Consider the following 57,671-nt stretch of genomic DNA (forward strand, 5'->3'; position numbering starts at 1 on the left):
TGATGTAGCGGTCGAAGGCCGGCTCCTGGAACAATGCCCAGAAGTTGTCGCGGATCACGTCGGTAGCGATCTGCCCGCGGCACACCGGCCCACGGATGAACGTGCGCACGAAGTACTCGGCGTTATCCAGCATGAACTGGTAGCGCGCCACTGCCGGGATGGCCTCGAAGGTTTCGAACGGGTTGGCCCGGTGACGCGGGCCGTAGCCTGGCAGCGCGGCGGCATGCCAGTCGCCGGCGTAGAACAGCTGCTTCACCCGCTTGAGCTTCTGCGGCCCCATCGGGTAGGTGATGTGCGTCTTGTGCACGATCACGCCCTGCACCGGGATCAGGCGGTAATAGAAGTCGGTGCCCGGTGGGTCGTTGGGGCGACGCGTGGCAATAATGTCGGCCGGCTGGCCGCTGGGCGTGCGTGAACGCACCCACTGGAAGAAGTGGCCCTGCTCGCCGCCGACAAAGTAGATGTGCGCCAGGAACAGATGCTCGTAAAGCCAGCGGCCAACCAGCGCCTCGGTGGAACCCGGGCGGTTGAGCAGCTCTTCCCAGTCGGCGATCTGCCTGGCTTCGGTATCACTGGGCTTGATCGGCTGGTACTCCACTGGCGCACCGGCCGCCAGCCAGCGGCGCATGGTGTCGTATTCCTTGTCTGTCAGCCCGGTCACCGCCAGCGGCATGCCCTCCTTGGGGTGCGCACCTGCATAGGCGTCGAACTCATGAGGCAACGGGCACATGTTGTTGCGGCTCAGGCCCAGGACGATTTCCTCGGGCAGCTTGGCGTTGGGCGTGAGCGGGGTCTTGTGCCCCAGCTCCAGCATGCGCGCCATCAGCGCGGCCTGGCTGCCCTGGTTGTCGAGCACCGAGTAGAAGCCTTTCTTGCGCCATTGCTCTTCGCTGTGGGCGTCGTAGAACAGCCGCGTGGTGGGCACCGCCTTGCTCCGGTCGCCCTCGTAGACCGGGACCTTGCTGGCCCCACGTACCGCACCTTCGGGGCTTTCCAGCTTCAGCTGGCAGGCGGCGTCGTTGCAGGCATGGCAGGCCACGCATTTCTCGGTGAAGATCGGCTGAATGTCCCGGGTGTACGAAATAGCCGGGCTCGACTGGGGGGCTTGCCCGAACACCGCGCCGCTGATGAGCAGGGCGAAGGCGCCGGCAAGGATACGATGCACCATGTGCGAAAAGTCCTGATTTCAAAAAGCCATCACGTTTGTTGCCTGGTCGTGCCGGGTGCTGTTAACCGTGTCATCAACATGAGCGGTTTTCATGCAAATGGGCGATGCGCCTAAGAACCGCGCAACTTTGATATGATTCCGCACCTTCTGATATTTGCCCGACCAGGTAGTTCCTATGTCCGACCGCAGCGCTCGTCTCCAAGCACTCCAGAACGCACTCAAAGAGCGCATCCTGATCCTCGACGGCGGCATGGGTACTATGATCCAAAGCTACCGTCTCGAGGAACACGACTATCGTGGCACGCGCTTCGCCGATTGGCCAAGCGATGTGAAGGGTAACAACGACCTGTTGCTGCTCAGCCGCCCGGACGTGATTGCTGCCATCGAGAAAGCCTACCTCGATGCCGGGGCGGATATCCTTGAAACCAACACCTTCAATGCCACACAGATTTCCCAGGCCGACTACGGCATGGAATCGCTGGTCTATGAGCTGAACGTGGAAGGCGCGCGCATTGCCCGCCAGGTAGCCGATGCCAAGACCCTGGAAACGCCCGACAAGCCGCGCTTCGTCGCAGGCGTGCTCGGCCCTACCAGCCGCACCTGCTCGATTTCCCCGGACGTCAACGACCCCGGCTACCGCAACGTCACGTTCGATGAGCTGGTAGAGAACTACATCGAGGCCACCCGTGGCCTGATCGAGGGCGGCGCCGACCTGATCCTGATCGAAACCATCTTCGACACACTCAACGCCAAGGCGGCCATTTTTGCCGTGCAGCATGTGTTCGAGGAGGACGCTGTCGAACTGCCGATCATGATCTCCGGCACCATCACCGACGCCTCCGGCCGTACCCTGTCGGGCCAGACCACCGAAGCGTTCTGGAACTCGGTGCGCCACGCCAAGCCGATTTCCGTGGGCCTGAACTGCGCCCTCGGCGCCAAGGACCTGCGCCCGTACCTGGAAGAGCTGTCGACCAAGGCCGATACCCACGTTTCCGCCCACCCCAACGCCGGCCTGCCGAACGCCTTCGGTGAGTACGACGAGACCCCGGCCGAAATGGCGGCAGTAGTCGAGGAATTCGCTGCCAGCGGTTTCCTCAACATCATCGGTGGTTGCTGCGGTACCACCCCGGGCCACATCCAGGCCATTGCCGAAGCCGTGGCCAAATACAAGCCTCGCGAGATCCCGGAGATCGCCAAGGCCTGTCGCCTGTCGGGCCTGGAACCGTTTACCATCGATCGCCAGTCGCTGTTCGTCAACGTCGGTGAGCGCACCAACATCACCGGTTCCGCCAAGTTCGCCCGGCTGATCCGTGAAGAGAACTACACCGAAGCCCTGGAAGTCGCCCTGCAGCAGGTCGAGGCCGGCGCCCAGGTGATCGACATCAACATGGACGAAGGGATGCTCGATTCCCAGGCGGCCATGGTCCGTTTTCTCAACATGATCGCTGGCGAGCCGGACATTTCCCGCGTGCCGATCATGATCGACTCCTCCAAATGGGAAGTGATCGAAGCCGGCCTGAAGTGCATTCAGGGCAAAGGCATCGTCAACTCCATTTCCATGAAGGAAGGCGTCGAGCAGTTCAAGCACCACGCCCGCCTGTGCAAGCGCTACGGCGCCGCCGTGGTGGTGATGGCCTTCGACGAGGTCGGCCAGGCCGACACCGCCGCGCGCAAGAAGGAAATCTGCAAACGCAGCTACGACATTCTGGTCAACGAAGTGGGCTTCCCGCCGGAAGACATCATCTTCGACCCGAACATCTTCGCCGTCGCCACCGGCATCGAAGAGCACAACAACTACGCCGTCGACTTCATCGAGGCCTGTGCCTATATCCGTGACCACCTGCCCCATGCGCTGACCTCGGGCGGTGTGTCCAACGTGTCGTTCTCGTTCCGTGGCAACAACCCGGTACGCGAGGCGATCCACTCGGTGTTCCTGTTCCACGCCATCCGCAACGGCCTGACCATGGGTATCGTCAACGCCGGCCAGCTGGAGATCTACGACGAAATCCCGGCCCAGCTGCGTGAGAAGGTCGAGGACGTGGTGCTCAACCGCACCCCGGAAGGGACCGATGCCCTGCTGGCCATTGCCGACGACTACAAAGGCGGCGGCGCCACCAAGGAAGTCGAAAACGAAGCCTGGCGTTCGCTGCCGGTCGGCAAGCGCCTGGAGCACGCACTGGTCAAAGGCATCACCGCCTATATCGTCGAGGACACCGAGGAGTGCCGCCAGCAATGCGCACGCCCCATCGAGGTCATCGAAGGCCCGCTGATGAGCGGCATGAACGTGGTGGGCGACCTGTTCGGTGCAGGCAAGATGTTCCTGCCCCAGGTGGTCAAGTCGGCGCGTGTGATGAAGCAGGCAGTGGCGCACCTTATTCCGTTCATCGAAGCAGAAAAAGGCGACAAGCCAGAAGCCAAGGGCAAGATCCTGATGGCCACGGTAAAAGGTGACGTGCACGACATCGGCAAGAACATTGTCGGCGTGGTACTGGGCTGCAACGGTTACGACATCGTCGACCTCGGTGTCATGGTGCCTGCCGAGAAAATCCTGCAAACCGCCCGCGACGAGAAGTGCGACATCATCGGATTGTCTGGCCTGATCACCCCGTCGCTGGACGAGATGGTCCACGTTGCCCGCGAAATGCAGCGCCAGGGCTTCGAACTGCCCCTGATGATCGGCGGCGCCACCACCTCCAAGGCGCACACCGCAGTCAAGATCGAACCGAAGTACAGCAACGACGCCGTCATCTACGTCACCGACGCCTCGCGTGCGGTTGGCGTGGCCACTCAGTTGCTGTCCAAGGAGCTCAAGCCGGGCTTCGTCGAGAAGACCCGCCTGGAGTACGTGGATGTGCGCGAGCGCACCGCCAACCGCAGTGCCCGCACCGAGCGCCTGAGCTACGCCCAGGCCATCGCCGCCAAGCCGCAGTACGACTGGGCCGGCTACCAGCCAGCGGTGCCCTCCTTCACCGGCGTCAAGGTACTGGAAGACATCGACCTGCGCACCCTGGCCGAATACATCGACTGGACCCCGTTCTTCATCTCCTGGGACTTGGCCGGCAAGTTCCCGCGCATCCTCACCGACGAAGTGGTTGGCGAGGCTGCCACCTCGCTGTACAAGGACGCCCGCGAGATGCTCGACAAGCTGATCGACGAGAAGCTGATCAGCGCCCGCGCGGTGTTCGGCTTCTGGCCGGCCAACCAGGTGGCCGATGACGACATCGAGGTGTACGGAGAGGACGGCAAGGCGCTGGCCACCCTGCACCACCTGCGCCAGCAGACCATCAAGCCGGACGGCAAGCCCAACTGGTCGCTGGCCGACTTTGTCGCGCCAAAAGCCAGCGGCGTCACCGACTATGTGGGCGCGTTCATCACCACTGCCGGCATCGGTGCCGAAGAAGTGGCCAAGGCCTACCAGGACAAAGGCGACGACTATAGCTCGATCATGGTCAAGGCCCTGGCCGACCGCCTGGCCGAAGCCTGCGCCGAGTGGCTGCACGAGCAGGTGCGTAAAGAGCACTGGGGCTATGCCCGCGACGAGCACCTGGACAACGAAGCGCTGATCAAGGAGCAGTACAGCGGCATCCGCCCGGCCCCGGGCTACCCGGCCTGCCCCGACCACACCGAGAAAGAAACCCTGTTCCGCCTGCTCGACGGCACCGCCATCGGCGAAACCGGGCCAAGCGGGGTGTTCCTGACCGAACACTTTGCAATGTTCCCGGCGGCGGCGGTCAGCGGCTGGTACTTTGCCCACCCGCAGGCGCAGTACTTTGCCGTGGGCAAGGTCGACAAGGACCAGATCGAGCGTTACAGCGCACGTAAAGGCCAGGATGTGAGCGTCAGCGAGCGCTGGTTGGCGCCAAACCTCGGGTACGACAACTAAGACTATTGGGGCTGCACAGCAGCCCCAATGGGCACCTACACTGTCCTTGATTGCCTCTGATTCTTCAGGAGCCACCATGGACGATTCCAGCCAAGGCAAACCCCCAACCTTCTGGCAGATGCTGCACAGCATCCTCGCCGCCGCCTTTGGCGTGCAAAGCGGCAAGAACCGCGCTCGCGACTTCACCCACGGCAAAGCCAGCCATTTCATTGCACTGGGCACGCTCTTCACCCTGATATTCATTATGGTGCTGATCGGGTTGGTGCAGCTGGCCCTGCACCTTACCGCCCGCTAGAAATGAAAACGCCTGCAGGATTCCCTCCCGCAGGCGCTCTGGCTACATCACGGTCTAAAAGAAAAGTCTACTGGTGGCTGACCCAATACACGGCAGTGACCACCACCAGGACGATCAGGCATAGGATCGCCCAGGCATCGACGCTGCTGTCAGCTTTGCGGACCTTGGTTGAGTTTCCCATTGCATTGCCTCTTGTAGTGGTTATGGGAATGCACTTCACAACCAGCAGTTAAGACGAGCAATGCCCTTCCCTCAAGCAAGGTCTTTCAATAGTCGACCGGTGACGTCAGAAACGGGTACTGGTAGCTGGCCGGCCGCCCTTCGGCGCTGTAATGCAGAAAGTCGACGCCATAGTCGGGCCGTTCCAGCAGTTTCAGCCAGCGCCTGGCCTTGGCCTGGTCGATTGCCTGCAGTACCGGGGCACTGTGCACGCGCTGGCCGTCGCGGTTCAGCGCGACACCCTGGGCATCGTCGTGCAACATCACCATGGCCCAACCGCCAAGGGTGAAGTGCCCCCCCATCAGCGCGCTCAAGCGCCCGTCGATGCGCGCACGCAAGGCCTCGGGCGAACTGTTGACGGCGCCGAACAGCACGTCACGCCCCGGTGTGCGCCCGGCCTCCTCGAACGCCTGCATCGCACCAAAGGCCATCTCGTCATTGGCCGACCACACCAGGCGAGTGGCCGGGTATCGCTCCAGCAATTGCTGCGCCTGCTCGTAGGCGCGCTCGCGGCTCCAGCCGCCGTATACGACCTGGCGCAGGCGGACCTGAGGGAAGTCGGCCAGGGCGCGGCGCATGCCCTCCTCGCGCAGCTGCGAAGCCGGTGTGGTCTTGAGCCCGGCAAAGGCCACCAGGTCCACCGGGCCTGCGTCACGAGGCAGTTGCGCAACCATCAGGTGCAGCATCTGGAAGCCCGCTTGCTCGTCATTGCTCATCAAGGTACCCAAGGGCTCGGCATACTTGTCGGGCTGGGTCTCGATGCTGCGGGCCTGGCTGGGGGTCAGGCCATTGTTGACCAGCAACAGCTTGACCCCGGTGCCACGCGATAACCGCAGAATTTCGGGTGCCACGTACTGCTCGTTGACCAACACCAGGTAATCCGGCCGATGCGCCCCACCCAGGATCGCCCTGGCCTGGGTCAGCGCCAGGTCGGCGCGGCGCTCGCTGTACTCCACGCGCAGGGACATGCCCAGTTCGTCCGCAGCGGCCTGCATGAAGCGGGTGTAGCTGGTCCAGAACGTCTCGGTGGACAGCCCCGGATTGAGAAACACCACCGAGGCCGGCTGCGCATTTGCCGCCAGTGGCAGGGCAAGACACAAGCTTTGGCACAGGGCCTTGAGCATGGGGTCACATCTCTGCGAAGCAAACCCCGGATTATAAACGCCTGGCTACCGCCAGCGTACAAATGGCAGTCAGTCTCACATAGTTCATTTGGTTCTTTTCATATGCAAAAACATCACTTTAGCGCATAACCGCAACCTGATATCGTTCCCCGGCTCCGTACCGGAGTGCGCGGCCGTGCGCGCGAATAGCTGCATGCCTGAGACAGGACTTTTATGTACGTATACGACGAGTACGATCAGCGGATCATCGAGGACCGCGTCAAGCAGTTCCGTGATCAGACCCGCCGCTACCTGGCCGGTGAGCTGAGCGAAGAAGAATTCCGCCCTCTGCGCCTGCAGAACGGCCTATACATCCAACGTTTCGCGCCAATGCTGCGTGTCGCCGTGCCGTACGGCCAGCTGAGCGCCCGCCAGGTCCGCACCCTGGCGAAGATCGCTCGCGACTACGACAAGGGCTACGCGCACATTTCCACCCGCCAGAACGTGCAGTACAACTGGCCGGCACTGGAAGACATTCCGGACATTCTCGCCGAACTGGCCACCGTGCAGATGCATGCGATCCAGACCAGTGGCAACTGCCTGCGCAACACCACCACCGACCAGTTTGCCGGTGTGGCCGCAGACGAAATCATCGACCCGCGCCCGTGGTGCGAAATCGTCCGCCAGTGGACCACCTTCCACCCGGAATTCGCCTACCTGCCGCGCAAGTTCAAGATTGCCATCAACGGCTCGCAGGAAGACCGCGCTGCCATTGAAGTGCACGACATCGGCCTGGAGCCGGTGCGCAACGCTGCTGGCGAGCTGGGCTTCCGTGTACTGGTCGGCGGCGGCCTGGGCCGTACCCCGGTGGTCGGCTCGTTCATCAACGAGTTCCTGCCGTGGCAGGACCTGATCAGCTACCTGGACGCCATCCTGCGCGTGTACAACCGTTACGGTCGCCGTGACAACAAGTACAAGGCGCGGATCAAGATCCTGGTCAAGGCACTGACGCCTGAAGTGTTCGCCGAGAAGGTCGAGGCCGAAATGGCCCACCTGCGCGGCGGCAGCACCACCCTGACCGAAGACGAAGTGCAGCGCGTATCGCGCCATTTCGTCGACCCGGACTACCTGGCCCTCGAAAACGTCGACTACGCCGCCCAGGACGCCGAAAACCCAGGCTTTGCCCGTTGGCGCTCGCGTAACACCCGTGCCCACAAGCGCCCTGGCTACGTCGCTGTAACCCTGTCGCTGAAGCCTACCGGCGTTGCCCCGGGCGACCTGACCGACAAGCAGCTGGACGCCGTGGCCGACCTGGCCGAGCGCTACAGCTTCGGCTTCCTGCGTACTTCGCACGAGCAGAACATCATCCTCGCCGACGTCGAGCAGCGCCAGCTGCACGCGCTGTGGCTGGAACTGCGCGAAGGCGGCTTCGCCACCCCGAACATCGGCCTGCTGACCGACATCATCTGCTGCCCGGGCGGTGACTATTGCTCGCTGGCAAACGCCAAGTCGATCCCGATCGCCGAGTCCATCCAGCGCCGTTTCGACGACCTGGACTACCTGTTCGACATCGGCGAGATCGACCTGAACATCTCTGGCTGCATGAACGCCTGCGGCCACCACCACGTGGGCCACATCGGCATCCTCGGCGTGGACAAGAAGGGTGAGGAGTTCTACCAGGTATCGCTGGGCGGCAATGCCGCGCGCGGCGCGAGCCTGGGCAAGATCCTCGGCCCGTCCTTCGCCCAGGATGCCATGGCCGATGTGATCGAGAAGCTGATCGCCGTGTACGTCGAGCAACGTACCGAGGAAGAGCGTTTCATCGACACCTACCAGCGTATCGGCATCGACCCCTTCAAGGAACGCGTCTATGCAGCGAATCATTAAGAACAACCAGATCGTCGACGAAACCTGGCACCTGCTGCCCAAGGAAACCTCGTTCGACGAGCTGACCAACTGCGACGACTACATCGTGCCGCTGCAGCTGTGGCGTGACCATGCCCACGTGCTCAAGGCCCGCGACGGCGGCCTGGGCGTGTGGCTGGACAGCGACGAAGAAGCGGAAGAAATCGGCGAAGACGTGCAGTACTTCCAGGTCATCGCACTGAACTTCCCGGCCTTCACCGACGGGCGCAGCTACTCCAATGCGCGCCTGCTGCGTGACCGCTACAAGTTCAAAGGCGAGCTGCGCGCCATCGGCGACGTACTGCGCGACCAGCTGTTCTTCATGGCCCGTTGCGGTTTCGATGCGTTCGCCATCCGTGCCGACAAGGACCCGGAAGACGCGCTGCAAAGCCTGAAGGACTTCTCGGTGACCTACCAGGCCGCGACTGACGAACCGCTGCCGCTGTTCCGCCGCCGCTGATCGTCCCGCTCCAGCGAACAGCCCGCCCCTCGGCGGGCTGTTTCGTTTAAAGGCCGTGGCGCTGCATTGCCTCCCGGCTCAACGCCAGCAAAAGCTGGTTTCGCACGGCCTCGCGCTCAGTGCAGATTTGCTCGATTTGCGCGAGATAGTCGCCGTCACTCAGTGTTTTCCATTGCATGAACAACGTATCCAAGCGCTGCTGGAAAGGCACCTCCATCTGGCTGAAGCGTGCCGCCTGGTGTTCGTGCAGGTAGGCCTGCCAAAAGGTTCGATCTGCCAGGGCCTGCGCCAAGACTTGTGGTGTTTCCTCTCGCAGAACCTCGTTGCGTGCAGCGTCCAGCTCGTCAGGGCCCACCCCGCTGACACTCTGGTACATCAGTTTGTCAGGCTGCGCAGGGAGGTCGAGGCTATCCGCAAGCTTTACGCGATAGGTCAAATACACCTCGACGGGATCGATAGAATGCTGCTCAGCAATATGCCGGGCCGCAATTGCGTTGACTTTGTCCAGGCGGGCTAAAGAACGCCCCAGCCTCACCAGCGCCCGCTCCTTGTGCAACCCATCGCCAGCTGTTCCAGCCCTGGCGACCATCGCGCCAATCTCCAGTTCGCTGAGCGTAAGCAGCAACTCGTCACTGCAACTGCGCGGCCGGCTAGCTTGCTCGAACAGGCTCGCACGCACTTCAGCGTGCTGCTCGCAGGCATCAAGGATGTGCCACACCCGCAACTGAAAATCGCGGGGCTGTGCGTGGTATTCACGCAGGCCCTGCAAGTCTGAAATGAACCGGAACAGATCACTCGCACCGTCCTCCCGGTACAAGCGGGCCCAGAGCGCCAGTCGCGCCTCGCGCTGCGCCGTGGAAAACCCCGACAGCCAAGGTAATGCAGCGCTCGGGCCCGACGATGGGTGAGGTGCGAGCCGACGTGCAGATAACCCGGCGGACGCTCTGGCCAATTGCAGGCGCTGCACGGTCTGATCCGAGAGTGGATTGTCGTGCAGCTCCAGGCCCTGCAACAAGCGAAGCGGCAGCGCAGACAGTGCCTCAGGCAGCGTTTGGATCTGGTTGTCACGCATGTCCAGCAATTCCAGGTTGCCGTGCCTGGCCAGATCAACGGGCAATTCGCCCAGCCCGGTGTTGCGCAAGGACAACCGGCGCATCAGCGGGAACGATGCCAATGGCGGCAGCAAGCCTACCGGGTTACCGTTCAGTTCGAGGCGGCGTAGCCCCTCGAGCTGGCTGAGGCGCAGGTTGTCGTCGCGGGTAAGTACGATCTGGTTGTCAGCAAGGCGCAGGTTTCTCAATTCGCCCAGTTGCTCGATGCCTGCCGGAAGCCGGGTCAGCTGGTTGCCCCGCAAATCCAGGTTACGCACGTTGCTGAAGCGAACCAGGAAACCCGCCTCGACGCTCGTCACCCGCATATCGCGCAATGTGAGGTGTGTGATGTGGTCGAAAGACACATGCTCAGGCAAGGACGGCAGATTGCCCACCCGCTCACCCACGATGCTCAGGTGGTAATCACCCGCTACATCACCCGGCGTCGCGCGCTGCCAGCTCATCATGATGCGCCTGGCAACCTTGATCCGGCGCCAGCGGCGAACCAGGTTCAGCCCTGGCTCACTCCGCCAGGCGTGCAATGCCTGCTTGAGGCTGACCTTGGCTTGTAACAGTTGGCTGACATGGTTCCACGGCTCTACACCCCGCCGAGCCAGGTCTTGCAGGTATGCCTGCAACTCTTCACCGGTCATCAGCGGGAACACATGATTCAAAGTGCGCCGCAGCGCCTGGCGGCTCCCCGACAGGTGGCCACTGAGCGGGTAGCCCAAGCGCCCATCGAACAACCGCAAAGGGGGGCGAACGCCTTGCCCCACCGGGGCCAGCCCAATCATTCGGGCCGCCGCCTCCCGCTCGCCAAGGGCATCGCCCAGCCCGCCCTGCGCGAGCTTTTCGGTATCAGCATTTACCGCAGCAGGCTGACGCAACCCTGCCAAGGCGCGATCAATCCGGCTGTCACGCACGGCCCAACGTGCTCGCTCCGCCAGGGTAAGCGGCACCCGCCCCGCATCATTCAGGCGCTCGAGCTCGACACTGTTGGCCTGCTCGACAATTTCTCGTGCGCAGCGATGGGAAAGGCCAGGGAAGTCGCGCATCAGCACCTGGTCCGCAGCGTTCGGGTTGACCTGCCGCTCATTGAACAATTCCTCGAATGCCTCACCCCGCAGAGTCGGAAACTCATTGTGCAGGTGCCAGCGCTCGATGGCATCGAGCAAACGCGCCGGTGGTGCTGCGCTCTCCAGAACCAACCGGCGCAGCTGGTCAGCGCCGTAACCTGTAACCTGCACGCCAAAGGCTGCCGCCTCGTCGGAAATAGCCGCTGTGCGGCTGGCAAGCCGGCGAACCATGTAGGCGGCGTCCTGCCAGCGCTGCGGTTGCTCGAACTCATGCACCCATCCCCCGGCACCATTGTGCTCGAGTGCCGGTAAATAGGCCCCCGGCCTGGACGGATGATGAATGCGCCATGCTCCATCGTCGCCTTCACTTACCTCATAAGCGGCATCGTGCAGGCGCCTCAGCGAACGGCCATTTTCATTGATGGCCTGCCCTGGCGGCAGGTCGATGCCCGCTAGCTGATAGCCTGGCAAAGCCGGATCACACAGACGCAACTGGCCATCCGCCAGGCGTACCGGCACCAGCGCATCCACGCGTGCCACGCGCTGGGCGAGCTTGCCGAGAGCCACCGCCCCTGCAGCCGTCAACGCCCCTGTCGCCACCGTCTCCGCCACGTTGAACAGGTGGCCCAAGGCAGCGTTGCGATCACCTAGCTGCCAGTCTTCGTACCCTTCGTAGACTTCGCCCGCCAACTGCGCGACCGTGAGCCCGAGCATGGCCTGGCCCAACCCGGGCACAAACAGCGCTGCCAGGCCTGCCACGCTGAGCCCCAAGTCAAGATAGCCTTGCAGACGGGCCTGGCGGTCGGCGATATCCTCATCCTCCGTTGATACCGCCAGTACCCGTGCATCATCCAGCATCTTGTCGAGCAGCGCTTTGCGCAGCGCGGTGAACACGTCGCCTTCGACCGCAAAGCAGCGGCCATCCAGCTCAAGCGGTAAAACAGTATTGCCCTGCCTCAGCAGCGCGTTCAGGGCCGTGTAGAAAGCAACGCGATCCCGTTCTGCGACAAAGCGCTGAAAGAACTGGCGATACGCTTCGTCACGCATGCGTACACCCAGCGTCAGGTACAGCAGTTCCCAGTTGGCATGCCAACTCACTGCGGCGTACCGGTCCTCAGGCAACCATGCGATAACGCCAACCAGGCGGGCGTTCTGACGCACTTCGATCGCCAGTGCGCCAATGATCTTCTTGCCCAGCAGCCTCAGGGTGTGGCACCTCACAACGGTGTCCTCGGCAGGCCCTGATGCTGCTTCGACAACATGGCGGATACGCTGATACGTCAACTCGTCAATTTCACCCTTGACCCTGGCGACAACCGCGTCAAGCTCCAGCCTGGCGCTCAATGCCTCCTCCATGATGGCCTCGACCTGCATACCGGCCATGCTTTCGGTTTGCAGCTGCGATTGCAGATGGCGTTGATAATGTCGACCGATATCGAGGCTGCGACAGAGCTGGGCGAAGACCTCAACGCTCAATGGCAGCCTCTTTCCACTGGCATTGACCAGCTGTGACCCTGTGGCGAACCAGCCCGGTCGAGTTTCATTTTCGTGGAAGTTGTGCAGTGCCGCCGAAAGCAGCGACTGGGTACTTTCGACCCGCGTCGAGGAAGTTGGCAAAGCAGGCGATATCGGCGGATTTGTCCGCAGGGTCACCCATCTGACCCTGGCCAGGCGTAGGTCTACCTGTGTGATGGAGCGCGCCGCGAGCGCACTTTTGAGCAGCGCCTCGGCGAACTCGTCCAGAGGCTTGAGGGCCTGCAACCTGGCGTGGAGTTGCTCCTGCGCCCGCTGCTGACGCAATGAAGCTGCGCGCAACAGTGTCAGGTGTTCGACACGAGCGCGCTTTACCCAGCCAGGCAGATGACTGGCAATCAGCGCATCGATGGAATCGGCAGGTATCACAGAAAGGGTCATGGGCAGTGTGTCCGCTTGATAAAAGCGTTAGCTGACCAAGGTCTCACCCCGTTCTGGCGTTACTTATGTAATGAAGGCCAGGGTGAAACGCGATTCTTGCCCGCAGGTCAAAGGACTTTGACGCAGCAGCCGGTTATTCGTTGCCCTGCGAACCTGCACACTGGCTGCCACAGGATCCAACCCCACTTCCCAGGAGTAAGCCCATGAGCGTTCCTTCCTTCGGCCTCGGCACCTTCCGACTCACTGGCCAGACCGTCATCGACTCGGTCAAATCGGCCCTTGAGCTGGGCTATCGGGCCATCGACACCGCACAGATCTACAAGAATGAAGCGGAAGTCGGCCAAGCCATCGCTGAAAGCGGCGTACCGCGCAGCGAGCTTTTCATTACCACCAAGATCTGGGTCGACAACTACGCGGCGGACAAGCTGGTCCCAAGCCTGCGCGAAAGCCTGAAGCAACTGCGTACCGACTACGTCGACCTGCTGCTGATCCACTGGCCAGCCCCAGGCAACGGCGTAGCGTTGCCGGAATACATGACCGCACTGGCCGAAGCGAAGAAGCTGGGCCTGACCCGACAGATTGGTGTGTCCAATTTCAACATCGCACTGACTCGCCAGGCCATCGAAATCGTTGGCAAGGGCGAAATTGCCACCAACCAGATCGAGCTCAGCCCGTACCTGCAGAACAGCAAGCTGGCCGCGTTTCTCAAGGACCAAGGCGTCACCGTCACCTCGTACATGACCTTGGCCTATGGCAAGGTCCTGAAAGACCCGGTGCTGGCCGACATCGCGGCCAAGCACAAGGCCACCGTCGCCCAGGTTGCCCTGGCCTGGGCCCTGCAACTGGGCTACGCGGTAATCCCGTCTTCGACCAAACGCGAAAACCTGGCCAGCAACCTGCTTGCCCGCGACCTGAAGCTGGACACCGACGACATGGCACGCATCGCCACGCTGGAACGCAATGGCCGCGAGGTCAGCCCTGACGGCCTGGCGCCTGCCTGGGACTGATGGCTGGAACGGCCGCAACCCGGCCAAAGATGCACTCGCCTATACCCCTAACTGGGCCTCTGATCAACCCAGCGGCAGCACGACCCTTGCTTGCAAACCGCCACCGGGGCGGTTGCTCAGGGTCAGGCTGCCGCCTTGTTCCAGCACGATGGCCCGTGCTGCGGGCAGGCCCAGCCCCACACCACCCGTGTCCCGATTGCGCGAACCTTCGATACGGTAAAACGGCACAAATACCTGCTCCAGCAGCGCCGGCGCGATGCCTGGGCCGCGGTCTTGCACGGTTATCTCGATCTGCCTGGCACTTAGCGCCAACACCACCGATGGCTCGCGACCGTACTTGGCGGCATTGTCGATCAAGTTGACCAACACCCGCTTGATACCCACCGGACGCCCTGTATACACACAACGGCGCGGCCCGCTGAGGCCGACCTCGACACCCGCATCCTTGAAATCGTCCACCACCGTGAGCAGCAACTCGCCCAGGTCGAACACGGTCGTCTGCTCCAGCCGCGCATCATCACGGAAAAACGCCAGCGCGGCGTCGACCATCGCCTGCATCTCATCCACGTCCTTGAACAACTTGGCCTGTAGCTGGGCATCGTCGATGAACTCGGCACGCAAGCGCATGCGCGTCAGCGGTGCGCGCAAGTCGTGGGAGATTGCCGCCAGCATCTGGGTACGGTCGTTCAGGTAATGCTTGAGCTGGGCCTGGGTGGCATTGAACGCAAGAATGGCCTGGCGCAGGTCGTGCGGGCCAACCACCGGAATCGGCGGGGCGTTGAAGTCCTTGCCAAAACGCCGCACCCCCAGGGCAAAGCGCTCCAGCGGCTTGGCCAGATAGCGTGTAGCCAACAGTGCGACGACCAGGCTGGAAACCAGCATCAACACCAGGACGACCAGGTTGCGCGGCAGCTCCTCCAGGCCCCAGCTGCGGTCTGTGGCTCGAAACAGCACCCACGACTTGTCGGCCAGCTCGATCATCAAGGCATAGCCACGCTCAGAGGTGTATTCCGGCATATCGGACGGCTCGAACGCCTCGACCCTGGCATCCGGGCGCTTGAGCAGCGCACGCAGGATAGGCGTGCCCTCGCGGAACTCGGCATCGACCAACGCAGGCACTCCCGCCTCGTCATGGCGTCGCAACCATCGCACGGAATAGGAGCCGTCACCTGCCGCAGTGGCGATATTGGCACGCTGCGCCATGGGCGCGGCATCGAGGATGCGGGTCACCGCTGCTACCTTCTCGATCACCCCGCTCTCCAGCAGCGGTGGTTGCGCCCACACACTCAGCAGCAGGCTGAACAGCCCCTTGAGCAGCAGCAGGAACAGCATCGCTGTCAGCGTGGTCAACGCAATCCATCGGGCAATGGTGATTCTGGGCTGCGGCAGGGCCTGGCGAAACCGGGCAACCAGGCTCATCGCTTCGCGACCATGGGGGTGAACAGGTAACCGGCGTTGCGCAGTGTACGGATCAGGGGCTCATGCCCATTGTCGGTTTCAAGCTTGCGGCGCAGCCGGCTTACTTGCACGTCAATGCTGCGGTCATAAGCGTCGTAGGCATCACCACGGGCCATGTCCAGCAATTGCTGGCGGCTGAGCACCCGACGCGGGTGTTCGGCAAACACCAGCAGCAGTTCGAATTCGCCATTGGACAAGGGGATCATGACGTTGTCCGGCGAGCGCAATTCGCGCCGCACCACGTCCAGCTGCCAGCCGGCAAACTCAAGGCTATTACTGGTGTGGCCCGCCGTGCCCACTGCCTTTTCGCCGGCCCGACGCAAGACTGCCCTCACCCGCGCCAGCAGTTCACGGGCAGCAAACGGCTTGGTCACGTAGTCGTCAGCCCCCAGTTCCAGGCCCACAACCCGGTCGCTCAACTCGCCCATGGCCGTGAGCATGATCACCGCCACCTTGTGTTCGGCCAGCAGCCGCTGGCACAACACCAGGCCGCTGTCGCCGGGCAACATTACATCGAGGATGACCAGGTCAGGCACCCGCCGATCAAGCGCCTGCCACAGCCCCTGGCCATCCTGGGCCACGTCCACTTCGTAACCATGCTGGCGAAGAAACTTCTGCAGCAGGTCAAGCACCTCGACATCATCGTCGACTATCAGCAAATGGCTCACGAAAACGCACCACAGACAAGGTAAACAAGCCGTACTTTAAGGCCATGCCCCTGCGGTCGTCATATATTTCAACCCGGAAACAAAGTGTCAGTGCCGAGACGATCCGGACATTACCGGGCAACGAACATTGCGCAGCATCGCCGCCAGATCTTGCCAGGAATGTGTCTATGTCCCGTTCATCATCCACCTCCCCTACGGCGCGCTCTGCTGCGCTGGTGTTATCGCTGCTCGCGGCCGGAGCCTGCAGCCAACGCGCTCACGCCACCAGCGCCTGCGGCAACCTCGCCTATCAGGTCAGTGACCCGCTGGAGCCGGCCAACCGCGCGGTATTCGCCTTCAACCGCACGGTCGACGACTACCTGCTGGCGCCTGTCGCCCGGGGCTATGGCATGCTCCCCGGCTTTGCCCGGCAAGGCGTGCACAACTTTGCCAACAACTTTGGCGAGCCCAAGGTATTCGTCAATGACCTGCTGCAGGGTAATGGCGATCGGGCGATGACCAGCCTCGCACGCGTCATCTTCAACACCACCCTGGGTGTGGCGGGCGTAATCGATGTGGCGGGCAAAATGGGCTTGAGCCAGCACAGGTCAGACTTTGGCCAGACCTTCGGGGTTTGGGGCATCGCCAATGGCCCCACCGTCGAACTGCCGCTGTTGGGTACGCACAACCTGCGCGACGCAACGGGCAGCGTGTTGAGCCTGGCGGTGGACCCGTTCGGCGACAATAGCGATACGGTCGACACCCTCAGTACCGTGGCCACTGCCGGGCATGTCGTGGACAGCCGCGCCGCCGCGCTACCGTTGACGGCCTGGCTGCAAACCTGGCCCGATTATTACCTGGCGCTGCGCGACTACACCGCGCAGCAACGCAACAACCTCGTAGCAGAAGGCAAGGCAGGCAAGCCCGGAACGTGGCAAGCCAATTGCTCGCAGGTAACCGGCCATGAATGATGCGCAAGCGGCCATGCTGCTGTTCCGGCGCCTGGAAGGCGCCGCCCGGCAACCGTTGTTGCTGCACGAACTGGAGGCTCGGGTGTCCGCCGACGGCCGCAATCTGGTCCTCAGCCGCTATCGCGAACGCTACACCGCCGAAGGCAAACCGTACCGGCACGAGGCTCACCGCAGCGTGCCGATCGCTGCATTGCTGCGCTGGATGGCCAGGCACGAGCGATGATTCTGAAGCGAGCCGGGTATTGATCTTTCACCGCGATCAACTGTAAGAGCGGCCTTGCGTCGCGAAAGGGCTGCAGGGCAGCCTTAGTCAGCAGCCTTGGGCTCGAATACAGTCACCGCTCGCGCATCCACCGGTTTGGGCAGCAACCCTTCGCGGTAGAAGGCATCGGCAATGCGTTGTTGTTCACCAAGGTTGTCCAACTGCACCGGCTGCACGTCATAGCTGCGTCGGCCATTGGCCTGCTGCACCGTGGCGCTGTCCAGGTTGCCCCAGAGCGGCCCCAGCACCCGGGCAGCCGCTGCGGGGTTGGCTTTGGTCCAGGCACCGATCTCGCGCAGCGCCTGGTACACCTGCTGCAGCACTTCAGGGTGCGCCTTGGCGTAATCGCTGCCGGCCAGGTAGTAACGCTGGTAGCTCGCCAGCTCGCTGCCATCAGCCAGAACGCGCGCATTCTGCTGGCGCTGGGCGCTGGCCACGTAGGGGTCCCAGGTGACCCAGGCATCGACCTTGCCATTCTCGAACGCCGCCCGGCCATCGGCCGGGATCAGGTACGCCGGGGTAATGTCCTTGAAGCTGAGGCCGGCCTTGGCCAAGGCCTGGATTAACAGGTAATGGCTACCCGCCGCCTTGGTCACCGCCACCCGCTTGCCCTTGAGGTCGGCCAGGGTCTTGAGCGGCGAGCTGGCTGGTACCAGGATGGCCTGGGCCGAGGGCGATGGCGCCTCACGAGCAAAATAGGTGAGCTTGGCACCGGCCGCCTGGGTGAACACCGGCACGGTGTCGGCCACATCCGCGGACAGGTCGACATTGCCCAGGTTAAGCGCCTCCAGCAGCGGCAAGCCGCTGGGGAACTCGTGCCAGCTGACGCGGATACCCTCGGCCTGCAGGCGCTGCTCCAGCGTGCCACGGGCCTTGAGCAGGGTCAGCAGGGTGGAGGATTTCTGGTAACCGATGCGCAGGGTCTGCTCGGCGTTGGCAAGCGACGGCAGCAGGCCACCGAGCAGCAGGCCCAGGGCCAGGTGACGCAGATGTCTACGGTGCAGCATGGGGTGTCTCCAGGTCAATGTTGGGCCAGCGAGTCAGTGGCGGGCACGGTAAAGCCCGTGGCGAAGGTCGGGGCAACGTCCAGGCGTTGGTTCATAAGGCCGTGGGCGTGGTAGAAGTCGGCGGTTTCCTGCTGTTCGCCGATGGTCTTCGCGTCGATGGCCTGCCAACGCAACTGGCGGCGCTCGAATTGCAGCCGGGCAGCGTCCTGCGGGAAGCCGATGATCGCGGCCAGGGTTTGCGAATAGCTGTCCAGGTGCTGGTACGCCCAGACCTGGGCGGCGGCCAAACGGGCCAGGTAATCCTGCAATGCGGCCTTGCGCGCCGGGTCATCCAGCGCCTTGTCGGTGGCCGCCAGAAAACTGTTGCCACAGGACAGCCCGCGGCCATTAACCAGCACCTTGCCCTGGCCGCTCAGCTCTGCCAGCGCGGTGTAGGGTTCCCAGGTCGACCAGGCGTCCACCGAGCCATTGGCCAGTGCGATCTTGGCGTCGACCGGGCCGAGAAAGCGGAACTCCACGTCTTTTTCGCTGAGCCCGACCTGATCCAGCGCCTTCAGCGCCAGGTGATGGCCGATGGAGCCACGGCCAGTGGCGATGCGCTTGCCCTTGAGGTCGGCCGCGCTGTGCAGCGCAGCATCAGGGCGCACCAGTAGCGCCGTGCCATACGGGTCTGACTTGTCCACGGCAATGGCCTTGACCGGCGCACCGGAGGCCAGCACGAAGAGCAATGGCGCATCACCGATGATGCCGGCATCGATCGCGCCGGCATTCAGTGCTTCGGCCAACGGCGCGGCAGCGGGAAATTCTGCCCAGCGGATGTCGTAAGGCAGGTCGCGCAGGGCATCGGCGGCCTCCAGCTGGGCGCGCATATTGCCTTTCTGGTCACCGATGCGCAGGGTCAGGCGGTCACTGGCAAATGCCTGTGTGGCCAGCAGTGTGACAGCGGCGAGCAGCAGCAGGCGAGATCGAATGGACATCCGCAGTTCCTTGCAGGTTGGAAGAACTGCGAATGTAGCGGGCCGCATCAAATAAATAAAAGTGATTAAAGTAATAAGCTAATATGCAAAAAATATTGAGCGCGAATAATCCTCGTCGTAACCAGTGGGTGATGATGGGAGCGCTTTGCGCCCCTGTCGCCGGACAGAACACGCAAAAACAGGACAGATCGCGCAAGCTTTTACACATCACTGCAACCTGTAACATTCAGTTTCATATTGCTCCAGGACAGTAGACAGCCCAAACCACTGCCTGAGGCCTGATCCGTGCTGCAACGTGTGCTCTGCTCCCTGTCCCTGCTCACCCTTGCCATTTCCACCGCCCACGCTGCCGAAGCGCTCGACACCCCGCGCCTGGCCGGCATGGACAATTTCCGCGACATCGCCGGCACCACCAGTGCCTACACCACCAGCCATGACGGCACAATGCGGGCGGGCGTGTTCTACCGCTCCAATGCCCTTACCCCGACCGCCGCCGACCTGGCTACCCTCAATGGCCTGGGTATCGGCGATGTGTACGACCTGCGCACCCCAAGCGAAACAGCCAGCACCCCCGATACCCTGCCGGACAGCGCCAGCTACACCAACATCGACATCATTGGCAGCACCACATCGGGCTCCAACATCACCAATATTTCCTTCAGCAGCGCAGAACAGGCGCGGGCGATGATGCAGGAGACCAACCGCGCCTTCGTCAATGACGCCGGCATGCGTGGCCAGTTTGCCGTGCTGTTCAACGAACTGGCCGCTGCCGATGGCGCGGCGCTGTTCCATTGCACTGCGGGCAAGGACCGCACCGGCTGGACGGCAGCGGTGCTGCTGAGCATCGCCGGGGTGGACGAGGCCACCATCATGAGCAACTACCTGGCAACCAACGACTACACCGCCGCCCGAGTGGCTGCCACCCTGGCGGCGATGCCGGCGAGCATGGCCGAAATCTATGCACCGTTACTGGGGGTCGAAGCCAGCTACCTGCAGGCTGGCCTCGATGAAATCAGCGCCGACTACGGCAACATGGAAAACTACCTCAAGCAGGGCCTGGGCCTGAGCCAGGAAACGATCTACGTGCTGCGCGGCAAGATGGTGCGCTATGGTTCCCTGCCCGGCGAGGCTGGCCTGCTGGGCAACGCTGCCGCCGGCGCGCAATTGTTGCGTGAGCTGCAGGACACTTCGCTGTCGGGCAGCTACAGCGCCTACAACTACTACCTGCAATCGGCCATCGATGCCGGCACACTCGGCGGCGTGACCTCGACGGTTGGCGGCCAGGTGCACGCGGATGCCGCCAGCTACCTGTTGCGCCAAGGCGCCATGGTCACGCGCGCGGCTTCGCCCTTTGCCGACGCCAGCAACCTCAAGGTCGGCCAGGCGCGCCTGTGGAGCACGGCGCTGGCCGGCTACCTGGGCACTGACGGCTCAGCCCATGCGGCCAGCAGCAACGCACACAGCCAAGGGTTGATGGTGGGCATGACCCAGCGCTTCTCCGAACAGCTCAGCGGCCATGCCGGTTTTGGCTACAACCGCGGAAATGTGGGCGGTGCCGGTGGCGAGGCCGACACTGACCTGACCTTCCTCAGCCTGGGGGCACGCTTTGCCCCGGGGAGCCTGGAGCACGGGCTGTTCATCGATGCCGTCATCAGCGGCGGCTGGCTCGACTACTCCAGCAAGCGCGAACTGGGCGGCGGCCTGGGCACGGCCAAAGGTGACAGCCACGGCACCCTGGCGGGTGCCAGCCTGGCATTGGGTTATCGCCTGCCCACCCATGGCGTAGTGCTGGAGCCAAGCCTTGGCGTGCGGGTCAGCCACGTCGACCTGAACGGCTTCACCGAGAAAGGCAGCGAACTGGCCCTGCAAGTGGACGACCTGAAAGAAACCCGTCGAAGTGCGGTGGCCAACCTCAAGGCGTCGTTCGCGCCGATTCCGGTAGGCAGCTGGCGGTTGGTGCCGGGAGTGGAAGTGGGTTACGAGCATGCCCTGGGTGATCAGCAGGTGGATAGCCAGGGGCATCTGCTGGGGCTGGATATCGAGCAACGTGCGGCATTCGACAACCGCGATCAGTTCACTGGCGGGGTGAGCCTTATGGCCAACCTGGGTGCATTGAGTGTCGGCGGCGAAGTGGCGGCGATGGGCGGGGGCGACAGCCACGGGGTGAGCGGCAGCCTCAAGGCCAGCTACGCGTTCTGATCCTGTAACCGCTGGCACCGGCTTTGCCGGTGCCCGGCAGCGCTAACCACTGCGCCGTAATTCAGACGGGCTTACTCCGAACGCCTGCTGGAAGTACTGGGCAAAACGCCCCGCGTTGCTGAACCCATGGCTCAAGGCCACTTCGGCCACCGACCCGCCCTCCCCGCGCGCCAGCACCTGGCGCGCACTTTCCAGCCGCACCTGCCGTTGATACCCGGCAATCGAGGTCCCGGCAAAACGGCGAAAGCCATCCTGCAAGGCGCGCAGGCTGACATTGGCCAACCCCGCCAGCTCGGTGCCACTGACCAAGCGCGCCGGGTGCTCGTGCAGGTACGCCATCGCCAGCTTCACATGGCGCGGCGCCAACCCGGGCGCAGGGCTGCGCAGGGCATCGCTATAGTTGTGCGGCCAGGCCTCCAGCACCGCATCCACCATCATTTCCTGCAGGCGGGTCGGCATCAGCACGCCGGTATTGATCAGCTGGTCGAACTGCGTACCGGTGGCCATTTCCAGCAACGCACGTATGCCCTGGAACACCGGCAACGCCAGGTCCACCACCGGGGCAAAACACACCGGTGCCGCCAAGGGTTGGCCTAACAACAGGGACAGGCGCTCGGCAAACAACCCGCGGTGTATCGACATGCCGCACTGGGCATGGTTTTCGGCAAAGCGCACCGTGCGAATATCGCGTTTGTCGACCGCCAGCCCCACCTGGGCATCACCAACCGATTCGCCTCGGTGATCGAAAATGATCTTGCCAGCAGTAGACAGCACGAAGGTGATCTCGTCCTGTGGCGTGGGCAGGGTGATGCTGAAATCCCCGCCATACTGCAGGCGTCGCACGCTCATGCCTTCAAAGCGCCCATATACGCCGCCAATGCTGATGCCCTCGGCCAGCGGCGGCATGTCGGCATACAGGTTGCCGAACATCTGGGTGAACAAAGCACCAAAGTCATCGCTGCGCATGTCGCGAGAGCGGAGGATGAACGGCTTGCGGGTCATGCCGGAATGCACTGTAGGTTCACCTGTGCAAAGGGGGACCCGGATGCTGCCATGCCCGTATGACAACCGCGTTAAAGAGGCAGCGAACCTGCCAAGCCGTGTACAGTACCCCTACAACAACGCCCGCAAAGGAGCCCGGCACATGACCGTGACGCTATCCCCCCTGCAGATCGACTGCGCTTTCGATTCCGGCAACATCCAGGTACTGGACGCCAGCAACCCTGCCCAGGTGCACCTGGCCATCCGCCCGGACACTCACAGCGGCCACTTCCAGTGGTTCCACTTCAAGGTCAGCGGCCTCACCCCCGGTCAGGTTCATCGCTTCAGCCTGGACAACGCCAGCGAGTCCTCCTACAAGAACGCTTGGGCCGGCTATAACGCCGTGGCCTCCTACGACCAGCACACTTGGTTCCGTGTGCCCAGCCAGTTCGATGGCAAGGCACTGGCCTTTGAAGTGAAGGCCGAGCAGGAGCAGATCTGGTTTGCCTACTTCGAGCCCTACCCACGCGCGCGCCACAACCAGTTGATCGAACGTGCCCAGAAAATCGAAGGGGTCGAGCTGTTGGCCCATGGCCGCAGCGTGCAAGGCCGCGACATCCCCCTGCTGCGCGCCGGCAACGGTGGCGCGGGCAAGCGCAAGCTGTGGCTGATCGCCCAGCAGCACCCAGGCGAGCACATGGCCGAGTGGTTCATGGAGGGTGTGATCGATCGGCTGCAAGCGAACGATGACGTCGTTCAGCAACTGCTGGCTAAAGCCGACTTGTACCTGATCCCCAACATGAACCCCGATGGCGCATTCCTTGGCCACCTTCGCACCAACTTCAAGGGCAAAGACCTCAACCGAGCCTGGCAGGATGCTAGTGTCGAGCTGAGCCCGGAGGTGTTCTTTGCCCAGGCGCAGATGAAGCAATATGGGGTGGACGCGTTTATCGACGTGCATGGGGATGAGGAAATCCCGCATGTGTTCACGGCGGCCTGCGAAGGCAACCCCGGCTATACGCCGCGGCTGGCCAAGCTGGAGGAGCAGTTCCGCACTACGTTGTGCAGCGTTACGCCGGACTTCCAGACGAAGTATGGCTACACACGTGATGAGCCGGGGCAGGCCAACACCACGCTGGCGTGCAATGCCGTGGGCATGGCCCATGACTGCCTGTCGCTGACGCTGGAGATGCCGTTCAAGGACCACGACGACGCGCCCGATCCGGTAACCGGGTGGTCGGGTGCACGTTCGAAGGCGCTGGCGGGGGCGGTGCTGGAGACCCTGTCAAAAATGGCGGACGATTTGCGCTGAGCCCTGCCTCACGCGGTCCCTGTAGGAGCGGCCTTGTGCCGCGAATGGGCCGCATAGCGGCCCCGGCAATCTGTGCTGGGTCTGCCATCCTGGGGCTGCTGCGCAGCCCATCCGGCCGGTCCGGCGCCTCGGCAAGGCCGCTCCTACAGGGGGACCGTGGTAGGCATGGGGTTCAGTCAAAACTGCACATCCAGTATCACGCTGTCGGAATAGGTTGCTGCCGGCGGCGTAGGCTGGTCGGTATAGACTTTGGCGTTGTAGTTGAACACCTGGCTACCCGTGCCGGTACCCGCACCGGGGTTTACGTCGGCATCCGTGCTGGAACGCCTGGCAGCCCCCGATGAACCCCAACGCACCACCCCTGCGCTCTTGAAAATGTCATAGGCCAGGTAGTTGTTGGCCGACGACTTCATCCGTCGCCGCCCGCCCGACACGTTCTGCCCGTCATCCAGCCCCACCGTGTAGTTGCTGCCCTTGGTGCACGACACGTTTATGCCCTGGCTCACCGTGCCAAACCCTGCCACCACAGGCGCACTGGCGAAGCTGATGTTAGGTGTGGTGATCTGGCAATCGTTGGTCACCGTCAGGGTCACCGTCAGCGGCTTGGTGCCCGTGCCTTGGTCAGTCCCGATACAAATGCCGCCTAACCCAATCCCATCGCAGTACTTCCATGTCCACTCGACATTGAGGGTTTCCTGGTAGAGCCCCGCCGCCACGTTGGCGTTGATCTGAGTGCGCATGTAGATCGGCACGGCTTTGGGCGTACCGTTGAGCAGCCCCAGCAAGTCGAGGATGCCGGTGGTCCTGAATTCGAAGCCCGTGCCGCGCGTGATCGGATAGGTAGTGGTGGCGTCGGCATACAGCGTGTAAGGGATGACATCTCCGGTGGGCCCTACCAGGCCGTTGGTGGCCGAGGTGATCTTCACCACGAAGGAATCGGTACTACTCAGCACACTCAGCACCGAGCCGTTGCACTGCAAACCCGAGTTGGCACTGGAAGCCGTCTGCACCGTGGTTCGTACCTGGGTCGAGTTGAGTGAGCCAAATGCCGCTGCCGAAGTCGCCACTGACGTGCACTTGGCCCAGGCCGGGCCCGCACACAGCAGCACGGCGCACGCCCACACCCCGCCCCACCAGGCCTTCATTTGCACACCAAGGGGCCGACCAAGGGGATCGAGCCTTGTGCCTCAGGCAGATCGAACGTCACCTCGCAATGGCCACCACCCTCCAGCTCCACCAGCAGGCGGTTGTGCGCCGCCAGGTTTTCCAGATACACCAGGCCATCCCAGCCCACCACGGCCTGGCTGCCACTTTCTTCATGAGTGACACGGCTGCCCAGCTTGAGCACTTGCTGGTTGCCATCCACCAGTTCGATGCTGGCCGCCATTACGCGTTTGAGCGGGAACTCCAGCAAGTAGCCGCTACCCCGGCGCACGGCCACACGCTGCTCCACCTCCGCTGCAAGGATGTCCGGCGGCAGGTCCATGGGGTCGATCTCGTACTTGCCGCGGTAATACCCACTGCTGTACGGCACCAGCAAGTGCCCCTTGGCATCCGTGCGGCCGACATCCTGGTTTTCGTAGCGCACCGGCACCTCGGCGTAACCGCCGGTACTGACCACCACGAAGGCATCGTCGATGCGGTTGGCGGCGAATACGCCGGCATCCATCCACACCAGCGAGCCACTGGCGTCGGCCCAGCGGGTCATCGCGCCGCTGCTGCCATACACACCGGCCTGCAACTGCACCGACTGCAAGCGCCAGGTGACGTCGGCCTGGCGGTAGGCATCGCGGTCGCTGCCTGCGGCATAGCCCAGGTTGTAACCAACACCGCCACCTACCGGCACGGCGTGGCTGTAGTTAACTCGTTGCAGGCTTTCGCCTTCGTTGCTGCGCTCCATGCCCAGGGCCAGGGTTCCGTGCAGGTCGAACGGAATCACCAGCTGCGCCTGCACGGCCCACTGGCTGTCACCCACTTCACGGTTGGCGGACAGGTACACACTGCTGCTGCCCCATAGCGGCCTGCTGTAGCTCAGGTTGATCAGCCGAGTGCGCGTGCCGTCACCGGCGCGCACATCGAAGTAACCGGCGCCGATGCTGCCGTACTCGTTCAGGTTGAGGCTGAGGGTGACCTGTTCGCTGCTTTTGCTCAGTTGCATGTCCGGGGAGTCCACCCGGGTCAGGTCGGCGTAGTCGCCGTGGCGTTGCAGGCGCTGGTAACTGAAGCCAATGCGCTGGCTGTTGTACTGATAACCCAAGGCGACCTGGTGGCCCTTGTCACCGTCGAACCGGCTTTGCGCAAGGGCGGCGTTGAGCACGCCGAAGTTGCCCAGGCGCATGTTGCCGCCCAAGCCGCCCAGCATCAGCGATTCGGCAGTTTCGGCGTGTGTTTCCAGGGTGAACATGTCGCTGAGGCCATAGCGCAGGCTGCCCGAGGCAACCCCGGGCCCATAGCTGAAATCGCGCACCGCGTAATCACGGCGCAGGCTACCGGCGGCCACCGAGTAATCGGACAGGCCCTTCTGCAGCAGGCTGCTGGTGACATAGAACGGCAAGGTGGTCGACACCTGCCGGCCAAGGGCGTCTGTGGTGACCACCACCGCCTCCCCCGCGCCGTTGATGAACGGCACGTTGGTCAGGGTGTACGGCCCAGGCTGCAGCTCGGTGGTGCTGGACTTGAAACCGTTGATGAACAGGTCGAGCGAGGTCGGCACCGCGGCTTCGCCGGCGAACGCCGGTAACGGGTAAGTGACCAGATCGGGGCGTGCAGCGAAGTCGCGTGACACTTGCAGGCCGCCCACCCGCACCGAACTGCTCCAGGGCAAGGCACCGGTCACGAAGTCACCGGCTTCGTAGGTGAGCAGGCGCTGCTCGTCGGTGAAGCGCCAGGTGGTGTCGTAACGCATGAAGCCCTGGCGGGTATCGTCCGCCTGTGCGCCATTGAATGATTGGCGCCATTGCCCGGTACTGGAGAAGGTCCCCCAACTGTCGAACAGGCGCAGCTCGTTCCAGGCGGCCAGGTAGGTGCCGCCCTCATCGGTGTCGTTCAGATACAGGTCGTAGTTGAACAAGGCGCCGAAACTGCTGCGCGCATCGCTGGCCGGGTACAGGTTGCGGTCACCCACTTGCTGGTCTGGCAACCAGGCCGGCGGCACCTGCAGCAGCAGGCGCTGGTTCTGGGTGTCGTAGTCGGTGTGCAGCCCTGCGATGCTTTCCAGGGCCACCTCGCCCTGGGGATTGCCCGGCAACGAGATACCGGCTGCCCGCAACACGTCGCTGCCCAGGTACAACTGCCCGGCCCGTTGCTGCACCGGCACCAGTTCAGCCCTGGGCATCTGGTTCACCACCAGGTCCAGATACAGGGTAGCGTCGGCGATGGCGGACATCTCCGTGGGCGGCGGGGGCAGGTCGTCGGCCAGCGCCAGCACAGGGCTGGTCATGACCAGCCCCAGGCACCAGCGGCGCGTCGTCGCCGAGAGCCATTTCACACACGGTTTCCAACCATTGCCGGGTCCTCCTTGGCCCCTGCACTGTATACAGTCGTTGACTCATTGGCCCTGGCGGATGGCGTCCGCTGCACTCTGGCCATTGATCCTGCCCTTCAGCACGCTGCCGCTGGTGGAGGCCACGGGAGTAGGCCAGCGCATGCTGGCGCCCGGCAACACATAACCCAGCAGGCCTTCGGCCAGTGGCTTGCTCTGGCTGCCTTGCTGCACCACCACATCGGTCAGCCGCGCATGCACGGGGCCTGTGTTGCGCAGTTCCACGTAAGGTTTGCCCTGCACCGTCACCGGCCGCCAGCTGAGCTGCGGCTTGCCCACGCCTTCGGCATTGCGTTTGCCTTCAGGGTCGGCCTTGCCCAACAGCCCCTCGCCATAGACGAACAGCGGCACCGAATAACGCATCTGCAAACGGATGGCCGCAGTAGCGCCGGGCTCGGCCTTGTCGACCGGGATGGCGGGCGGGATCTCGTCGATGATGATGCGGTAGGCCTGCTCCTGGCCGGCAGGTGAAGGGCCGGTACGGGTCAGGCGGATCAGCTGCTTCTGCCCGGGGGCAATGTTGGCCACCGGCGGGCTGCCGATGATCTCACGCTGCGCCTGGAACTGTTCCTGGTAATCACCCTGGCGCCAGGCGAATACCCGTACCTGCAAATTGGCCGGCTCAGTGCCACGGTTTTCCAGCCACAGTGCACCGGCCTTCTGGTCGGCCTCCAGCACCGGGTCGATCGGCCAGATCAGCACCGAGGTGGCCGCCCCGGCCGGCAGGCTTGCCAGCCACAACAATCCGATCAATCCATGCGCCCACTTCGCGCCTGCCCGCATGCAGCTCTCCTTAGACACTTGTCTTTGGTGCGCTGGCCTTCACCAGGTCACCGTCACTTGCACCACATCGGTGTAGGTCCCTGCCGGCAGCTCGCCGGTCAGCTGGACTCGCCCGTACACCGGCAGCTTGATCGCCGTCGGGTCGGAATAGCTCACGGCCACGCTCTGGCCGATCCCCAAGACCTGGCTGTACGCCGCGTCCCGGTATAACTGGTAAGCCAGCACTTGCGTGCCGCTGGTGCGTTTCAGGTTGCGTGTGCCACTGGCACTGTTCTGCCCGCCGTCCACGCTCATGCTCATGGCCACGCCCGGCGTGCACTGGAAGGTCACTGTCGAGCCACCCAGCGAGGTGCTGAGCAACGCTTTGGACAGTGCCGACTGCGAGCCATAATCGAGCGTGCCGTAACTGCTGACACCGCCCACCACCAGGCACCCGGCGACAATCTGCGCCGTTACCGTGAAGGTACTGGTGGTCACCGCCCCCAACGGGGCAGCCAACAGCATGCCGATTCCGGTCAGCCCACCCGCCAGCCAGCCGCGCATGGCTCAGAACGACAGTTCGACCGAAATCGTGTCGCTGTAGACCCCTGCGGGCAGGCCCGCCTTGCCCACGGCCTTGCCGTAAAGGTTGACGGTCTGGGCCACGCCAGTGCTGGTGGGCAGGGTGATGGTGCCGTCGATGGCCAGCAGCGTCGTACGCCCGGTGTCGATGTACAGGTCATACGGCACAAAGTTGCCGGCCCCATCGGCGAGCGCACGCGTGCCACCGCTCGACTGGCCGTCATGCAGGCCTGCGCGCACTTTGATCGCGGGTACCGTACCCGCCGAACACAGGATACTCATGGCACCGCCCCCGCCTCCCAGCACCTGGGCATTGGCGGTGACGAACAAGGCATCCTGGGTACCGAAGTTCAAGGCACCGAAGTTGAGCCCCGACGTGCCAGAACTCCCATTTACCTGGCACGCCGAGATCAGCGTCAGGGTCGAGTTGATGCTGCCGGTCACCGTGGCGGCCTGGGCCTGGGAAGCCAGTGCCAGGCCCAGACCTGCGAGCATGCAGCATGAAAGGTTCGTTCGCATCGGGGTCTCCTTGCGTGGTTACCAGTCCAGGGTCACTCTGAGGGTGTCGCTGTACAGCCCGGCCGGCAGTGCGCGCGGTTGCGCCACCAGCACACCGTAAATGGGGATTGGTACTTGCTGGGTGCTGTTGATGGTGAAAGCACGCGCCTGGCCGATGGCGTAGCGGCTGTTGCCGCCCGGGTCGACCGCCAGTTGATAAGGGATCAGCTCCCGGCCGTTGCTCAGCCGGCGCACGCCGTCGTCGCCATTCAGGCCGCCATTGATCCGCACATTGAAGGCCCTTACTTCGGGCGTGCAGCTGATCTGCAGGGAGCCCGCGCCGCCCGCTTCGTCAACCCGGCTGCGCAGCGGCTGGTCCCAGTTCGGGCCACGCTCGCCAAAGTCCAGCAGCCCCGGGTTGCCCAGCACAGCCGGTTGCGTGTCGTCGCTGCTGATCTGGCAGGCTGCGCTGATCACCAACCGCGCCTGGATAAAACCGGTGGTGCTGCCATGCGCCACACCACCGGGCACCAGCAGCGGGCCAAGGGTAAGCAACAGTATCGAAGTGCGGTTCATGGCGTGGCGTCCTTGTGCATGGTGGCGTCCCTACCAGGTGACCGTGACTTTGAGCAGGTCGGCGTAAACCCCTGCATTCGGTACCCAGGCCAGTTTGTCGATGCGAGCGTACAACGGCAGCTCGACCGAGCCGCTGCTCGGTACCCTCGCCGACTGGGCGACCCCCACCGCCAGCGGCTCACGCCAGGCAGCGTCGCGGTACAAGCGATAAGGGATGGGCCTAGCCGTGTGATCGTCGCTGGCCAGGTAGCGCAGCTCGCCGACGCCACCATGCTGGCCGCCATCGACGCGCACCTGATAAGGGGTGTCCGGGTTGCACTCAAGGCGCGGTGGGCGCTGGCTTAGCAGAACGCCGCTCAACGGTGCGCCGGGGCTGTCCAGGCGTGCCGCCGTGCCCAGATCAATGCGTCCGAGGGCCTGGGCTCCCGCGTCGCGGGTCTGGTTGACCAGCATGCAACCGCGCTGCACCAGCACACGCACTTCCACGAGAAAATCCGCTGCCACGGTACTGCCGCTGAACAACAGGCCCAACAACGCGGCCATTAAGCGCTCCGTCACCTTTTTATCCTTGTCGAAACGTCCTGAACAGAGCGTAGCAGCGAGGCAGTGCAACCGTGGTGGCCCCAAGCCGTTTTTTGGTATTAGCGATAAAGCGATAGCACCGCGTTAAAAAAAGCCGGAACGGCGCAGAACCCCAGGCCACCTCCGTGCCTCCAATGGCCGAGGGCCGGTAAATGTGCCTGGTTTCTGGTAGGGTGAACCACGTTCCTCCAGCGCCGGGCGCCAATGCCATACATGGACGGACATGACAGGAGCGTTTTCATTGATGACTGCAGACACCACGCTGGCAGAAGCCATGGAGCGCTGTGCCCGGGAACCGATCCACGTGCCGAGCAGCATCCAGCCCCACGGCTTTCTGCTGGTGCTGGACGCCATCGACCTTTGCGTGCTGCAGGCCAGTGAAAACGTCGAGCACTGGCTGGGCTTGCCAGCTCGTGAACTGATCGGTTGCCCCTTCGCCAACCTGGTCAGCGACGGTTTTGACCTGCACGCGCAGCTCGCAAGGCTGCCCGAAGATGAAGTCTTCCCCTTCCACATCGGTGACGTGCGCTTGCGCCAAAGTGCGCCGTACAGCACCCCGCTGCATTTGCTGGTGCACGGCCACGACGAAGTACTGATTGCCGAATTCGAACCCCCTCGGCTGTCGCCGGAACTGACCGGGCAAGGTGACTATTACCCGCTCGTGCGCAGCTTTGTCGGCAGCCTGCAGCTGGCCAGCAGCCTCGAAGACCTGCTGCAGCAAACGGTGCTGCAGCTCAAGCGCATCACCGGTTTTGGCCGGGTCAAGGCGTACCGTTTCGATGCCGAGGGCAACGGCCAGGTACTGGCCGAGTCCGCCGACCCAGGCTACCCCGCTTACCTGGGCCTGTGCTTCCCGGCTGCAGACATCCCGCGCCAGGCGCGCGAACTGTACCGGGTCAACCGCATCCGCGTGATCGAGGATGCCAACTACCAACCCTCGCCCCTGCTACCGGTCATCAACCCGCGCACCGGCAAGGCACTGGACATGAGTTTTGCCGCACTGCGCAGTGTGTCGCCGGTGCACCTGCAGTACATGCGCAATATGGGCACACTGGCCTCGATGTCGCTGTCGATCGTGGTCGACGGTGAGCTGTGGGGGCTGATTTCCTGCCACCACCAACAGCCACGTGCGGTGGACCTGCGTACACGCACGGCCTGCGAGTTGCTGGCCAGTGTGCTGTCACTGCAGATCGAGTCCCGCGAGTCCCACGCCAGCACGCGCAAGCTGCTGGCGTTGCGCCAACACATCGTGCGCATGATCTCGTCCATGGCCGACCACGACAGCGTCAGTGACGGCCTGCGCGACCTGCCCCAGGTGTTGCTGGCCTTTGCCGACGCCCAAGGCGCCGCAGTAATCTCGGCTGAACGCTGTGACCTGATCGGCCAGACCCCGCCTGAAGCCCAGGTGACCGCGCTGGTGCACTGGCTTGGCCAGCGCGGCGAAGACACTGTATTCCACAGTGACAACGTGCGCCGCGACATCACTGACCTGCCCGAGCTGGCCACCCACGCCGGTGGTGTTCTGGCGGTGGCCATCTCGCAGATCCATTCGCACTACCTGCTGTGGTTCCGGCCCGAACAGGTGCGCACGGTGAACTGGGCGGGCCAGCCGACCAAGCAGGTCGGGCCGCAGGGTAACCTCGACCCACGGCACAGTTTCGAACGCTGGCAGGAAGAGCTGCGCGGCTATAGCGAGCCTTGGGACCCGTTAGTGATCGACGGCGTGCTGGAACTGCGCACCGCCGTGCTTGGCATAGTCCTGCGCAAAGCCGAAGAACTGGCACAGCTGGCGGGTGATTTGCGCCGTTCGAACAAGGAGCTCGAAGCGTTTTCCTACAGTGTTTCCCACGACCTGCGCGCGCCTCTGCGGCACATCGCCGGCTACACCGAACTGCTGAGTGAAATGGAAGGCCAGGGCCTGACCGAGCGCGGCAAGCGGTTCTTGCAGCACATTGGTGAAGCCGCGCACTTTGCCGGCAGCCTGGTCGACAACCTGCTCAACTTCTCGCAGATGGGCCGCTCTGCCTTGCGCCTGTCCGACGTAGACCTTAACGCGCTGGTCGAGGCCATTCGCAGCGAACTGGCCCCCGATTACGAAGGCCGCGCAATCGTTTGGGACATCGCCCCGCTGCCCAAGGTGATCGGCGACCCGGCGTTCATCAACATGGCCCTGCACAACCTGATCGCCAATGCCATCAAGTACACACGCGGCCGTACCCCTGCCCACATCGGGATCAGTGCCGTGGAGCATCCAGGCGAAACCGAGATCTGCATCCGCGACAATGGCGTGGGCTTCGACATGGCCTATGCCAACAAGCTGTTCGGCGTATTCCAGCGCCTGCACCGCATGGAAGATTTCGAGGGCACAGGGATTGGCCTGGCAAGTGTGCGCCGCATCATCGAGCGCCATGATGGCCGGGTCTGGGCCGAAGGCCAGATCGACCAGGGCGCAAGCTTCCATTTCACACTCCCCCGAAACACTGCTACCTGAGGCACCGCTACCATCATGCTCAAACCCATCCTGCTGGTCGAAGACAACCCCCGGGACCTGGAACTTACCCTGCTGGCCCTGGAGCGCAGCCAGTTGGCCAACGAGGTCATCGTGCTGCGCGACGGCGCCGAGGCACTTGACTACCTGCTGCGCCGCAACACCTATGCCGACCGCGACGACGGCAACCCCGCCGTCTTGCTGCTAGACCTGAAGCTGCCCAAGGTCGACGGCCTTGAAGTGCTCAGGGCAGTGCGCGCCACCGCCGAACTGCGCAGCATCCCCACGGTGATGCTGACCTCCTCGCGGGAGGAGCCCGACCTGTTGCGCGCCTATGAACTCGGGGTCAACGCCTACGTGGTCAAGCCGGTGGAATTCAAGGAATTCGTCGCCGCCATCTCTGACCTCGGGGTATTCTGGGCAGTGCTTAACGAACCGCCACCCGGCTCACTGCGGCTGAATCGTCGCGGTAGCAACTGAGGCCGCCGCAACGATGCAGCAAACGCCGTTGAAACTACTGATGGTCGAAGACAGCTCGATGGACGCCGAGCTTACCCTGATGCGCCTGGAGCGCAGCGGGCTGCATGTGCAGTCCCAGCTGGTATTCGACCATGTGGGTGTCGACCATGCCCTGCGCGAGGCCCGCTACGATCTGATCCTGTGCGACTGCGTGCTGCCGGGGTCGTCTGGCACCGAGGTGCTGGCCGTTGCCCAACGCCTGGCACCGGACGTTCCGTTCATCTTCCTCTCCGGCATCTACGGCGAAGAGCACGCGGTGGAAATGATCCGCCTGGGCGCCACCGACTATGTGCTGAAGAAGAACCTGCCACTGCTGCCCAAGGCGGTACGCCGGGCACTGACCGAAGTGCAGGAACGCCAGCGCCGGCGCCGCGCCGAAGAGGCTCTGATCGACGTCGAGGTGCGGGCACGTATCGCTATCGACGCCGCCGGCATGGGCACCTGGGACCTGCGCCCGCAGGAAGGCCTGCTGGTGTGGGACGACCGCTGCAAGACCTTGTTCGGCCTGCCTACCAGCACCGAAATGAGCCTTGAGGTGTTCCTCGGTGGCATCTACCCCGATGACCTGCCAATGGTGCGTGAGGCGGTGGAATACGCCATGCGCCCGGAAAGCGGCGGCCGCTACCGCGTCGAATTTCGCATCGCGCAACCCAACGGCCTGGAGCCGCGCTGGTTGCTCAGCAGCGGCCAGAGCCAGTTCGTCGATGGCCAGTGCGTGCGCTTTTCCGGTGTGCTGCAGGACATCCACACCCAGCGCCTGGCCACCCAGGCGCTGCGTCAGCTCAACGAGATGCTGGGGGAAAGGGTCGAACGCCGCACCCGCGAACGCGACCGTGCCTGGGAGCTGTCGCAGGACCTGCTGGCCGTGCTGAACAAGGACCTGACCCCAGTCGCACTCAACCCCGCCTGGGAAGCCAGCCTGGGCTTCTCCCGCGAGCGCCTGAGCCAGTCGTCGTTGCTGCATCTGCTGCCCGAAGCCGACCAGGATCTGCTGCTGACCGAACTGGCTGCCCTCGCCCATGGCCGTACCAGCGTACGTTTCGTCGGCCGCATCCTGCATGCCGGCGGCCAGCAGCGCTGGCTATCGTGGGTGGTGGTGCCGGAAGACACCCTGCTGTATGTGGTGGCACGCGACATCACCAGCGAGCGCGAAGCCGCCCTGGGCCTGGCAGAAGCCAACGCCCGCCTGCGCGAACAGATCAACGAACGCGAACGCATCGAGGCGGCGCTGCAGCAGATGCAGCGACTTGAAGCAGTCGGTCAACTGACCGCTGGCGTGGCCCACGACTTCAACAACCTGCTGACGGTGATCCTTACCGGCGCCAGCTTTCTTGAGCGCGACCTTGCCAAGGCCAACCTGGAAAAGGCCCGTACGCGTCTCACCCACATCCGCGAGGCGGGCGAGCGTGGCGCCAAGCTGACCTCGCAGCTGCTGGCATTTTCCCGCCGCCAGCGCCTGGAACCGGTAGCGCTCAACCTCAACCAGACCCTGGCCGGCCTGGAAGAGCTGTTGCGCCGCACACTGGGTGGCAACGTCTCGGTGCGCCTGGACCTGGACCAGGCCCTGTGGCACGCACTGACCGACCCCACCCAGACTGAGATGATCATCCTCAACCTGGCGATCAATGCCCGCGATGCCATGCCTGACGGCGGCCAGCTGACCCTGACCACCCGCAACACCCGCATTGACAACCGCCCGCAACGCCCGGAAGACCCGGACCCGGGCGAGTACGTGATGCTGAGCATCCGCGATACCGGCTGCGGCATGAGCGAAGACGTGCTGGCCAAGGTGTTCGAGCCGTTCTTTACCACCAAGGACATCGGCAAGGGCTCGGGCCTGGGCTTGGCCCAGGTGTTCGGCTTCGCCAAGCAGTCCGGGGGTGGTGTACGCATCGATACCACCCCGGGCCGCGGCACGCAGGTGGCGGTGTACTTGCCCGCCGTAAAGGACCATATCGTGAGCGAGCCGGTGATCCCGACGCTCGGCCAGCCGGTCAGCGACAGCGGCCGCAACCGCACGGTATTGCTGGTGGATGATGACCATCTGGTGCGGGACCTGCTTGGCGATGTGTTGCGCCAATATGGCTACCAAGTGCGTCAGGCGCACAGCGGCGAACAGGCGTTGGCCTTGCTGGACGACGAGATCGACCTGCTGCTTACCGATTTCGCCATGCCCGAGTTCAACGGCGCGCAACTGGCGCTAGCGGCACGCGAACGGTACCCGCGCTTGCCGGTGGTGTTCCTGACTGGCTATGCGGAGTTGCAGGGGCTGGAGTTGCCGGGCAGCGTGGTGGTTCAGAAGCCGGCGCAAGCGGATGAACTCGCCAGGGTGCTGAACGAGATGCTGGGCATTGCCGGGTAATTCGGGAAAGCAAAACCCTTGCAGGAGCGGCCCGGCAAGGCCGCTCCTGCAAGAATCGTGTGACGGAATCAAAAATACGGAAACGACAAAACCCAGCGCTTATCTTTCTAAGCACCGGGCGATATACGTTTGAAACTGGAAAATGGCAGGGGCGGCTGGATTCGAACCAACGCATGGCAGGATCAAAACCTGCTGCCTTACCGCTTGGCGACGCCCCTGTATCGGATGCAGCATTCGCTGCTCTGACAATTCCAACTGAGTGACAACTGGGTTGTTGTCTTGGAATGCGCGGCACTTTAACAACAAAGTTTTGATCTGTGAACCCCCTGATGAAAAAAAATTGTCAAAAAACAGCGAGTTAGTCATTTCAGCGGTTTGTACAGTGACCATCCGTCGCTTTCCCCCCGCTTCGCTTCAACACAATCGCATTCCTCCCTTCCAATCTATTGAGCCAATTGCATTGACCAAGGAGGACCCCATGCCTGTCTCTCACGACCTATACCAGGACCTGCACTACCCGCGCGAAATCGTCCAGCAGCGCCGCCAGCAGGACAAAGCGCTGGACCGGCTGCTGGACGAGTACATGGACATCGACAACCAGGTGCTGGCCGCCGAATCGATCTCGGCGGGCAACTTTGTTGACGAAGACCTGCGCCACCTCAAGGAGCGCCGCCTGGCGGTGAAATACATGATCGAGCGCCAACTGGAACGTAAAGCCTAGGCAATGCAGGTGTGCAGCCAGACCTATCGCATCAGGTGATCATTGCCGATCACTTTCTGTATTAGTCAAAATGGCTGCCCTCGGGCAAGCTGCGCGCTGCCCCGTCATCGCCCAAGGAGCTTTGCTTTTGTCTGCCTGGATCCCTGCCCCACTGCGCCAGCTTGGCCAGCGCCTGCGCGGCGCCCCCGCCGGCCAGAGCGAACTGCTCGACTGGTTCGAGGACAAAGCCCGAAGCCGCGGTTACCAGCTGAGTGATGGCCAGCGACGGGTGATCCACTGCATGGCCGAACAACTGGCACTGCTCGAACAAGGGCAGCCACGCAGCCTGTACCTGTATGGTTCGGTGGGGCGCGGCAAGAGCTGGCTGCTGGACGGGTTCTTCCAGGCGGTGCCGGTTGAAGCCAAGCGCCGCCTGCACTTTCATGATTTTTTTGCCCGCCTGCACCAGGGCATGCACCGCCACCGGGCGCTGGACGATGCGCTGGGCGCAACCCTCGACGAACTGGTAGGTGGCTGCCAGGTGTTGTGCTTCGACGAATTCCACGTGCATGACATCGGCGATGCCATGCTGCTTACCCGCCTGTTCAACGCCCTGTTCGTCCGCGGCGTGTTCCTGCTGGTGACCTCCAATTACGCGCCCGAAGGGCTGCTGCCCAACCCGCTGTACCACGAGCGTTTCCTGCCGGTGATCCGCCTGATCAACGGGCGCATGCAGGTTCTGGAAGTGGGTGGCGACACCGATTTTCGCAGTTTGCCGGCCAACCGCGAGCACCAGCGGTTTACCCAAGGCCACTATGTATGGCCGGGGACGGCAGCGCAGCGCCAGGTACTGGGCATGCCGGACGAGCAGCCGGTAATGCTTGAAGTGAACAACCGCCCGCTGCGCGCACTGGCCATCGATGGCCGGCGGGTGGTGCTTGGCTTTGACGACTTGTGCGAAAAGGCCACGGCGGTGATCGACTACCTGGCGCTTGCGCAGCAGTACGATGAATGGATCATCGATGGGCTGGATGACCTGGCGCAGTGTTCGCTGGCGGCGCAGCAGCGCTTCGTCAACCTGGTAGATGTGCTGTATGACCAGGACCGACAGGTGACAGTGGTTGGTAAGCGGCCGCTGGAAGAGAGCCTGGGCGGGCCGCTTGCCGACCTGATGCGTACCCGCAGCCGGTTGGGGCAACTGCACCAGGTAGCCCCTTAGCACTGCATTGCCCGCCCCGGCCTGATGGTCAAAATATCAACCCGCCCTGGGCAAATCCGCCAGCACCGCCTCGATTTCCCCCAGCACCGCCGGGTCATCCAGAGTCGAAGGCGGTACATAGTCCTGCCCGTCGGCAATCTTGCGCAGCACCGCGCGCAAGATTTTCCCCGAGCGGGTCTTGGGCAGCCGCTTCACCAGCCGAACCCGGTTGAAACAGGCCAGCGGGCCAATCGCTTCGCGCACGCTGCCCACCAGGTCTACCAGCAACTGCGCCTCGGCAATGCCCTCGCCGTCCTTGAGCACAATGAGCGCCAACGGCACTTGACCCTTGATTTCATCGTGCACGCCAATCACCGCACACTCGGCCACCGCCGGGTGGCAGGCCACCAGGTCCTCCATTTCGCCCGTGGACAGCCGGTGGCCAGAGACGTTGATCACGTCATCCGTGCGCCCCATGATGTAGACGAAACCATCATCATCCAGAAAGCCGCCGTCACCCGTGTGGTAATACCCCGGGTAAGTGCGCAGGTAAGCCTGCAAATAACGCTCGTGATCGCCCCACAGGGTCTGGCTGCACCCAGGCGGCAATGGCAAGGCAATGACGATCGAGCCCTGGTGGTTGGGGCCCAGCAAATGGCCCTCGTCATCCACCACACGCACGTGATAGCCCGGAACCGCCCGGTTGCTTGAGCCCGGTTTCGCCGCACTGCCGTCCAGCCCCACGCAGGGCGCGGTGACCGGCCAGCCGGTTTCGGTCTGCCACCAGTGGTCGTGCACCGGCTTGCCACTGACCCGCTCCAGCCATTCATGGGTGCTGGAATCGAGCTTCTCACCCGCCAGGAACAATTGGCGCAGCGAGCTGAGGTCGTGCTTGCGGATCAGCTCGCCCTCCGGGTCTTCCTTGCGGATGGCACGCATCGCGGTGGGCGCACAGAACAGCGCGTTGACCTTGTATTGCTCCACCACCCGCCAGTAAGCCGAGGCGTCCGGCGTGCGGATCGGTTTGCCTTCGTAGAACACCGTGGTGCAGCCGCTCATCAGCGGCCCATAGACGATCAGCGAATGGCCGACCACCCACCCCACATCGGAAATGCCCCACCACACGTCTCCGGCCTGCATGCCGTAGATATGGCGCATGGCATAGCACAGCGCCACGGCATTGCCGCCGTTTTCGCGGACGATGCCCTTGGGTTTGCCGGTGGTGCCAGAGGTGTACATGATGTACAGCGGGTCGCCGGCATCCAGCTCGACCGGTGCTACCGGCTGGGCGCCGACCAAGGCTACCTGCCAGTCCAGGTCGCGGCCTGGCTGCAGCTGCGCCTGCGCCTGCGGCCGTTGCAGCACCAGCACATTGCGCGGCTGGTGCCGGGCCAGCTGCAAGGCGCGGTCGACCAGCGGCTTGTAGGCAATCACCTTGTCGAATTCCAGCCCGCAGGATGCCGTCAGCAGCAGCGTGGGCCGGGCGTCATCGATGCGCAGGGCCAGCTCGTTGGCGGCAAAGCCGCCGAACACCACCGAATGCACCGCGCCAATCCGCGCGCAGGCCAGCATGGCCATGGCCGCTTGCGGCACCATGGGCATGTAGATGATCACCCCATCGCCCTTTTCCACCCCCAGCTGGCGCAGCAAACCGGCCAGGCGCGCCACTTCGTCGCGCAAGTGGTTGTAGGTGTAGGCCTGCTGCACGCCGGTGACCGGCGAATCGTAGATCAGCGCCACCTGCTCGCCACGGCCCAGCTCGATCTGGTGGTCGAGGGCCAGGTAGCAACTGTTCAGACGGCCATCGGCGAACCAGCGGTGGGTACCGTCGGCGTTGTCTTGCAGGGTCAGGGCAGGCTTGCGGTGCCAGGCCAGGTGCGCGGCCTGTTCCGCCCAGAAAGCGGCAGGGTCGGAAATGGAATGGGCGTAGCTGTGCTGGTAGCTCATATCGAAGGGAACCCGGTACTTGTTGTTATTGAAGGGCGAAACCTGAGTATGGACCGCTACACCCGCGCCGCCATGGGACTAAAGTCACAACCGACCTGCAAATTTGCAGACAACGCAAAAGCGCCCCATAACGGTGCAAAGCCTCTAGAATAGGCCACCCTTCAGCCACCGAGCAGCCCATGGATATCGATCAGGCCCGAACCTTCCTGGAAATCGTGCGTTGCGGCAGCCTGGTCGCCGCCGCCGAACGCCTGTTCGTGTCACAGACGGCAATTACTGCCCGAGTGCAGCGCCTGGAGCAGCAACTGGGCTGCCAGCTATTTGTGCGCAGCCGCAACGGCGCCAGCCTGACCAGCGACGGCGAAGCATTCGTCAGTTATGCCAACCAGCTGGTACAAACCTGGGAAGCGGCGCGGCGCGACCTGCCGCTGCCCGAGGGCTGCCAGCAAGTGCTGCATGTGGGGGGAGAAGTGAGCCTGGGCAACCCGATGATGCTTGACTGGATCAGTGCCCTGCACCGTGAGCTGCCCAGCCATGCCATCCGCAGCGAGGTAAGTGACGGCGAGTCGCTGCTGCGCAAGGTCGAGATGGGTTTGCTGGACGCCGCGCTGGTGTACCAGCCGACCTACGGGCCGGGCCTGCAGGTGGAACAGTTGATGGAAGAGAAGCTGATCCGCGTGCGCCGGGTCGACCAGCCAGAGCCCTACATCTACATCGACTGGGGCGAGGCCTTTCGCCGCCAGCACGATGCCGCCCTGCCCGACTGCGCCCGCCCGGCGCTCAGTTTCAACCTGGGCCCACTGGCCTTGCAGTTTATTCTCGACCAGGGCGGCAGCGGTTACTTCCGCACGCGGGTGGTGCAGGCGTACCTGGACAGCGGCGTGTTCGAACGGGTGCCGCAGGCGCCGGAATTCACCTACCCGACCTTCCTGGTGTACCCACGCAAACGCGACAGCGAAGCCCTGCAACAGGCCTTCGCCATCCTGCGCCGGCTGGTAGCCGCCGGCGCCAGCGACTGGTCACAACGCTGGGACCCGGTTATCTGAAGCCTCGCCGTTGCTGAGCAGCTGGCGCTTGAGGCCAGCAATCAGGTCGGTCTGGGTGATTACCCCCACCAGCTTGCCGGCATCGAGCACCGGCAGGCAATGCAGGCCCTGCTCGCACAGAAGCGGCAACAGGCGCTCCAGCGGATGCTGGCTACTGACACTGACCACCCGGCGGCTCATCACCTGCTCCATGCGTACCGCTTTGCGGCCGAACAGCCCGCGCCAGCTGAAGCGGCCACGCTGCATGGCCGGGCCGACCAGGTCGCTGAGGCTGACGATGCCCACCAGCTTGCCCTGCTGCAATACCGGCAGGGTTTTCAGGTGGTGGCTGGCTAGCATTTTCCAGGCCTGCTCAAGGGTGGTTTCGGGCGTGGCGAACTGCACATCGCGCGACATCACCGAAGCCGCGGTAATACCGCCAAGGCTGCGCTGCAGGGCGTGCTGCTCGGTGGCGAGGATGATGCGTTCCAACTCGTCACGGGTGACGTCGACGAACTCACCCAGCTCTTCCAGGGCCTGATCCAGGTCCTCGCCACGGATGCCGACCCGCTCACTGGGCAGGGGGTCGTGGGTATGGTGCACATCTTTGCGCGGCGCTACGCCTTTCGGGTAGCGCACACCAGTCAGGCGATTGTAGAGCACCGCCACGCTCACCAGGATCAGCGCGTTGAGCAGGATGGGCTCAAGCAGGTGATCGCCCATGGCGGTCAGCCCCGAATCAGCCAGCACTGCGCTCACTGCCACCCCGCCACCCGGCGGGTGCAGGCAGCGCAGCAGGCACATCACCAGGATCGAGACGCCCAGGGCCGCTGCGGCCACCCACAGCTCCGGGCCGAAACCTTGACGCATGGCCAGGCCGACCGCGCCGGCCAGCGCGTAGCTGCCCAGCACTGGCCAAGGTTGGGCCAACGGGCCGGAATGCACGGCGAACACCAGTACTGCCGTGGCCGCCAGCGGGCCCAGCAGGTGCAAGGCGATGCCGGGGCCATAGGCCATGCTGGTCAGCCAGCCAGCGAGGAACAGACCGAGCAACGCACCGATACCGGCACGCAACCATTCTTTTGGAGAGGTATTCAGGGGCGCCGGCAACAGGCGCTGCAGGCGGTTTTCGGAACGCGAGGCAGACATTGGGTAATCGGGGTCTTTGGTTTTTTCAGATTAAAAAGAAAGCCCAGCCGAGCTGGCCTGGGCCTCGTATTGCGCGTGCAATACCACAAGGGGCTCCTTCCATGGAGAGATGGAAACCGCAGGGTTTCGTGAGAGGGATTTTGCCGGGTGGAGGGAAGTTGGGCTAATTCAAAAAACTGCGGCTGTACTGCAATTTTTTTGCAGTACTGATACGGCCTCGGCGGATTGGGCACACCTGTGGGAGCGGCCTCGTGTCGCGATGAGCCGCCTAGCGGCCCCGGCATTACCGAGCCTTGCGCGGCAGGTCGATGCTCACACGCAATCCTCCCAGCGGGCTCTGCTCCAAGGCCAGACGCCCGCCCCAGGCGTCGACGATATCGCGCACGATACCCAACCCCAGCCCATGCCCGTCCACCTGCTCGTCCAGCCGCGAGCCCCGCTCCAGCACCTGCAGCCGTTGGTTCTCAGGGATGCCTGGGCCATCGTCATCGACCCACAGCTGGAAGCCCTCGGTATTGGGCTCAATGCCCAGGCGCACCTCGCTGTCTGCCCACTTGCAGGCGTTGTCCAGCAGGTTGCCCAGCAGCTCCAGGAAGTCTTCGCGGTCCCATGGCAATAACAGCCCGGGCGGCACATCACTTGCCAGCAGCAGGCCCTCGCCGTGGATCATGCCCAATGTCCCGAGCAACCCCGGCAACTCGGCGTCACAGTCGAACTGCGCGCCCGGCAGCGCATCCCCTGCCAGCCGCGCACGGTTCAGCTCGCGTGCCAGCCGTTGCTGGATCTGCTCCAGTTGCTCACGCATCTGCGCGCGGACTTCGGGCAGGTCCTTCAAGCGCTCGCTGGAGGCCAGGCTCAGCAGTACCGCCAACGGCGTCTTGAGTGCATGCCCAAGGTTGCCCAAGGCATTGCGCGAACGGCGCAGGCTGTCTTCGGTATGACTGAGCAAGTGGTTGATCTGCCCCACCAGCGGCGCCAACTCGCTGGGCACCTGCTCATCCAGCTGCGAGCGCTGGCCCTGCTGCAGCTGGGCGATCTGCTGGCGTGCCCGCTCAAGCGGGCGTAACGAGCGGGTAACCGTGATGCGCTGCAGCACCAGAACCAGAATCAGCGCCACCAGGCCCATGCCCAGGCCGATCTGCTGCATGCGCCGGAAACCTTCGCGCACCGGCGAATAGTCCTGTGCCACGCTGATCGAAATGTCCTGGCCCAGGCGCCGGTAGTCGGCGCGCAGGGCCAGCAGTTGCTGCCCTTCCGGGCCGAGTTCATGGCTATCGGAAAGCCCGGGCGCCGATGGTTTGGGCATGTCAAGGTCCCACAGCGAACGAGACCTCCAGGTACCTTTGTCAAAATCGATGCGGAAGTAGTACCCGGAAAAAGGCCGTTGGTAGGCCGCCGAAATACGCCGCTCATCCAGCTGCAGGCCGGACGGCCCACGTACCAACGCCACCAGCAGGTTCTCGCTTTCCTTGCGCAGGCCGTTTTCCAGGTAGCGTTGCAGGCCAGCTTCGAACAGCCACAAGGTCAGTTGCGCCAGCACCACGCCGACCACCACCAGCACCGCCACCAGGCCCAGGCTAAGGCGCGCCTGGATCGACTTCACTCGGCGCTCCCTGCATAAATGTACCCTTGCCCACGCCGGGTCTCGATCACGCTGCGGCCCAGCTTGCGCCGCAAGTGATTGACGTGCACTTCCAGCACGTTGGAGTCCCGTTCGGTTTCGCCGTCGTAAAGGTGTTCGGCCAGGTGGCTTTTGGACAGGATCTGCTGCGGGTGCAGCATGAAGTAACGCAGCAGCCGGAACTCGGCGGCGGTCAGCTGCACATCCATGCCATCACGGCTCACGCACTGACGGCTTTCATCCAGGTGCAGCCCCGCTGCCTCCAGTTTCGGCTGGTTGGCCAGGCCCCGGGCACGGCGCAGCAATGCCTGGATACGCAATTGCAGCTCTTCCGGGTGGAACGGTTTGCTCAGGTAGTCATCAGCCCCGGCCTTCAGCCCCTCGATGCGCTCGGCCCACGAGCCGCGGGCGGTGAGGATCAGCACCGGCGTGGCCAGGCCGGCAGCACGCCACTGGGCCAGCACATCCAGGCCCGGCAAGCCCGGCAGGCCAAGGTCGAGAATGATCAGGTCGTAGGGTTCGCTCTGCCCCTGGTAAACCGCGTCGCGGCCGTCGGCCAGCCAGTCCACGGCATAGCCCTGGCGCTGCAGGCCGGCGGTCAGCTCATCGGCCAGCGGTACATTGTCCTCGACAAGCAACAGGCGCATTCAGTCGTCTTCCTCGTCTTTGAGCAGGGCGCCGGTGCTGGCATCGAGCTTGATCTCGCGTACCACACCTTCAACCGTCAGCAGTTCGACCTCATATTCGTAGCGATCGTCGTCTTCTTCCAGCTCGGCTTCCAGCAGGCGCGCCCCGGGGTGACGCCCCAGGGCGGTTTCCAGCAATTGCTCGAGCGGCAGGATGACGCCCTTCTGCCGCAGCTTCAGGGCTTCGTCCTGGTCAAGGTCGCGGGCTGCGGCCAGGGAGCACACGGCCAGCAGCGCCAGCGCGAGGTAGCGCGCCGGCCGCGGTAAGTGGATCATCAGTTGTCCCGCTCGTCCTTCAGCACTTCACCGGTCTTGGCGTCCAGGTCAACATCCCACTCGACGTTCTGGGTGTCGCGCAACTCGACCTTGTAGATGTAGCGGCCGTACTCGTCTTCAAGCTCCGAGTCGGTGACGGTGGCGCCGGGGTGCTTGGCCACGGCGGTGGCTTTGAGCTCGTCCAGCGACTTGATGGTCTTGGCGTTGACCAGCTTGACCACTTCGTCAGGCTGTACATCCTTGGCGAAAGCGGCATTGGCGCCCAGGGCGAAGGCGGCGGCGGCGAACAGGGCAGTCAAGGTTTTCATCGTTCTTCTCTCCTGAGAACTGTGTAAGTTGTCTACGGGGTTAAGATTAACCACCGGTCCTTAATTCAACCTGAAAACAGCTGGCGGCATGATAGCGCAGTTACACCGCCAGCCAGACTCGGCCTCCTGTTGGAGCAGCCTTGTGCTGCGAAAGGGCCCGTGCAGGCACAACAGTTGTGTAGTCTGTACCGGCCCTTTCGCAGCACAAGACTGCTCCTACAAACCCAAGAGATCCGCCATGAGCGCCATCCACATCAAGTACCCTGCCCTCACCTTCAAGGCCGGTGACCGTGCCCTGCGGCTCATCCGCGAGCGCGGCCTGCAGGCGGCCGATGTCGGGGTGCTGCCAGGTGCGGCCGGTGGCCCGAAGCCGCTGGGTATCCAGGGCCTGGACCTGGCACTGTTCGGCGAGTGGCTGCCTTCGGCACCGCGCCCGCGCGCCCTGATTGGCGCTTCGATCGGTGCCTGGCGCTTCGCCAGCGCCTGCCTCGAAGACCCCATCGCGGGTCTGCGTCGCCTGGGCGAGTTGTACACCGAACTGGATTTCGCCAAGGGCGCCACCCCGGCCGAAATCAGCCACAGCTGCCAACGCATGCTCGACGACCTGCTGCAGGGCCGCGACGGCCAGCTGCTGGCCAACCCGCACTATCACCTGAATATCCTGGTAGTGAAAAGCCATGGCCAGCTTGCCCACGACCATCGTGGCCGCCTGGGCCTGGGCCTGGGCTCGGTGGTGGCCAGCAACCTGCTCAGCCGTTCGCGCCTGGCGCGCCACTTCGAGCGCATCATCCTGCACGACGGGCGCGCCACGCCGCCGCTCGACGCACTGACCGACTTCCCCTCACGCTACCTGCCGCTGGACCTGACCAACCTGCGCCACGCCCTGCTGGCCTCGGGTTCGATCCCCATGGTCATGCAGGGTGTGAAAGACATCCCCGGCGTGGGCGCTGGCACCTACCGCGACGGCGGCCTGCTGGACTACCACCTCGACCTGCCCTATCGCGGCGACGACCTGGTGCTGTACCCGCACTTCACCGACAAGGTGGTACCGGGCTGGTTCGACAAAGCCTTGCCCTGGCGCAAAGGCGATGCCACCCGCCTGCAGAACGTGCTGCTGATGACCCCTTCGCCGCAGTACCTGGCCGCCCTGCCCTACGGCAAGCTGCCGGACCGCAACGACTTCAAGCGCTTCATGGGTGATGCGCCAGGCCGCAAGCGCTATTGGTACAAGGCTATCGCTGAAAGCCAGCGCCTGGGCGACGAGTTGCTGGAGCTGGTCGCCACCGGGCGGCTGCATGAACGCCTGCAAGCCTTGTAACGGCCATGCTGGTAGAATGCGCGCATTATTGATTCACACAGAGTTAAGACAGCGTGGAAATCTTCAAGGAATTTACATTCGAATCGGCCCACCGCCTGCCCCACGTCCCTGAAGGGCACAAATGTGGCCGCCTGCATGGCCATTCGTTCAAGGTCGGCCTGCACCTGACCGGCCCGCTCGACCCGCACACCGGCTGGATCCGCGACTTCGCCGAGGTCAAGGCGATCTTCAAGCCGATCTACGAACAACTGGACCACAACTACCTGAACGACATCCCGGGCCTTGAGAACCCCACCAGCGAAGTGATCGCCAAGTGGATCTGGGACCAGGTCAAGCCGCTGATGCCGGAACTGTCGAAAGTGCGCATCCACGAAACCTGCACCAGCGGTTGCGAATATACCGGCGACTGATTCGCCCGCGCTACTGGCCCTGCGTGCTGCCCATGGCATCGCGCAGGAAGCTGGGGGCGATGTAGCGCTGGTAATGCGCTTCTGAAAGCAGGAAGAACTCGCGATCGATGGCATCGCGCAATTGCGGCAGTTCCCAGTCGCGAAACTCCGGCAGCAGCACCATGCCGTAGGCCTCCAGGTCACGGATCATCCGCGCCCCGCGGGCAATCAGCTGGTAAGCCCAGCAATATTCCGACTGCTGCTCGACAAAGCGGATGGAGCGCTGCTCCAGTTGCTGACGCAACAGGCTTTTGTCGAACACCTCCAGCTTGGCCATCATCACCTGCACCAGCAACTGCTCAAGGCGCAGCCACACCGCGCGTTTCTGCGCGTCGTCGTAGCCGTTCCAGTTGATCACCTCGTGGTGGAAACGCTTGCAGCCACGGCACACCGTGTCTCCGTAAACCGTGGAGCACAGGCCGACGCAAGGGGTCTTGATGGACTTGTTGGACATGAAAAATAACAGTTTGGCGGAGGAACACGGGCCCATGTTAGCCCTTTGTCTAACCAGGGTCACTCGTTAAAGTCATCTTCTGCGCCTTACTTTCGGGCTTTTTTTGCCGTAGAATCATCCGGCCTTTTCAAAGGCAACAATGTCCGTTGGAAGCTGTTTTCAAAGCGTCACGAGCACAGTTAATCCGGTAGAACGGCGTTGGCCCGGGCCATGCATCCCCCGCATGCCCGCGCCAGCCCTCATCAGCTCCCCGTTCTGCAGGCGTAAAACTTTGAAAGCAGCTTCTGTAAGGATTCTTTGCGACTCTGGCTGGGCGGCCCACAAAGCCGTGGCAGCGCATGGGTGCATCGAATGCTGGATAAGCGTCCCGGACCCCCTTTAGGGACCACTGATGAGGGAAATAACTGTGCTTGAAGCCTACCGCAAACACATCGAAGAGCGTGCCGCCCTGGGTATCGTGCCCCAGCCGCTGAACGCCGAACAAACCGCAGGCCTGGTCGAGCTGCTGAAAAACCCGCCGGCCGGCGAAGAAGCCTTCCTCGTAGACCTGATCACCAACCGCGTACCACCAGGGGTCGACGAAGCTGCCTACGTCAAGGCTGCTTTCCTTTCTGCTGTTGCCAAGGGCGAAACCCAGTCGCCTCTGATCGACCGCAAGCACGCCACCGAACTGCTCGGCACCATGCAGGGCGGCTACAACATCGAAACGCTGGTCGCACTGCTGGATGACGCCGAACTGGGCGCCGTCGCGGCCGAACAGCTCAAGCACACCCTGCTGATGTTCGATGCCTTCCACGACGTGGCCGAAAAAGCCAAGGCCGGCAACGCTCACGCCAAGGCCGTGCTGGACTCCTGGGCTGCCGGCGAGTGGTTCACCGCCCGCCCGGCCATCGCCGAGAAGTACACCCTGACCGTGTTCAAGGTGCCAGGCGAAACCAACACCGACGACCTGTCGCCTGCTCCAGACGCCTGGTCGCGCCCTGACATCCCGCTGCACGCCCTGGCCATGCTGAAAATGGCCCGCGACGGCATCGAGCCACAGCAGCCTGGTTCGGTCGGCCCGCTGGCACAGATCGAAGCCGTCAAGGCCAAGGGCTTCCCGGTTGCCTATGTAGGTGACGTGGTAGGTACCGGTTCCTCGCGTAAATCCGCTACCAACTCGGTACTGTGGTTCTTCGGCGACGACATTCCGTACGTGCCGAACAAGCGCGCCGGTGGCTTCTGCTTCGGCACCAAGATCGCCCCGATCTTCTACAACACCATGGAAGACGCCGGCGCCCTGCCGATCGAATTCGACTGCACCAACCTGGGCATGGGCGACGTCATCGACGTTTACCCGTACAAAGGTGAAGTACGCCGCCACGAAAGCGACGAGCTGGTCACCAACTTCGAGCTGAAAACCGAAGTGCTGCTGGACGAGGTCCGCGCTGGCGGCCGTATCCCGCTGATCGTTGGCCGTGGCCTGACCGAAAAAGCCCGCGCCGAGCTGGGCCTGGGTGCTTCCGACCTGTTCAAGAAACCAGAGCAGCCTGCCGACTCCGGCAAGGGCTTCACCCTGGCGCAGAAAATGGTCGGCCGTGCCTGTGGCCTGCCAGAAGGCCAGGGCGTGCGCCCAGGTGCCTACTGCGAGCCGAAGATGACCACCGTCGGTTCCCAGGACACCACTGGCCCGATGACCCGCGACGAGCTGAAAGACCTGGCGTGCCTGGGCTTCTCTGCCGACCTGGTCATGCAGTCGTTCTGCCACACCGCGGCTTATCCAAAGCCGATCGACGTCACCACCCACCACACCCTGCCAGACTTCATCCGCACCCGTGGCGGCGTGTCGCTGCGCCCAGGCGACGGCATCATCCACAGCTGGCTGAACCGCATGCTGATGCCTGACACCGTCGGTACCGGTGGCGACTCGCACACCCGCTTCCCGATCGGCATCTCGTTCCCGGCCGGTTCCGGCCTGGTGGCCTTCGCCGCCGCCACCGGCGTCATGCCGCTGGACATGCCAGAGTCGATCCTGGTGCGCTTCAAGGGCAAACTGCAACCGGGCATCACCTTGCGTGACCTGGTACATGCCATCCCTTACTACGCCATCCAGAAGGGCCTGCTGACCGTCGAGAAGAAGGGCAAGAAAAACGCCTTCTCCGGCCGCATCCTGGAAATCGAAGGCCTGGACGAACTGACCGTCGAGCAAGCATTCGAGCTGTCCGACGCCTCGGCCGAGCGTTCCGCTGCCGGCTGCACCATCAAGCTGCCGGAAAAGGCCATCGCCGAGTACCTGCAGTCCAACATCACCCTGCTGCGCTGGATGATCGGCGAAGGCTACGGCGACCCACGTACCCTGGAGCGTCGCGCCCAGGCCATGGAAGCCTGGCTGGCCAACCCTGAGCTGCTGTCGGCTGACGCCGATGCCGAGTACGCTGAAATCATCGAAATCGACCTGGCCGACGTCAAAGAGCCTGTGCTCTGCGCGCCGAACGACCCGGACGATGCCCGCCTGCTGTCTTCGGTACAGGGCGAGAAGATCGACGAAGTGTTCATCGGTTCGTGCATGACCAACATCGGCCACTTCCGCGCTGCCGGCAAGCTGCTGGAGAAGGTCAAGGGTGGCATCCCTACCCGTCTGTGGCTGGCTCCGCCAACCAAGATGGATGCTCACCAGCTGACCGAAGAAGGCTACTACGGCATCTACGGCAAGGCCGGTGCGCGCATGGAAATGCCAGGCTGCTCGCTGTGCATGGGTAACCAGGCACGTGTGCAGACCGGTTCGACCGTGGTCTCCACCTCGACCCGTAACTTCCCGAACCGTCTGGGCGACGCGACCAACGTGTACCTGGCATCGGCCGAACTGGCTGCTGTCGCTTCGATCATCGGCAAGCTGCCGACCGTCGAAGAGTACATGCAGTACGCGAAAGACATCGACAGCATGGCTGCCGACGTTTACCGCTACTTGAGCTTCGACCAGATCGCCGAGTTCCGCGAAGCGGCAGCCAACGCCAAGATCCCGGTGGTTCAGGCTTAAGCTGAGTTACAGGCAGTAAAGAAAGCCCCGGCAGCGATGCCGGGGCTTTTTGTTTTAGCCTGTACCGGCCCAATCGCCGGCAAGCCAGCTCCCACAGGTACTCCACAGGTCTTGAGAACTTTGGAGTACCTGCGGGAGCTGGCTTGCCGGCGATTGGGCCAGTACAGGCAACCTCAGATCACAAACAAATCCACAAACCTGTGCACCGCCATCCCCTCCAGCTGCTGCTGGTCCTTGCACACCTCCACAATCTGCGCACACCGCTGACGGGCAAAACGCGTCCCCAGGTTTGCCCTGAACTTGGCCTCCAGCAACGGTATGCCCTCCCCTCGCCGCCGCCGATGCCCGATCGGGTATTCCACCACCACTTGGTCAGTGCTGCTGCCATCCTTGAAGAACACTTGCAGCGCGTTGGCGATCGAGCGCTTGTCTGGCTCCAGGTACTCGCGACTGAAGCGCAGGTCTTCCACCACTTCCATCTTCTCGCGCAGGCGATCGATGCTCGGGTGGTGGGCATGGAAAGCATCTTCATAGTGCTCTGCCACCAAATGGCCGAAGATCAGCGGTACCGCCACCATGTACTGCAAGCAGTGGTCACGGTCGGCAGCATTGGCCAGCGGGCCGCTCTTGGAAATGATGCGGATCGCTGACTCCTGGGTGGTGATCACGATGCGGTCGATTTCATGCAGACGGTTGCGCACCAGTGGATGCAGGGTCACTGCCGCCTCACAGGCGGTCTGGGCATGAAACTCGGCAGGGAAACTGACCTTGAACAACACGTTTTCCATCACATAGCTGCCCAAGGCCTGAGGCAGACGCAGCTCGTACTGCCCGGCAGGCTTGAGCGCCAAGTCTTTGTTGGTATGACTGAACGATACGTCGTAGAACCCCCACTGCGGCGCCGTGAGCACGCCCGGCACGCCCATCTCGCCGCGCAGGGCGATATCGGCCAGGCGCACGCCCCGGCTGGAAGCATCGCCCGCCGCCCAGGACTTGCGAGAACCGGCGTTGGGCGCATGGCGGTAAGTGCGCAGGGCCTGGCCGTCGACGAAGGCGTGGGACAAGGCCGAGAGCATCTGCTCGCGATTGGCCCCCATCAGCCTGGCACACACGGCGGTTGAGGCCACCTTCACCAGAATCACGTGATCGAGGCCGACACGGTTGAAAGAGTTTTCCAGTGCCAGCACACCCTGGATCTCATGGGCCATGACCATTGCCTCAAGCACATCGCGCATCAGCAGCGGCGCCTCACCCGCTGCGACGTGCTTCTGCGACAGGTGATCAGCCACGGCCAGGATGCCGCCAAGGTTGTCCGAGGGATGAGCCCATTCAGCGGCCAGCCAGGTGTCGTTGTAGTCCAGCCAGCGCACCGTGCAGCCGATGTCCCAGGCAGCCTTGACCGGGTCGAGGCGGTAGGCGGTGCCGGGAACACGGGCGCCATTGGGCACCAGCGTGCCCTCTACCTGAGGGCCGAGGAGTTTCGTGCATTCGGGGAAGCGCAGGGCCAGCAGGCCGCAGCCGAGAGTGTCCATCAGGCAGTTGCGCGCGGTGGCCAGGGCTTCGGCGGAATCGACCCGGTAGCCGAGGGCGTAGTCGGCCAGGGTCTGCAACACCCGGTCGTAGTCCGGGCGGTCGTTGAGGTCTACGTTGGCGCTCATATCCAGCTCCCTTCAGAATTGCCGGGGCTGCTGTGCAGCCCCAACGAACTAAAGCCGAGCGCCAGTGGTGCTTTAGAAGCTATCGCCAGGCACGCGAACCCAGCCCTCCATCAGCACGCGAGCACTGCGGCTCATGATTGCCTTGGTCACTGTCCACTCACCCTCCACCCGGCGCGCCTCGGCCCCGACCCGCAAGGTGCCCGAAGGGTGGCCGAAACGCACAGCGCTGCGCTCGCCCCCGCCAGCGGCGAGGTTGACCAGCGTGCCCGGAATGGCCGCTGCGGTGCCGATCGCCACCGCCGCCGTACCCATCATGGCATGGTGCAGCTTGCCCATCGACAAGGCCCGCACCAACAGGTCGACATCCCCTGCCTGTACCACCTTGCCACTGGACGCAGTGTAGGTGCTCGGTGGCGCAACGAACGCCACTTTTGGTGTGTGCTGACGCCCGGCAGCCTGGTCGACATTGTCGATCAAGCCCATGCGCACGGCGCCATAAGAACGAATGGTCTCGAAACGCAGCAGCGCCTGCGGGTCGCCGTTGATGGCGTCCTGCAGTTCGGTACCGGTGTAGCCGATATCCGCCGCGTTTACGAAGATGGTCGGGATGCCAGCGTTGATAAGGGTCGCCTTGAAGGTGCCGACGCCCGGTACCTCCAGGTCATCGACCAGGCTGCCGGTAGGGAACATCGCACCGCCGTCGTCACCGTCGTCGGCCGCCGGGTCGAGGAATTCCAGTTGCACCTCGGCCGCCGGGAAGGTCACCCCGTCCAGCTCGAAGTCGCCGGTTTCCTGCACTTCACCTTCAGTGATCGGGACATGGGCGACGATGGTCTTGCCGATATTGGCCTGCCAGATCCGCACCGTGGCGATGCCGTTGCGCGGAATGCGCGCCGGGTCGACCAGGCCACTGGTGATGGCGAACGAACCGACCGCAGCAGACAGGTTGCCGCAGTTGCCGCTCCAGTCGACGAACGCCTTGTCGATGCTGACCTGGCCGAACAGGTAGTCGACATCGTGCCCGGGCTTGATGCTTTGCGACAGGATCACGGTCTTGCTGGTGCTGGACGTCGCACCGCCCATGCCGTCGATCTGCTTGCCGTAGGGGTCGGGGCTGCCGATTACCCGCAGCAGCAGTGCGTCACGGGCTGGGCCGGGGATCTGCGCCTGCTCGGGCAGGTCTTGCAGGCGGAAGAACACGCCTTTGCTGGTGCCGCCACGGATGTAGGTGGCGGGGATTTTTATTTGCGGTACGTGTGCCATTGATGTGCTGTCCTGTCTGAAATGCATATGGCCTCTGGGGCTGCCTTGCAGCCCATCGCGGCGCAAGGCCGCTCCTACAGGGATCGCGTGACGCTGTGGGAGCGGCCTTGTGTCGCGAAAGGGCCGCAAAGCGGCCCCCGTTCATGCTCAGGCGGTCGCTTCGAGGAAGTCCTGGGCAAAGCGCTGCAGCACCCCGCCCGCTTCGTAGATCGACACTTCCTCGGCGGTGTCCAGGCGGCAGGTCACCGGCACTTCCAGGCGCTCGCCATTGGCGCGGGTAACCACCAACGTCAGGGTCGCCCGTGGCGTACGTGCGCCCAGCACGTCATAGGTCTCGCTGCCGTCCAGGCCCAGGGTCTTGCGGTCGGTGCCTGGCTTGAACTCCAGCGGCAACACGCCCATGCCCACCAGGTTGGTGCGGTGAATGCGCTCGAAGCCTTCGGCGACGATGGCCTCGACACCCGCCAGGCGCACGCCCTTGGCCGCCCAGTCGCGGGACGAACCTTGGCCGTAGTCGGCGCCGGCCACGATGATCAGCGGCTGTTTGCGCTGCATGTAGGTCTCGATCGCCTCCCACATGCGGGTCACCTTGCCTTCCGGCTCGATACGCGCCAGCGAGCCCTGCTTCACGCTGCCGTCTTCCTTGCGCACCATTTCGTTGAACAGTTTGGGGTTGGCGAAGGTGGCACGCTGGGCGGTCAGGTGGTCGCCGCGGTGGGTGGCGTAAGAGTTGAAGTCCTCTTCCGGCAAGCCCATTTTCGCCAGGTATTCACCGGCGGCGCTGTCGAGCATGATGGCGTTGGACGGCGACAGGTGGTCGGTGGTGATGTTGTCCGGCAGCACCGCCAATGGGCGCATGCCGCGCAGGGTACGTTCACCGGCCAGCGCGCCTTCCCAATACGGCGGGCGGCGGATGTAGGTGCTCATCGGGCGCCAGTCATACAGCGGCGCCACTTTCGGCCCGCGGTCTTCCTCGATGGCGAACATCGGGATGTACACCTTGCGGAACTGCTCTGGCTTGACCGCGGCACGCACCACGGCGTCGATCTCTTCATCGCTCGGCCAGATGTCCTTGAGGCGGATTTCCTTGCCATCGACCACGCCCAGCACATCCTTCTCGATGTCGAAGCGGATGGTGCCGGCAATGGCATAGGCCACCACCAGCGGCGGCGAAGCCAGGAAGGCCTGCTTGGCATACGGGTGGATACGCCCGTCGAAGTTGCGGTTACCCGACAGCACGGCGGTGGCGTACAGGTCGCGGTCGATGATTTCTTGCTGGATCACCGGGTCCAGCGCGCCAGACATCCCGTTGCAGGTGGTGCAAGCGAAGGCGACGATACCAAAACCGAGTTGCTCCAGCTCCTTCTCCAGCCCGGCTTCTTCCAGGTAAAGCTGCACAGCCTTGGAACCTGGCGCCAGCGACGACTTGACCCACGGTTTGCGGGCCAGGCCAAGCCTGTTGGCATTGCGTGCAATCAGGCCAGCGGCTATCACGTTGCGCGGGTTGCTGGTGTTGGTGCAGCTGGTGATGGCGGCAATGATCACCGCACCGTCCGGCATCTGCCCCGGCACCTCTTCCCAACTGCCGGCAATGCCTTTGGCTGCCAGGTCGGTGGTAGCCACGCGAGCGTGCGGGTTGGACGGGCCGGCCATGTTGCGCACCACGCTCGACAGGTCGAAGCTCAGGGTGCGCTCGTAGACAGCGCCGCCCAGGCTGTCGGCCCACAGGCCGGTCGCCTTGGCGTAGGTTTCCACCAGCTTGACCTGCTGCTCTTCGCGGCCGGTCAGGCGCAGGTAGTCGATGGTCTGCTGGTCGATGGCGAACATAGCGGCGGTGGCGCCGTATTCCGGGGCCATGTTGGAAATGGTGGCGCGGTCACCCAAGGTCAGCGCGCGGGCGCCCTCGCCGTGGAATTCAAGGTAGGCGCCGACGACTTTCTGTTTACGCAGGAATTCGGTCAGGGCCAGCACCAGGTCGGTGGCGGTGATGTTCGGTGCCAGCTTGCCGGTCAGCTCGACGCCGACGATTTCCGGCAGGCGCATCCACGAAGCGCGGCCGAGCATCACGTTTTCGGCTTCCAGGCCGCCAACGCCAATGGCGATCACGCCCAGGGCGTCGACATGCGGGGTGTGGCTGTCGGTGCCGACGCAGGTGTCCGGGTAGGCCACGCCGCGGTCGTTGTGGATGACAGGCGACATCTTCTCCAGGTTGATCTGGTGCATGATGCCGTTGCCCGGCTGGATCACGTCGACGTTCTTGAACGCCTTCTTGGTCCAGTTGATGAAGTGGAAGCGGTCTTCGTTGCGGCGGTCTTCAATGGCCCGGTTCTTTTCGAAGGCCTGCGGGTCGAAGCCACCGCACTCCACTGCCAGCGAGTGGTCGACGATCAGTTGTACCGGCACCACCGGGTTGACGGCGGCCGGGTCGCCACCCTTGTCGGCGATGGCATCGCGCAGGCCGGCGAGGTCGACCAGCGCGGTCTGGCCGAGGATGTCGTGGCACACCACGCGGGCCGGGAACCACGGGAAGTCGAGGTCGCGCTGGCGTTCGATCAGTTGGCCCAGCGAGGCGTCGAGGGTGGCCGGGTCGCAGCGGCGCACCAGGTTTTCGGCGAGCACGCGGGACGTGTAAGGCAGGCCGTCGTAAGCGCCGGGCTTGATCGCCTCGACCGCCGCACGGGCATCGAAGTAGTCCAGGTCGGTGCCTGGAAGGTGCTTGCGGAATGCTGTGTTCATATCGTTATCAGGCTCGGTCACGGTACGGTCGTGGATAGCTTTCTAATTGCTGTCCTGTGTTGGCTGTTCCGGCCTCATCGCCGGAACAGGCCACCCCACAGGTTCGGTTTCAGCGCTGCTCGATCGGCACGAACTGGCGCTGCTCGACGCCGACATACTCGGCGCTCGGGCGGATGATGCGGTTGTTGGCACGCTGTTCGAAGACATGCGCCGCCCAGCCGGTCAGGCGCGAGCAGACGAAGATCGGGGTGAACAGCTTGGTCGGGATACCCATGAAGTGGTACGCCGAGGCATGGTAGAAGTCAGCGTTGGGGAACAGCCGCTTCTGCTCCCACATGGTCTTGTCGATGGCTTCTGAAACCGGGTACAGCACGCTGTCCCCCACTTCGTCGGCCAGCTGCTTCGACCAGCCCTTGATCACCTCGTTGCGCGGGTCGGACTCTTTGTAGATGGCATGGCCAAAGCCCATGATCTTGTCCTTGCGCTCCAGCATGCGCAGCAGCTCGGCAGTGGCTTCCTGCGGGCTCTGGAAGCGCTCGATCAGCTCCATCGCCGCCTCGTTGGCACCGCCGTGCAGCGGGCCGCGCAGCGAGCCGATGGCAGCGGTGACGCAGGAGTACAGGTCGGACAGGGTCGAGGCGCAAACGCGGGCGGTGAAAGTGGAGGCGTTGAACTCGTGCTCGGCGTACAGGATCAGCGACACGTTCATGACCTTGACGTGCAGCTCGCTCGGCTTCTTGCCGTGCAGCAGGTGCAGGAAATGGCCGCCGAGCGTGTCTTCGTCACTGGTGCAATCGATGCGCACGCCATGGTGGGTGAAGCGGTACCAGTAGCACATCACTGCCGGGAACAGCGCCAGCAGGCGGTCGGTCTTGTCGCGCTGGGCTTCGAAGGTGAGCTCGGGCTCCAGGGTACCCAGTACCGAGCAACCGGTGCGCATCACGTCCATCGGGTGGGCGTCACGCGGGATGCGCTCCAGCACTTCCTTCAATGCTTGCGGTAGGTCACGCAGGCCTTTGAGCTTGAGCTTGTAGTCGGCCAGCTCGGCCTGGGTTGGCAGCTCGCCGTACAGCAGCAGGTAAGCGACTTCTTCGAACTCGGCACCTGCCGCCAGGTCACGCACGTCGTAACCCCGGTAGGTCAGCCCGGCACCGGCCTGGCCAACGGTCGACAGTGCGGTCTGGCCGGCCACCTGGCCACGCAGGCCTGCGCCACTGAGTACTTTCGCTTCGGCCATGATGTTTCTCCTTTCTTGAATTTGTTATGGATTTATTCTGGCTAATTCGGGGTGTTGCTCAGCCTTTCTTCTGGGCAAACAACGCGTCGAGGCTCTGCTCGAAGGCGTGGTAACCGATGGCATCGTAGAGCTCCATACGGGTCTGCATGGTGTCGATCACGTTTTTCTGGGTGCCGTCGCGGCGCAGCGCGGTGTACACGTTCTCGGCGGCCTTGTTCATGGCACGGAACGCCGACAGCGGGTACAGCACCAGCGACACGTCGACCGAGGCCAGCTCTTCGGTGGTGTACAACGGCGTGGCGCCGAATTCGGTGATGTTGGCCAGAATCGGCGCCTTCACCCGATCAGCGAACGTCTTGTACATCTGCAGTTCAGTGATGGCTTCCGGGAAGATCATGTCGGCGCCAGCCTCGATGCAGGCCTCGGCGCGATCAAGGGCAGCGTTCAGGCCTTCGACGGCCAAGGCGTCAGTACGCGCCATGATCACGAAGCTGTCATCGCTACGGGCATCGACAGCGGCCTTGATGCGGTCGACCATTTCCTGCTGGCTGACGATTTCCTTGTTCGGACGGTGGCCGCAGCGTTTGGCGCCCACCTGATCCTCGATATGGATGGCAGCAGCGCCAAACTTGCTCATCGAACGTACGGTGCGGGCGACGTTGAAGGCCGACGCACCGAAGCCGGTGTCGACATCCACCAGCAACGGCACGTCGCACACGTCGGTAATGCGGCGCACATCGGTGAGCACGTCGTCCAGGCCGGTGATGCCCAGGTCCGGCAAGCCC

Annotated in this window: 45 protein-coding genes and 1 tRNA gene (2 of these 46 only partly in view); 18 read left to right on the forward strand and 28 right to left on the reverse strand. The window is 63.5% G+C overall.

All coding sequences use genetic code 11. The features are described from left to right. Positions 1–1,168, reverse strand: partial view of a fatty acid cis/trans isomerase gene (locus tag SB765_RS17315; protein ID WP_410931666.1) — the 5' portion only. It extends 1,133 nt beyond the left edge of the window; 1,168 of the gene's 2,301 nt are visible here — the first part of the coding sequence; it begins with the start codon at positions 1,166–1,168; the stop codon falls past the left edge of the window. Positions 1,169–1,343: 175 nt separating this feature from the next. Between SB765_RS17315 and metH the strand changes: the two genes are divergently transcribed. Together metH and SB765_RS17325 are read left to right on the forward strand one after the other, a co-directional pair. Then, positions 1,344–5,051: a methionine synthase gene (gene metH / locus SB765_RS17320; protein ID WP_410931667.1), complete on the forward strand. Its 3,708-nt coding sequence runs from the start codon at positions 1,344–1,346 to the stop codon at positions 5,049–5,051. Between the two features lie 76 nt (positions 5,052–5,127). Continuing rightward, positions 5,128–5,346, forward strand: a complete 219-nt coding sequence (locus SB765_RS17325; RefSeq protein ID WP_086976649.1) for a DUF2970 domain-containing protein — start codon at positions 5,128–5,130, stop codon at positions 5,344–5,346. A 266-nt stretch (positions 5,347–5,612) separates the two neighbouring features. On the opposite strand, the gene SB765_RS17330 is transcribed toward SB765_RS17325, so the two are convergent. Continuing rightward, positions 5,613–6,689 carry an ABC transporter substrate-binding protein gene (locus SB765_RS17330; protein ID WP_341798186.1) on the reverse strand — a complete coding sequence of 359 codons (1,077 nt, stop codon included), beginning with the start codon at positions 6,687–6,689 and terminating at the stop codon, positions 5,613–5,615. Positions 6,690–6,902: 213 nt separating this feature from the next. On the opposite strand from SB765_RS17330, the gene SB765_RS17335 reads away from it, so the two are divergent. Both SB765_RS17335 and SB765_RS17340 read left to right on the forward strand, forming a co-directional pair. Beyond that, entirely contained in the window at positions 6,903–8,555 is a 1,653-nt protein-coding gene (locus SB765_RS17335; RefSeq protein WP_341798185.1) for a nitrite/sulfite reductase, read from the forward strand. Next, positions 8,539–9,033, forward strand: coding sequence for a DUF934 domain-containing protein (locus tag SB765_RS17340; protein ID WP_016485947.1), 495 nt, complete (start codon positions 8,539–8,541; stop codon positions 9,031–9,033). The genes SB765_RS17335 and SB765_RS17340 overlap by 17 nt, the downstream gene beginning before the upstream one ends. Before the next feature lie 46 nt (positions 9,034–9,079). Here the strand turns inward: SB765_RS17340 and SB765_RS17345 are convergent, their stop codons facing one another. Beyond that, a complete protein-coding gene (locus SB765_RS17345) occupies positions 9,080–13,114 on the reverse strand; it encodes an NEL-type E3 ubiquitin ligase domain-containing protein (RefSeq protein ID WP_410931668.1) in 4,035 nt (1,344 codons plus the stop codon). Between the two features lie 203 nt (positions 13,115–13,317). Between SB765_RS17345 and dkgB the strand changes: the two genes are divergently transcribed. Then, a complete protein-coding gene (gene dkgB, locus SB765_RS17350; RefSeq protein WP_341798183.1) occupies positions 13,318–14,121 on the forward strand; it encodes a 2,5-didehydrogluconate reductase DkgB in 804 nt (267 codons plus the stop codon). A gap of 63 nt (positions 14,122–14,184) precedes the next feature. Here dkgB and SB765_RS17355 read toward each other — a convergent pair whose 3' ends face one another. Then, entirely contained in the window at positions 14,185–15,540 is a 1,356-nt protein-coding gene (locus SB765_RS17355; protein ID WP_410931669.1) for an ATP-binding protein, read from the reverse strand. Further along, entirely contained in the window at positions 15,537–16,247 is a 711-nt protein-coding gene (locus SB765_RS17360) for a response regulator (RefSeq protein ID WP_341798181.1), read from the reverse strand. The genes SB765_RS17355 and SB765_RS17360 overlap by 4 nt, the downstream gene beginning before the upstream one ends. A gap of 167 nt (positions 16,248–16,414) precedes the next feature. Here SB765_RS17360 and SB765_RS17365 point away from each other — a divergent pair, with 167 nt between their 5' ends. Beyond that, complete coding sequence (locus tag SB765_RS17365) at positions 16,415–17,197, forward strand: VacJ family lipoprotein (protein WP_410931670.1); 783 nt, start codon at positions 16,415–16,417, stop codon at positions 17,195–17,197. Then, complete coding sequence (locus SB765_RS17370) at positions 17,190–17,420, forward strand: hypothetical protein (RefSeq protein ID WP_016500501.1); 231 nt, start codon at positions 17,190–17,192, stop codon at positions 17,418–17,420. The genes SB765_RS17365 and SB765_RS17370 overlap by 8 nt, the downstream gene beginning before the upstream one ends. Positions 17,421–17,503: 83 nt before the next feature. Here the strand turns inward: SB765_RS17370 and SB765_RS17375 are convergent, their stop codons facing one another. Both SB765_RS17375 and SB765_RS17380 read right to left on the reverse strand, forming a co-directional pair. Next, a complete protein-coding gene (locus tag SB765_RS17375; RefSeq protein ID WP_341798179.1) occupies positions 17,504–18,466 on the reverse strand; it encodes an aliphatic sulfonate ABC transporter substrate-binding protein in 963 nt (320 codons plus the stop codon). A 14-nt stretch (positions 18,467–18,480) separates the two neighbouring features. Further along, a complete protein-coding gene (locus SB765_RS17380; protein WP_410931671.1) occupies positions 18,481–19,443 on the reverse strand; it encodes an ABC transporter substrate-binding protein in 963 nt (320 codons plus the stop codon). Positions 19,444–19,728: 285 nt separating this feature from the next. On the opposite strand from SB765_RS17380, the gene SB765_RS17385 reads away from it, so the two are divergent. Continuing rightward, entirely contained in the window at positions 19,729–21,642 is a 1,914-nt protein-coding gene (locus tag SB765_RS17385) for a tyrosine-protein phosphatase (RefSeq protein ID WP_410931672.1), read from the forward strand. A gap of 42 nt (positions 21,643–21,684) precedes the next feature. Here SB765_RS17385 and SB765_RS17390 read toward each other — a convergent pair whose 3' ends face one another. Beyond that, a complete protein-coding gene (locus SB765_RS17390; RefSeq protein ID WP_410911277.1) occupies positions 21,685–22,656 on the reverse strand; it encodes an AraC family transcriptional regulator in 972 nt (323 codons plus the stop codon). Between the two features lie 130 nt (positions 22,657–22,786). Here SB765_RS17390 and SB765_RS17395 point away from each other — a divergent pair, with 130 nt between their 5' ends. Beyond that, complete coding sequence (locus tag SB765_RS17395; RefSeq protein ID WP_341798175.1) at positions 22,787–23,935, forward strand: M14-type cytosolic carboxypeptidase; 1,149 nt, start codon at positions 22,787–22,789, stop codon at positions 23,933–23,935. Positions 23,936–24,111: 176 nt separating this feature from the next. Here SB765_RS17395 and SB765_RS17400 read toward each other — a convergent pair whose 3' ends face one another. The 7 genes from SB765_RS17400 to SB765_RS17430 form a co-directional block, all read right to left on the reverse strand. Continuing rightward, a complete protein-coding gene (locus SB765_RS17400) occupies positions 24,112–25,080 on the reverse strand; it encodes a spore coat protein U domain-containing protein (RefSeq protein ID WP_341798174.1) in 969 nt (322 codons plus the stop codon). Next, the gene (locus SB765_RS17405) at positions 25,077–27,374 is read right to left on the reverse strand and encodes a fimbria/pilus outer membrane usher protein (RefSeq protein ID WP_341798173.1); all 2,298 of its coding nucleotides are present in this window, start codon (positions 27,372–27,374) and stop codon (positions 25,077–25,079) included. Before SB765_RS17405 ends, SB765_RS17400 begins: the two co-directional genes overlap by 4 nt. A 108-nt stretch (positions 27,375–27,482) precedes the next feature. Then, positions 27,483–28,259: a molecular chaperone gene (locus SB765_RS17410; RefSeq protein WP_410911280.1), complete on the reverse strand. Its 777-nt coding sequence runs from the start codon at positions 28,257–28,259 to the stop codon at positions 27,483–27,485. Positions 28,260–28,298: 39 nt separating this feature from the next. Next, positions 28,299–28,802 (reverse strand): spore coat U domain-containing protein, encoded by a 504-nt coding sequence (locus tag SB765_RS17415; protein WP_410931673.1) that lies wholly within the window; start codon positions 28,800–28,802, stop codon positions 28,299–28,301. 3 nt (positions 28,803–28,805) lie between these two features. Then, entirely contained in the window at positions 28,806–29,339 is a 534-nt protein-coding gene (locus SB765_RS17420; RefSeq protein ID WP_410931674.1) for a spore coat U domain-containing protein, read from the reverse strand. A gap of 18 nt (positions 29,340–29,357) precedes the next feature. Further along, complete coding sequence (locus SB765_RS17425) at positions 29,358–29,894, reverse strand: spore coat U domain-containing protein (RefSeq protein WP_341798169.1); 537 nt, start codon at positions 29,892–29,894, stop codon at positions 29,358–29,360. Positions 29,895–29,924: 30 nt separating this feature from the next. After that, positions 29,925–30,452: a spore coat U domain-containing protein gene (locus SB765_RS17430; RefSeq protein WP_341798168.1), complete on the reverse strand. Its 528-nt coding sequence runs from the start codon at positions 30,450–30,452 to the stop codon at positions 29,925–29,927. A 268-nt stretch (positions 30,453–30,720) separates the two neighbouring features. On the opposite strand from SB765_RS17430, the gene SB765_RS17435 reads away from it, so the two are divergent. From SB765_RS17435 to SB765_RS17445, 3 genes are read left to right on the forward strand one after another with little or no spacing between them, the layout of a single operon-like run. Further along, positions 30,721–32,967, forward strand: a complete 2,247-nt coding sequence (locus SB765_RS17435) for an ATP-binding protein (protein ID WP_410911282.1) — start codon at positions 30,721–30,723, stop codon at positions 32,965–32,967. A 15-nt stretch (positions 32,968–32,982) separates the two neighbouring features. Beyond that, on the forward strand, positions 32,983–33,444 hold the full coding sequence (locus SB765_RS17440; protein ID WP_016500516.1) for a response regulator: 462 nt from the start codon (positions 32,983–32,985) through the stop codon (positions 33,442–33,444). A 13-nt stretch (positions 33,445–33,457) separates the two neighbouring features. Continuing rightward, positions 33,458–35,845 (forward strand): response regulator, encoded by a 2,388-nt coding sequence (locus SB765_RS17445; RefSeq protein WP_341798166.1) that lies wholly within the window; start codon positions 33,458–33,460, stop codon positions 35,843–35,845. 143 nt (positions 35,846–35,988) lie between these two features. Here SB765_RS17445 and SB765_RS17450 read toward each other — a convergent pair. After that, positions 35,989–36,063: transfer RNA gene (locus SB765_RS17450), tRNA-Gln, on the reverse strand. A gap of 260 nt (positions 36,064–36,323) precedes the next feature. On the opposite strand from SB765_RS17450, the gene SB765_RS17455 reads away from it, so the two are divergent. Beyond that, positions 36,324–36,566, forward strand: a complete 243-nt coding sequence (locus SB765_RS17455; RefSeq protein WP_012271609.1) for a hypothetical protein — start codon at positions 36,324–36,326, stop codon at positions 36,564–36,566. A gap of 127 nt (positions 36,567–36,693) precedes the next feature. After that, positions 36,694–37,764 (forward strand): cell division protein ZapE, encoded by a 1,071-nt coding sequence (gene zapE, locus SB765_RS17460; protein ID WP_341798165.1) that lies wholly within the window; start codon positions 36,694–36,696, stop codon positions 37,762–37,764. A 36-nt stretch (positions 37,765–37,800) separates the two neighbouring features. Here zapE and SB765_RS17465 read toward each other — a convergent pair whose 3' ends face one another. Next, positions 37,801–39,690, reverse strand: coding sequence for a propionyl-CoA synthetase (locus SB765_RS17465; RefSeq protein ID WP_229609433.1), 1,890 nt, complete (start codon positions 39,688–39,690; stop codon positions 37,801–37,803). 179 nt (positions 39,691–39,869) lie between these two features. Here SB765_RS17465 and SB765_RS17470 point away from each other — a divergent pair, with 179 nt between their 5' ends. Continuing rightward, complete coding sequence (locus SB765_RS17470; RefSeq protein WP_341798164.1) at positions 39,870–40,736, forward strand: LysR family transcriptional regulator; 867 nt, start codon at positions 39,870–39,872, stop codon at positions 40,734–40,736. Here the strand turns inward: SB765_RS17470 and SB765_RS17475 are convergent. The 5 genes from SB765_RS17475 to SB765_RS17495 form a co-directional block, all read right to left on the reverse strand. Beyond that, positions 40,710–41,864, reverse strand: a complete 1,155-nt coding sequence (locus tag SB765_RS17475) for an HPP family protein (protein ID WP_410931675.1) — start codon at positions 41,862–41,864, stop codon at positions 40,710–40,712. The two genes, SB765_RS17470 and SB765_RS17475, sit on opposite strands and share 27 nt — an antisense overlap. Positions 41,865–42,147: 283 nt before the next feature. After that, positions 42,148–43,467, reverse strand: coding sequence for a sensor histidine kinase (locus SB765_RS17480; RefSeq protein WP_410931676.1), 1,320 nt, complete (start codon positions 43,465–43,467; stop codon positions 42,148–42,150). Beyond that, positions 43,464–44,132 (reverse strand): response regulator transcription factor, encoded by a 669-nt coding sequence (locus tag SB765_RS17485; RefSeq protein ID WP_028613463.1) that lies wholly within the window; start codon positions 44,130–44,132, stop codon positions 43,464–43,466. The genes SB765_RS17480 and SB765_RS17485 overlap by 4 nt, the downstream gene beginning before the upstream one ends. Next, positions 44,133–44,447, reverse strand: a complete 315-nt coding sequence (locus SB765_RS17490; protein ID WP_016500524.1) for a PepSY domain-containing protein — start codon at positions 44,445–44,447, stop codon at positions 44,133–44,135. Then, positions 44,447–44,755, reverse strand: coding sequence for a PepSY domain-containing protein (locus SB765_RS17495; RefSeq protein WP_410931677.1), 309 nt, complete (start codon positions 44,753–44,755; stop codon positions 44,447–44,449). The genes SB765_RS17490 and SB765_RS17495 overlap by 1 nt, the downstream gene beginning before the upstream one ends. Positions 44,756–44,993: 238 nt before the next feature. On the opposite strand from SB765_RS17495, the gene SB765_RS17500 reads away from it, so the two are divergent. Together SB765_RS17500 and queD are read left to right on the forward strand one after the other, a co-directional pair. Further along, entirely contained in the window at positions 44,994–46,073 is a 1,080-nt protein-coding gene (locus SB765_RS17500) for a patatin-like phospholipase family protein (RefSeq protein WP_410931678.1), read from the forward strand. Positions 46,074–46,126: 53 nt separating this feature from the next. Further along, on the forward strand, positions 46,127–46,483 hold the full coding sequence (queD, locus tag SB765_RS17505) for a 6-carboxytetrahydropterin synthase QueD (RefSeq protein WP_012271598.1): 357 nt from the start codon (positions 46,127–46,129) through the stop codon (positions 46,481–46,483). Positions 46,484–46,493: 10 nt separating this feature from the next. Here queD and SB765_RS17510 read toward each other — a convergent pair whose 3' ends face one another. Next, complete coding sequence (locus tag SB765_RS17510) at positions 46,494–46,976, reverse strand: DUF1289 domain-containing protein (RefSeq protein WP_151326450.1); 483 nt, start codon at positions 46,974–46,976, stop codon at positions 46,494–46,496. Between the two features lie 406 nt (positions 46,977–47,382). Between SB765_RS17510 and acnB the strand changes: the two genes are divergently transcribed. Beyond that, positions 47,383–49,992, forward strand: a complete 2,610-nt coding sequence (gene acnB, locus SB765_RS17515) for a bifunctional aconitate hydratase 2/2-methylisocitrate dehydratase (protein ID WP_341798868.1) — start codon at positions 47,383–47,385, stop codon at positions 49,990–49,992. A gap of 173 nt (positions 49,993–50,165) precedes the next feature. Here the strand turns inward: acnB and prpD are convergent, their stop codons facing one another. The 5 genes from prpD to prpB all read right to left on the reverse strand — a co-directional run. Next, on the reverse strand, positions 50,166–51,650 hold the full coding sequence (gene prpD, locus SB765_RS17520; protein ID WP_284363491.1) for a 2-methylcitrate dehydratase: 1,485 nt from the start codon (positions 51,648–51,650) through the stop codon (positions 50,166–50,168). A gap of 72 nt (positions 51,651–51,722) precedes the next feature. After that, positions 51,723–52,913, reverse strand: coding sequence for a 2-methylaconitate cis-trans isomerase PrpF (gene prpF / locus SB765_RS17525; RefSeq protein ID WP_410931679.1), 1,191 nt, complete (start codon positions 52,911–52,913; stop codon positions 51,723–51,725). A gap of 147 nt (positions 52,914–53,060) precedes the next feature. Then, complete coding sequence (gene acnD, locus SB765_RS17530; RefSeq protein ID WP_341798158.1) at positions 53,061–55,649, reverse strand: Fe/S-dependent 2-methylisocitrate dehydratase AcnD; 2,589 nt, start codon at positions 55,647–55,649, stop codon at positions 53,061–53,063. A 109-nt stretch (positions 55,650–55,758) separates the two neighbouring features. Then, a complete protein-coding gene (prpC, locus tag SB765_RS17535; RefSeq protein ID WP_410911289.1) occupies positions 55,759–56,886 on the reverse strand; it encodes a 2-methylcitrate synthase in 1,128 nt (375 codons plus the stop codon). Positions 56,887–56,944: 58 nt separating this feature from the next. Further along, positions 56,945–57,671, reverse strand: the 3' portion of a protein-coding gene (prpB, locus tag SB765_RS17540; RefSeq protein WP_016485912.1) for a methylisocitrate lyase. It continues 164 nt past the right edge of the window; only the last 727 of its 891 coding nucleotides appear in the window; its start codon lies beyond the right edge, outside the window; it ends in the stop codon at positions 56,945–56,947.

This window comes from Pseudomonas sp. SIMBA_067, from assembly GCF_046534675.1.
Classification (GTDB): domain Bacteria; phylum Pseudomonadota; class Gammaproteobacteria; order Pseudomonadales; family Pseudomonadaceae; genus Aquipseudomonas; species Aquipseudomonas putida.

What these genes read in the sequence shown, in the direction of transcription:
- metH (WP_410931667.1), top strand. Translation starts at nt 1,344, where the DNA reads ATGTCCGACCGCAGCGCTCGTCTCCAAGCACTCCAGAACGCACTCAAA.
- SB765_RS17325 (WP_086976649.1), top strand. Translation starts at nt 5,128, where the DNA reads ATGGACGATTCCAGCCAAGGCAAACCCCCAACCTTCTGGCAGATGCTG.
- SB765_RS17330 (WP_341798186.1), bottom strand. Translation starts at nt 6,689, where the DNA reads ATGCTCAAGGCCCTGTGCCAAAGCTTGTGTCTTGCCCTGCCACTGGCG.
- SB765_RS17335 (WP_341798185.1), top strand. Translation starts at nt 6,903, where the DNA reads ATGTACGTATACGACGAGTACGATCAGCGGATCATCGAGGACCGCGTC.
- SB765_RS17340 (WP_016485947.1), top strand. Translation starts at nt 8,539, where the DNA reads ATGCAGCGAATCATTAAGAACAACCAGATCGTCGACGAAACCTGGCAC.
- SB765_RS17345 (WP_410931668.1), bottom strand. Translation starts at nt 13,114, where the DNA reads ATGACCCTTTCTGTGATACCTGCCGATTCCATCGATGCGCTGATTGCC.
- dkgB (WP_341798183.1), top strand. Translation starts at nt 13,318, where the DNA reads ATGAGCGTTCCTTCCTTCGGCCTCGGCACCTTCCGACTCACTGGCCAG.
- SB765_RS17355 (WP_410931669.1), bottom strand. Translation starts at nt 15,540, where the DNA reads ATGAGCCTGGTTGCCCGGTTTCGCCAGGCCCTGCCGCAGCCCAGAATC.
- SB765_RS17365 (WP_410931670.1), top strand. Translation starts at nt 16,415, where the DNA reads ATGTCCCGTTCATCATCCACCTCCCCTACGGCGCGCTCTGCTGCGCTG.
- SB765_RS17370 (WP_016500501.1), top strand. Translation starts at nt 17,190, where the DNA reads ATGAATGATGCGCAAGCGGCCATGCTGCTGTTCCGGCGCCTGGAAGGC.
- SB765_RS17375 (WP_341798179.1), bottom strand. Translation starts at nt 18,466, where the DNA reads ATGCTGCACCGTAGACATCTGCGTCACCTGGCCCTGGGCCTGCTGCTC.
- SB765_RS17380 (WP_410931671.1), bottom strand. Translation starts at nt 19,443, where the DNA reads ATGTCCATTCGATCTCGCCTGCTGCTGCTCGCCGCTGTCACACTGCTG.
- SB765_RS17395 (WP_341798175.1), top strand. Translation starts at nt 22,787, where the DNA reads ATGACCGTGACGCTATCCCCCCTGCAGATCGACTGCGCTTTCGATTCC.
- SB765_RS17400 (WP_341798174.1), bottom strand. Translation starts at nt 25,080, where the DNA reads ATGAAGGCCTGGTGGGGCGGGGTGTGGGCGTGCGCCGTGCTGCTGTGT.
- SB765_RS17405 (WP_341798173.1), bottom strand. Translation starts at nt 27,374, where the DNA reads ATGACCAGCCCTGTGCTGGCGCTGGCCGACGACCTGCCCCCGCCGCCC.
- SB765_RS17410 (WP_410911280.1), bottom strand. Translation starts at nt 28,259, where the DNA reads ATGCGGGCAGGCGCGAAGTGGGCGCATGGATTGATCGGATTGTTGTGG.
- SB765_RS17415 (WP_410931673.1), bottom strand. Translation starts at nt 28,802, where the DNA reads ATGCGCGGCTGGCTGGCGGGTGGGCTGACCGGAATCGGCATGCTGTTG.
- SB765_RS17420 (WP_410931674.1), bottom strand. Translation starts at nt 29,339, where the DNA reads ATGCGAACGAACCTTTCATGCTGCATGCTCGCAGGTCTGGGCCTGGCA.
- SB765_RS17425 (WP_341798169.1), bottom strand. Translation starts at nt 29,894, where the DNA reads ATGAACCGCACTTCGATACTGTTGCTTACCCTTGGCCCGCTGCTGGTG.
- SB765_RS17435 (WP_410911282.1), top strand. Translation starts at nt 30,721, where the DNA reads ATGACTGCAGACACCACGCTGGCAGAAGCCATGGAGCGCTGTGCCCGG.
- SB765_RS17440 (WP_016500516.1), top strand. Translation starts at nt 32,983, where the DNA reads ATGCTCAAACCCATCCTGCTGGTCGAAGACAACCCCCGGGACCTGGAA.
- SB765_RS17445 (WP_341798166.1), top strand. Translation starts at nt 33,458, where the DNA reads ATGCAGCAAACGCCGTTGAAACTACTGATGGTCGAAGACAGCTCGATG.
- SB765_RS17455 (WP_012271609.1), top strand. Translation starts at nt 36,324, where the DNA reads ATGCCTGTCTCTCACGACCTATACCAGGACCTGCACTACCCGCGCGAA.
- SB765_RS17465 (WP_229609433.1), bottom strand. Translation starts at nt 39,690, where the DNA reads ATGAGCTACCAGCACAGCTACGCCCATTCCATTTCCGACCCTGCCGCT.
- SB765_RS17470 (WP_341798164.1), top strand. Translation starts at nt 39,870, where the DNA reads ATGGATATCGATCAGGCCCGAACCTTCCTGGAAATCGTGCGTTGCGGC.
- SB765_RS17475 (WP_410931675.1), bottom strand. Translation starts at nt 41,864, where the DNA reads ATGTCTGCCTCGCGTTCCGAAAACCGCCTGCAGCGCCTGTTGCCGGCG.
- SB765_RS17485 (WP_028613463.1), bottom strand. Translation starts at nt 44,132, where the DNA reads ATGCGCCTGTTGCTTGTCGAGGACAATGTACCGCTGGCCGATGAGCTG.
- SB765_RS17490 (WP_016500524.1), bottom strand. Translation starts at nt 44,447, where the DNA reads ATGATCCACTTACCGCGGCCGGCGCGCTACCTCGCGCTGGCGCTGCTG.
- SB765_RS17495 (WP_410931677.1), bottom strand. Translation starts at nt 44,755, where the DNA reads ATGAAAACCTTGACTGCCCTGTTCGCCGCCGCCGCCTTCGCCCTGGGC.
- SB765_RS17500 (WP_410931678.1), top strand. Translation starts at nt 44,994, where the DNA reads ATGAGCGCCATCCACATCAAGTACCCTGCCCTCACCTTCAAGGCCGGT.
- SB765_RS17510 (WP_151326450.1), bottom strand. Translation starts at nt 46,976, where the DNA reads ATGTCCAACAAGTCCATCAAGACCCCTTGCGTCGGCCTGTGCTCCACG.
- prpD (WP_284363491.1), bottom strand. Translation starts at nt 51,650, where the DNA reads ATGAGCGCCAACGTAGACCTCAACGACCGCCCGGACTACGACCGGGTG.
- prpF (WP_410931679.1), bottom strand. Translation starts at nt 52,913, where the DNA reads ATGGCACACGTACCGCAAATAAAAATCCCCGCCACCTACATCCGTGGC.
- acnD (WP_341798158.1), bottom strand. Translation starts at nt 55,649, where the DNA reads ATGAACACAGCATTCCGCAAGCACCTTCCAGGCACCGACCTGGACTAC.
- prpC (WP_410911289.1), bottom strand. Translation starts at nt 56,886, where the DNA reads ATGGCCGAAGCGAAAGTACTCAGTGGCGCAGGCCTGCGTGGCCAGGTG.